This window comes from Sorangium sp. So ce296, from assembly GCF_051529605.1.
GTDB lineage: Bacteria > Myxococcota_A > Polyangia > Polyangiales > Polyangiaceae > Sorangium > Sorangium cellulosum_D.
Map to the genome: position 1 here is coordinate 12841348 of NZ_CP150325.1, position 57311 is coordinate 12898658.

The window sequence follows — 57311 nt, forward strand, 5'->3', positions numbered from 1 at the left end:
AGCTTCTCGAGCAGCGCGAGGGCGCGCTCGGGGTGCTCGGCGGCGAGGAGCTCGACCTCCAGCCGATCGATCTCGCGGGCCAGGGCCCCGGCGGCCTTGGCCCGCGCGACCTCCAGCGAGGCACGCGCGGCCCTCGGGTTGCCGGCTGCGCCCCAGGCATCGGCCGCGATCATGGCGGCGGCCGCGGCGAGCGGCGCGGCGGCGGGCGCGCGGGACAGCGCGCGCGCGAGCCGATCGGCGAGCGACGCGGCCTCGGCCCCCCGCTTGCCGCCGAGCAGGCCGCGGTCGGGGCCGGCGTCGCCCGCTTGCCCGAGGGCGAGCGTCAGCTTGCCGCGCAGCGCCTCGACGAGATCGCCGCCGAGCCCGATCGCGCGATCGAAGGCCCGAGCGGCCCGCTCCGGCTCGGCCGAGAGGCACGCGAAGCCCTCGTACAGGCAGGCGGTGCCGCGCGTCCTGCCGTCGAACACGTCGGCGCCGAACCGTCGCGCCACGTCGAGCACGCCCCGCTCCGACGCCCCGCCTGCGGCCGCGAGCGCCCGCGCCGCGGCCCGGGCGCGGATCGCCTGGAGCGCGCCCTCGCGATCGTCGAGCTCCACGCGGCGCGCCGTCTCCAGCGCGAGGTCGGGGTCCGCCTCGCTCGCGGCGAGGACCAGCGCCTCGCGCGCGCCCGTCACCGCCTGGAGCGCCGATGCGCCCGCGAGCGCCGAGACGGCGGCGGAGCGCGCCCTGCCGGCGGAGCTGTCCTGCGCGTCGATGGCCGCGCGGATCTCGGCGGCGAGCACCCGCTTCCGCTCCGCCGGCGGGACGCGCTTGAGCAGCGCCCGCCCCAGCGCGGCCTCGCCGCGCACCGCCGCGGACACCGCCGCGGCCGCGGCGTGCAGCGCGCGGAGCGGCCCGGGGGCAGCGCGCGGCGCCGCGCCATGCGGCGCCGGCGCGACCCCCCGCGCCGCGTCGACCAGGGGGCCCACCACGGCCCCGACGTCGAGATCGCCGGAAGCGAGCCCCGCCGCCTCCGCGTCGTCGCCGAGCGCGAAGGCCGCGAGCGCCTGCTCGATCCGGAGACGGGAGCACCGGGGAGCCCCGGCGGCCGCGAGGCGCTGGGCGGCCTTGAGCAGCCCCGAGCGCCGAAGGCGGGCGACCAGCGCGATCGCGATCTCGAGGAGCGGAGTCTCGCGCTCCGATGTCGCCGCCCCCAGCGCGGCGGCGAGCTGCTGCGCCGCGAGCTCCGGGCTCCGGTCGGCGAGCGACCGGAGCGCTGCCGGATCATGAGAGGCGATGGCGCGCTGAGCCTGGTGCTCACGTCGTTCACGCCGGCTGCGTTTGCCCATAAGCGAGAGAGGCTATAGCCAATCGCACCTGTCAAAGGAAGCGCGATTCCTATCGATTCCGATGTTTGCGCCGCGCGGCGATTTAGGCTCTTTTCATTGATAATTTCACCATCGACACCGGAATGAACCACGAGCGCTCGAAGCGCCTTGGCGCCTTTTCAATCGATTCCCGCGTTCGAGCCACGCGGCGAGTCAGCCTCTTCTTTTGGCAATTTCATCATCGAACCAGGAATGGGCTCCACGCGTTCATCAAGGCACCCTGGCGCTCTGCGCGAGAGATCTTGAAATCGAGGGTCATCGCTCCTGCGCCGGCCCTGCGGCCGCGAGCTCGACCATGCTGCGCGAGCGCCGGCGCGCCCCGGGGGGCGATGGGCGCGGCGGACGGCGCGCGACGGCATCTACGGGAGGATCCCCAGGCCGGGGTGAGCCCGGCGCGAGCGTGCGGTCAGGGCCGGAGGCGGCCCGCCGGCGCCCTCCCCGCGCGGGGCGCGCCGCGTTTCATGTGGCGCCGTTCCCCGGCTTGGACTAGTGCCCCCTGCCGATGGGCCGAGCTCGAGCTGGTTGTGGAACCTCGTCCGGTGCGGATCGCGAAGGCGGGCTCTCGCCGCAGCCCTGGTCCGGCCGGCGCGCCCTGGCGCTCGCCGTGCTCGCGCTCGCGGCCTGCACCAGCGGGAACGACGACGACGACGACGACGGGCGGATCCAGACCTCGCTCGCCATCGACCCGCTCGCCTTCCTGGGCGACGTGCGGTGCTCGAACGAGCCGGGGGCGATCCGCAGCTACGTCGCCACGCTCACGGACGAGAGCGCGGAGGGCGGTCCGTTCACCCTCCCCTCGTCGCCGCCGGTCCCCTGCTCGTCGCGCGTGTCGTTCACCTACGTCGTCGAGGGCCACGAGTACACGGCCAGGATCGACGGCTACGCGCAGTACGCCGAGGAGCTCACCCCCGTCGGCGACGAGACCTCCGGGAGCCCCCACATGCTCGTCGACGGCGCCCAGGTCGCGCCGCGCTGGACGTGGGCGTGCCCCGGCCCCGACGCCGCGGACGACGCCGGCAAGCTCGTGGCGAAGACGGGCGTCAACGTCGTCGTCCAGGGGTGCGCCGCGGTCTCCCGCCCCGACGACACGCAGCGCGCGGCCATCGTGCTCGACCCGGCGAGCGCGCTCGGCGCGCTACGGTGCGGGGCCGGCGACCGGGAGATCGCGTCGTTCGACGTCCTCCCCCAGGGCGGCGCGCTCCCGCCGGTGCTCGGCGTCGGCTGCCCGCCGGCCGAGCCCATCGTCTACGACCTCGGCGCCGCCCCGGCAGGGGCCCACGTCTTCCGCCTGGAGGCGAAGAACGCCGCGGGCGATCTCCTGTTCGGGTCGAGCTGCTTCGCCGCGGCGAGCGCGGGCGTCACGTCGACGGCGACCTGCGACCCGCTGTCCGACGCGGGAGCGCTCGAGCTCGACCTCGGCGCGCTCCTCGAGGCGGAACAGCTCGCCTGCGGGGCCGGCGCGGCCAGCTACACGGCGACCGAGCCGCTGCCCGAGGGCGAGCGGCCCGAGACGGACGCGCCCCCCTACGTCGGCCCGGTGCCCTGCGGCGAGCGCGCGCTCCTCTCGGCCCTCCCGCCGGGCGCGTACACGACGGACGTCAACGTGCTCGACGCGCAGGGGGCGCCGGTGCTGTGCGCCGATTGCAGCGGCGAGGTCCGCCCCGGCGCGACCACGCGCGCCGCGTGCGCGAGCCGTCACGCCGGGGCGTGCGCCTCCCCCTGACCGGAGCGACGTCCAGGGGCCGGCAAACCCTTTGCGCCGGCCTGCCCCTTGGAGTACCTGAACGCATCCGTCGCATCCCCTGAACAGCGCGGGTCAAGGGCGAGCGGCGGAGGCCGGATTCGACCTCGTCGCTCGCCGATCGAGGCCTGAGACGCCTCTGCCGCCCCGCTCGACGCTCGAGCCGCGCTGGGATGGGCCTCTACGACGGGGCCGCGCGCGCCGCGCTCGCCCCGCGCCTCGGGTGCAGATCCCATGGAAGAGACGTCGAACATCCAGCAGAAGGTACCGGTCAGCATCCAGGACGAGCTCCGGACGAGCTACCTCGACTACGCGATGAGCGTGATCATCGGCCGCGCGATCCCGGACGTGCGCGACGGCCTGAAGCCGGTGCACCGCCGGATCCTCTACTCGATGAACGAGCAGAAGATCGGCCCCACCGGCGCGCACAAGAAGTGCGCGCGCGTCGTCGGAGACGTCCTCGGCAAGTACCACCCCCACGGCGATCTCGCGGTCTACGACGCGCTCGTCCGCATGGGGCAGACCTTCAGCCTGCGCTACCCGCTCATCGACGGGCAGGGCAACTACGGCTCGGTCGACGGCGACTCGCCCGCGGCCATGCGGTACACGGAGTCGCGCCTGTCCCGGATGGCGGTCGAGCTGCTCGCCGACCTCGACAAGGATACGGTCGACTTCGTCCCGAACTACGACGACTCGGAGCTCGAGCCGAGCGTGCTGCCGGCGAAGTTCCCGCAGCTGCTCGTCAACGGCTCGGGCGGCATCGCCGTCGGCATGGCGACGAACATCCCGCCGCACAACCTCGGCGAGATCATCGACGCGACGATCGCCATCATCCGCAACCCCGACGTCACGCTGGAGGAGCTGCTCCACCTGGTGCCGGGCCCGGATTTCCCGACCGGCGGCCTCATCTACGGCAAGAGCGGGATCGTGCAGGCGTACACGACCGGCCGCGGCTCGATCACGATGCGCGGGCGCAGCCAGGTCGAGAAGACGATGAAGGGCGACCGCGAGCAGCTCGTGTTCACCGAGATCCCCTACCAGGTGAACAAGGCCCGGCTGGTCGCGAAGATCGCCGAGTGCATGAAGGAGAAGCGCATCGAGGGGATCAGCGAGGTGCGCGACGAGAGCGACCGCGAGGGGATGCGGATCGTCGTCGAGCTGAAGAAGGACATCTTCCCGCAGGTGGTCCTGAACCAGCTCTACCGGCTGACGGATCTCCAGGCGACGTTCGGGGTCATCAACCTGTCGATCGCGAACGGGCGCCCGGCGGTGCTGAGCCTGAAGGACACGCTCTCGCACTTCATCGAGCACCGGCGCGAGGTGGTGACGCGGCGCTGCCGCTTCGAGCTGCGGCAGGCCGAGTCGCAGCGCGAGCTCGTCGAGGGGCTCGGGATGGCGACGAGCGACATCGATCGCATCGTCGCGACGATCCGGGCCTCGAGCGACACGGACGAGGCGCGGGAGAACCTGCAGAGGCTGCCGCTCCGCGGGCTCGGCGAGTTCCTGCGGCGCGCCGGCCGGCCGGAGCCCGAGTGCGCCGAGGCCGACACGCGCGGCGACTACTTCCTGTCGGAGCGGCAGGCCAAGGCGATCCTCGAGATGCGGCTGTCGCGCCTGACCGGCCTCGAGCGGGAGAAGCTCGCGAAGGAGTACGGCGAGCTGTCGCAGACGATCGAGCGGCTCCGGGCGATCCTCGCGGACATGGGGCTGCTCATGAACGTGATCGTGATGGAGCTCGAGGAGATCAAGGCGCGCTTCGGCGACAAGCGGCGCACCGAGATCGTGCCGGCCGAGGCCGAGATCCAGATGGAGGACCTGATCCAGGAAGAGGACATGGTCGTGACCATCTCGCACGCCGGCTACCTGAAGCGGACGCCGACCTCGACGTACCGGGCGCAGCGCCGCGGCGGCAAGGGGATGGTGGGGATGGAGGCGCGCGAGGAGGACTGGGTGAGCCAGCTCTTCGTGGCGTCGACGCACTCGTACGTCTTCTTCTTCAGCGACAAGGGCAAGGTCTTCGTCAAGAAGGTCTACGAGATCCCGCAGGCGCCGCGGAACGCGAAGGGCCGGGCGATCGTGAACTTCGTCGGGATGGAGCCGGGGGAGAAGGTCGCGGCGATCACGCCGGTGCCGAGCTTCGACGGCGAGACGTTCGTGGTGACGCTGACCCGCCGCGGGCAGATCAAGAAGACGGCGCTGAACGAGTACGAGAACTACCGGGACAAGGGGATCATCGGGGTCCGGATCGAGGAGGGCGATCAGCTGTTCACGGCGGCGCTCACCGACGGCAAGCGCGAGCTCGTGATCGCGACGCGGAGCGGGATGAGCATCCGCTTCCCCGAGGATCAGGTGCGTCCGACGGGCCGCGCGACGATGGGCGTGAAGGGCATCGAGCTCGACGAGGGCGACGTGGTGGTGGGCCTCGGCGTGAGCGGCGACGGGCGCGACCGGGTGCTGGCGGTGTGCGAGCGCGGGTACGGCAAGCAGACGCCGCTCGAGGAGTTCCGGCTGCAGAGCCGCGGCGGCAAGGGCGTGATCCTGATCGACGCGAGCGAGCGGAACGGGCCGGTGGTGGGCGTGGCCATGGTGAGCCCGAGCGACGAGGTGCTGATCGTGACCGACCGCGGGCAGATGATCCGGACCAAGGCGAGCGAGATCCGCGAGACGGGGCGCAACGCGCAGGGCGTGCGGATCATGCACGTGGGGCAGGACGAGCGGGTGGTCGCGGTCGAGGCGTTCGCGGCGGACGCGACCGAGGGCGAGGACGGCGGCGGGTCGACGCCGCCGGCGGCGGCCGACGGGACCAACGGGGTCGCGGACCACTCGGGCGGGGACGGGGGCGGAGAGGTCAACTAGAGCGGTTTTTCGCTGGGACTGACACATCGTCCTCCAACCCTCGTCTCCGTCTTCCGTCTTCCGTCTTCCGTCTTCGCTCTTCCGTGCGCGTGCGCGTGCGCGATTCCCCAGAGTCAGCGCGCACGCGCACGCGCACGAAAGACGAGCACGGAAGACGGGAGACGGGAGACGGGAGACGGGAGACGGGAGACGAGAAGCCTTCAAGGCGCAGCGGCCGGCGCGGGGCGGCTCTCGGGGCGAGGCGCGCGCGCGACGGCGCCCTGGCCGACGAGCTGCGCGAGCTCGGTCACGTGATCGTCCGTCGCGTTCATCGCCGCGAGCGCGTCGGCGAGCCGAAGGACGTACTCGACGTTGGAGCCGCTCGGCCCGTGGGACGCGAGCACCTGCGCGGCGATCTCGGAAAGCGGCGCCTCGCCGAGGTAATCCGGGTTGTCGGGCGTGGCCACGTACACGATGGCCGGCCGAGGCGCGCTCTCCGCGTGCGCCTCCTCCGCCAGGGTGAGCGGCACGTCGCAGCGCGCATATCCGCCCTTCTCGCGGTGGTCCAGCGCGCGGAGCACCTCGTCCACGTCGGCGGCGGCGACCCGATAGGCCATCCCCCAGCAGCGCGCCAGAGGCGCCGGGATGAGCGTGACCACCCGGCCCGGCGCCCCGGGAACACCCCGGTGATCGGTGGAGCCCTGCCAGAACCGGCGCGCCCAGCCGGTGATGTACCCGGGCGCCATCCGCTCGAATCGAAACGCCGGCCGCCAGATCAGCGAGCCGTAACCGAAGATCCAGGTCTCGCGATGCACGAGACCATCCTATCAAACGCCGCCGCCCGCCAGAACCGCCGCGCTCGCCTGGAGGGCTCCCGCCGAGCTGCCTGCATGGGCCGCTAGCGGAGATCCTCCCGGATGTTCCCCACCGAGCGCTGGATCAGCTGCTCCAGCGCCTCGCGGCTGCGGCGCTCGTGCTCGGCCGCCTCCTTGGCCCGCCGCTCCTCGGCGCTGGCCCTGGCCTCGGCGTCGCGCGCCCCGCTCTCGGACGCCCGCGCCATGTCGCGCGCCGCCCGGGCGTCCCGGGCCGCCTTCCGCGCTTGCTCGGCCGCGGACTCGGCCCGGTACCGCGCCTCCTCGGCCTCCTTCTGCAGGACCTCCGCCAGCCGCCGCTGGTCCTCCGTGTTCCTCCGGGCCCGCTCGGCGGCCTCGCGGGCCGCCCGCTCGTTCGCGAGCGCCTGCTCGAGGTTGTACTCGGTCTGGCGGATCTCCTCGAGCTGCGCGGTGATGACCTGGTTCTGGCGGACCACCTTGATGATCCCCAGGGCGGCCATCGCGACCAGCAGGGCGAGCCCCGTCATGGTGCCGGCGATCAGCGTGCGCCGCCGGCGCTTCGCCTGGCTCGACAGCCGGAGCACGGCGTCGAGATACCGCTGCTCCCGCTCGGGCAACTGGCCCTGATAATAGTACCTGTCGCGGAAGCGGCGCGCCTCCTGGGCGATCTTGCCGCGCCACAGGGTGTCGTCGGCGCAGCCGCTCGACTCCCACTGCCTCGCCGCCACGCGCAGCTTGTCGAGGAACGCCGCGTCCTTCTGGTTCTCGTCGAGCCAGCGCTGCAGCGTCGGCCAGCGCTCGATGAGCGACTCGTGCACGATCTCCACGCGGCTGCCGGCGTCGTCGCGCCCCGTCTCGACCGCCAGGAGCCGCGCGTCCGAGAGGACGTGGACCACCCCCTCGATCTCGTCCGGCTCCCCCGGCAGCTCGCGGATCTCCCGCAGGCTGGCGATGGCCCGCGTGCGCTCGGGCGTCACCAGGCGCTCGAACACCGCCCGGCAGAGCTTCGCCTGGCGCACGCTCATCCCCGCCAGCACCGTGTCGGCGTGGCTCGCGAGCGTGCCGGCCACGCCGCCGATCGCCTCGTAGCTCGCCCGCGTCAGCAGCCGGCGCTCGCGATCGCGCAGATCCCACCACCGCGCCGCCATGAACTGCAAGAGCGGCAGCGCGCCGCGGGTCGTCTCCAGCACGTCGAGGATGTCCTCGACCAGCGCCGGGTCCTCGATCCCGTACCGCGCCGCCTGGACCGGCCGCGTGAGCGCCTCGCGCAGCCCGGCGCGGCCGATGGGCGGCAGGACCACGAGCCCGCGCGTCACCGCCGCCATGAAATGCCTGTCCTCGGCCACCCGCTCGATGAAGTCCGACCGCATCGACAGGATGACGCGCAGGGGCGAGGACGCGTCGTCCGCGACGCCCCCGAGGCACGAGAGGAACGCGGCGCGCTCGCCGGCGTCGCACGAGAGCGTGTAGAGCTCCTCGAACTGGTCGACGAAGAGCACGACGCGGCGCTGCTTCCGCGCCGCCCACGCGCGCAGCTCGGCCCCGAGGTAGCCCGGCTCGGCGCGCAGCCGGTCGACGAGCATGCGCCCACGCGACGCGTCGCCGCCCTGCGGCTCCGGCCGCTCCGAGCCGCCCCTCGTCAGCAAGGAGGGGTGGCTGAGCAGCTCGGCGAGCGCCGCCATCGGGTCGCGCCCCGGCCGGAGGATGAGCGACTCCCACCCTCCGCCCGATCGCTTGAGCGCCGGGACGATCCCCGCCCGGACGAGCGACGACTTGCCCACGCCCGACGCGCCGACGATCGCGAGGAGCGGCTGGCTGCGCAGCCGCGTCACCATCCTGGCGACGTCCTCGGCGCGGCCGAAGAAGCGGTCCGCGTCGGCCTCCTGGAACGCCGACAGGCCCGCGAAGGGGCTCTCGTCGGCCCCGAGGACGATCTCGAGGCGCCCGGGCAGGAGCGGCAGGAGCTCGGCGAGGAGCTGCTGCGCCGAGGCGGTGCGCTCGGCCTTCCGCTTGCGGAGGCAGCGATCGATGATCCCGCCGAGCGCGCCCAGCTCCGGGCGCGCGCCGTCGAGCTCGGGCATGGGCTGGTCGAGCAGGGCGACCTGCATGAGGCTGTGCACCGTCACCGGCGCGAGCGGGTGCGCGCCGGTGACGAGCTCGTAGAGCATGATGCCCACGGCCCAGATGTCGCTGGCGTGATCGATCCCCTCCCCGAGCCACTGCTCCGGGGACATGTACGGTATCGTCCCCATCATCGCGCCCTCGCGCGTCAGGGTGGTGCGGAGCGAGATGGGCGCGCGATCGACCGGGCCGGCGACGTCGGTGTCGAGGAGCTTGGCGATGCCGAAGTCGAGCACCTTGATGGCGCCGGACGCCTCCAGCATGATGTTCTCGGGCTTGAGATCGCGGTGGACGATGCCGAGCTTGTGGGCGCACGACAGGGCGCGCACCACCGGCACCATCATCTCCACGGCGGCGCTCGCCGACACCGGCGCCGTCGCGACCGTCTCGTCCGCGCCGGCCGGCCGGCGCTGATCCATCCACGCGCGGAGGCTCTGGCCGTCGATGTACTCGAGCACCATGTACGGATATCCGTCGTGCTCGTTCACATCGTGGATCGTCACGATGTTCTCGTGCTTGCAGAGCGCGGTGGCGCGGGCCTCGACAAGGAACCGCTGGAGTCTGGCGCCGGTCAGGCTGGTGACGACCTTGATGCCCACCAGGCGCCCAAGGCGGACGTCGCGGCCGAGGAAGACGGTGCCCATGCCCCCTCGGCCGAGCTCGCGAATCAGCTCGTAATGGCCGATGAGGGTCCCGGCGCGGATGGCCGGACCGGCGGCCTGCCGGCTCGACACGGGCGGGCCGGAAGGCTCCTGCGCCGTCGAGGATCGCCGCAGCGGCCCCGTCCTGCTCGCGGGGCTCTCCTCCGGGCGCGGCGCGGGCTCGGTGGGCCCGAGAGGCGCCGCGCCGAGGACCGGGGATTCCGTCGTCGAGGCGCTCGCCAGGCCTGCCCCCGGGCCCGGCGACAGGGTCAGCGTCTCCTCCCCGCGAAGGCCGTGCTCCTCGGTGCCGGTCACTTCCCGCGAGGATACCCCAGGGACTCCGCGTTTCACAATGTCACGGGCCGTTGACATCGAGAAATCCACCAGGGACACGCGCGCTGTCGAGTCGAGCGACTCGAGCGCGTCGAGCGCGTCGATAACGTGCGATCCGCCGGCGAGGTGGTGAGCGAGCGCCGCGGCCTCTCGGCCTGTCATGAAGGCTGTTCCTCCGACAGCCCTCCTCCGCGTCGAGCGCGGGCGACGGGGCGCTCGCGGCCTCGATCGATGTCTGTGGCCGGCGGCGGGCCGCGGCGGTGCGACGGAGGGTGGTGGCCGGATTTGAACATGAAGGCGGGGAGGCGGGAAGAAAAGCTCAATGATCTTCCTGCCTTCCCGCCTTCATGTGAATCACTCCGGCGCAAATGGGGCCACCACCCGACGGAGATGGGCAGCGCCAGGTACGTTGGGAGCGGCGCCGATCTCCCTCGGACCGACGCTCCCCGCCGCTGGCGCTCACCCCTCGAGCAGCTCGAACCGGATCCCCGCCGCCTGCAGCCGCTCGATGAGCCGCTCCCCCATCGCCACCGCCGGCGTGAGGACCCCGGCGCGCGCCGGCAGCCGCGCGCGGTCGAACGCCATGCAGAGCGCCGCCTCGGCCACCATCTTCGCCGTCTCCGAATAGCCCGGATCGCCGCCGCTCACGCGCGTCACCACCTTGCGCGACGCGCTCTTGCCGTGGAAGGTCACCTGGAACCAGCCGCGCGCCCGCTCCTCGGCGCTCGGCCCTTCCCCCGGGCTGCGCACCTTGCGGAGCAGGTCCCGCGTCGGCCCCACCTTGGCGAGCGCCGCCACGGCGCCGAAGCCGGCGATCCCGATCACGAGCTGCAACCCGGACTTGACCTGCACGTAGTGCCCGTACTGGAAATCGGGGCCGTAGACGTCGAGCTCCCGCGCGCTCCGCAGCACGATCTCGGGATCGATGCTCGGCAACGGGCAGACCCAGGCGCGCAGCCCCTTCTCGTAGCGGATGCGCCCCTTGAGCCCCTGCGCCTTCCGCCCGCCGCGCGCCTCCTCGGAGCGCGCCGCGCGCCGCCTGCGGCCGCCGCGCGCCATGGCCTCGAGCACCGACTGCCACGTGCCGCCGGAGAAGCTGCCGTGCGCGCGCACGACGCCCTCCACCGCGATCGGCTCGCCCGCGGGGAGCTTCGTCACCGTGAAGAGCGCGCCGAGGTCGTGCGGGATGCTGTCGAAGCCGCAGCAGTTGACGATCTTCACGCCCGCCGCGCGGGCGGCCTCGTGGTGGCGCTCGAGGAGGCGATCGACGAACTCGGGCTCGCCGGTGAGGTCCGCGTAGTCGGTGCCCGCGCGGATGCACGCCTCGACGAGCGGCTCGCCGCGGCTCGAGTACGGGCCCACGGTCGTGATGACCACGCGCGCCTGGCTCGCCATGCGCTCGAGCGACGCCGCGTCCTCCGAGGTCGCCTCGATGACGCCCACGTCGGCGCAGGCCGGATCGATCGCCTCCAGCGCCGCCTTCACCTCGGCGAGGCGCCCCGCGTTCCGGCCGGCGATCGCGAAGCGGGCGGGTCGCTCCGAGGCGTCGTCCCGGGCGGAGGCCTCCTTGCCCCGGGTGGCGAGATACTCGGCGACGAGGCGACCGGTGAAGCCGGTCGCGCCGTAGACGATCACATCGTACGTGCGGTCGAGGGTCATGGGGGGAGCCTTGATACCACGACCGCGGGCGGGAACGTCACCGTCGGCACCACGAGAGAGAAGGCGGGACCCAGCCGCCGAACGAGCGCTCCAGGTGCTGCGCCACGGCGATCGTCACATGATCGTTGCCGTGGATCGCCGCCACCTGGACGCCGAGCGGCAGCCCGTCGGCGTTGAGGCCGAGCGGGACCTGCGTCGCCGGCATCTCCATGACGTTGAGCACCGCGGTGTACGTCCACTGGAAGGGCGGCAACAGCGGCGCGTAGTGCCGCGGCGCGGGCCGCGGGTACGACGGGTAGAGCATCACGCCCCGCTCGCCGATGCGCGACACGAGCTCGGCGCGGAGCGCCTCGCCGAGCTCCAGGGCGCGCGCGATGCGCGAGGGGACGAGCCGGCCGACGTCCTCGAGCAGCGTGAGCCCGAGCGCGGGCAGCGTGTGCGCCGAGCGGCGGAGCGACCAGCGGGCGAGCTCGCGCGGCAGGCTGACCGGGCGGCCGTCCCCGAGCAGCGCGCGGAACGTGACGCCGCCGGCCACGCCCAGCATCGCGGTCCAGATGTCGAGCGCCCGCGCGAGGAGCTCGATGCGCGCCTCGCGGACCGTGGCCCCGCGCGCGGCGAGCGCCTCCACCGCCCGCCGCTGCGCGGCCAGGAGATCGTCGCTCACCCGGCGCACGCCGTCGTGCTCGACCGAGAGCACCGTCAGCCCGCCGAGGTCGACCGAGGCCGGGTCGCCGAGGGGCAGCGGCGCGCAGGTCGGATCGCGCGCGTCGGGGCCCGCGAGGACGCGGAGCACCGGCATGAGGTCCTCGGCGCGCCGCGCGATCGGCCCCGAGGTCATGTAGCGGAGCCCGCGCTCGCCGGGCAGCGGGAACTGGCCCGAGGTCGGCACGAGCCCGCCGGTCGGCTTGTGGCCGAAGACGCCGTTGAAGAACGCGGGCATCCGGATGGACCCGCCGATGTCCGAGCCGAGCCCGATCGGGGCGCCGCCCGCGCCGACCACCGCGGCCTCGCCGCCCGAGCTGCCGCCCGCGGTGCGCGCCGGGTCGTAGGGGTTGTTCGTCCGGCCGTAGAGCCGGTTGTTCGACTCCATCCACATGCAGAGCTCCGAGACGTTGGTGACGCCGAGCGGGATGAAGCCGGCGGCGCGCATGCGCGCGACCGTCACCGCGTCCTCCGTCGCGCGCACGCCGGCGCGGGCGACGAGCCCCGCGGAGTTCGGCATGCCCGCGACGGCGAAGCTCTCCTTGATGGAGCACGGGACCCCGAGGAACGGCGGCGCCGCGGCGGCGTCGCCGCGATCGAGGAGCGCGTCGGCGGCGCGCGCCTCGGCGCGGGCGGCGTCGAACCGGTCCGCCACCATCGCGTTGAGCGTCGGGTTCACGCGCTCGATGTGCCGGATATGGGCCTCCACGACCTCGGCCGACGTCACGGCCCGGGCGCGGATCAGCGCAGCCAGCCGGGTGGCGGAGAGCAGGAGCAATGGATCTCGTGAAAGCATGGGCGTGGGTGCGATAAGGGATCAGGCGCGGGACGGCGACCCGGGTCAAGAGGCCGCCTCAGGGCCCGACCATGGCCCACCCGCCCTCCCCGGCGCCAGCCGCGCGTGGCCTTCGCCGCGCGCGCCGCGCGCCGCCCTCCCCGGGCCCCGCCGCCGCCCTCGCCGAGCGCGCGCCGCCCCCGCCGCCCCGCGCCGCCCCCCGCAGCGCCCCGCCGCGGCCTGCGCCGCTGAGCGCGCCCGCACGGCGGCGCGGCGGCGCGCGGACCACCGCCGCCCGCCTATTCGCCCGCGGCGGTCGCCCCCGCGGCCGCGCCCTGCGCCGGCGCGGCCGCGACCGTGCGCCCCCGCGACCGATGCGGGAAGGCCCACCGCACGGCCCCGGTCATGAGCCAGTCGACCCCCCCGCGGCTGTCGACCTGGATGCCGGGATCGACGTACACCTGCACGCGATCGCTGAGCTCTGCGCCGACCTCCAGCACGCTCGTCGACACGACGCGGGGCGCGCCGCGGTGGTTGAACTGGAAGCTCTGGTCCGGGCTCACCCAGAAGCCGCGCGGCAGCTCGACGATCGCGAAGGGCCGCACCAACGACGTCTGGATGTCGTCGCGCCGCGGATCGCCGCCGAACGAGACCGCGTGCTGCAGCTGCAGCCCCAGCCGCGCGGGCCGCGCCACGCGGACGTACGCTTGAACGAGGGGCGCGACCTGGTTCTTGCCCGAGCCCAGCGCGCGGCGCGTCGCCGAGTCGAGGATGAGATCCGAGCCGAGGACGAGCGCGTACCGCGGCGTGCCGATCGCGCGGACGAGCGGCCGGATCAGGACGTCGCCGAGCCCCGCGTCGCGCTGGCCGTCGACCCCGCTCACGACCGCGAACGGCACGTCCGCGCGCAGCGAGAAGCTCCTGTCGAAGGCGTAGTCCCCCCGGATCACCGCGGCGTTGAAGAAGCCGCTCTTGCCGCGCGAGACGAAATCGTCCCGGACCTCGATGAACGTGCTCAGGTTGGCGGCCGCCGGCGCCTGCGTCCGGGGCGGCGCGGCGCCGCGCCGCCCCGGCCCGGGGCGCGACGGCGCGGGGCGCGACGGCGCGGGCTGCAGCGGCCGCGCGGGCTGGGCGCTCGCGAGCGCCGCGAGCTCCGCGCGTCGCGCGGGCTCGACGCGATCCGCGGCGGCGCCGGCCCGCGCGCAGCACAGCGCGACGAGCCCGATCGCGGCGGGAGAGGCCGCGCGGCGGCGCCGGCGACCGCAGGGCGAGATCGTTCGACTGGCAGGGCGCGCCTGCGCCACGCGATGCGCTTGCATGGCGGTTCCATGGTGGAGCCGCGCGAACCGGCGGCAGTCGGTTCAAGGCAGCACTCTGCGCTTCGGGCGCGCACGAGACGAGGTCCGGTGTTTGCTCACACCTCCCCTGGGGCTCCGGCAGCGGCGCCGCATCCGCTCGTCTCCGCGCGCTCCCTGCGATGCGCTCGGTGCGCGCGATGCGCTCGGTGCGCCTCGCAGGGCCCGCCGCGCGCCGCGATCGAGCGACGCATCCCTGCACACCGCGCGCGTCCGCGTCGCGCAGTCGCGCCGTCGCGCCGTCTCAACAACAGCGGCGCATCTAGAGCGGCGCATCGGCGAGCGACGCGGACAGCGCGCGTTCGTGCGGAACGTCACGCGCTCGCCGCGGGCGTGCGCGAGCAAAAAAAACTGCACGAAACACCGCAGAAACAAGCGATCTGTAAAGAAACAACTTGACGCGACGCAGCAGCTCTGCAAGCTAGAGGCACTCACGCTATGCAGAAGTCGACGTGCACCGCCAGCGCCCACGCCTCCGGCGATGGGACCCCCGCTGTGAAGCTGGTGCACCGCGCTTCGTCGGCGACCTCGGCGGCGCGCTCGCTCGTCGTCGAGGGCGGCGTGTCCGTCGGGCTCCTAGCGGGCCTAGCCATTCCTGCGCTCGTCAGCCTAGTCGACGTCGTCGGGCTGATTCGCGTCGGGAACGGGTGCGGGCCGCCGCTCTGAGCTGAGCAGCATGGAGATAGGCCCCCGCACCGAGAAGGTCCGGGGGCTTTCGTTTTTCTGGCCTGTGGGTTCACGAAGAGCAGCCGTCGTCAAGGAGGATCAGGTGAGCAAGGAACATTCGAGGAAGAATCGCGAGGACGCCTCGAGCGAGGCCGTTGGCCAGCGCATCGCGGAGCTCGCAGAGCTCGTCGCCGCGGGCTGTGGGATGCCCGTCGCGTCGAGCGCGGTGCGCGAGGAGTTCGAGGCGCTCGTCGACGAGATCCGCGCGCGCGCGAGCCGCGGCGCCGTCCGCGCGCCCCAGCGCTCCTCGACGCACCTGAAGGGCGCGCGCCCGGGCGGCGCCGCCGAGGCCTCGTTCGAGTTCCACTCCGACCCGCCCTCCGCGCGGCCCGGCGCGGCCCCCGCCGCGGGCTCGTCGCGCGTCGTGTCGCTCGACGACGCGCGGCGGGTGCTCGACGCGATCCGCCGCGAGGAGAGCAGCGGCGGCGGCCCGCGGGAGGACCTCCAGCGCGCGATCGCCTAAATTGCCGAGCCTCTGAGAGACGGCGGAACCCGCGGCCACGGCGCCCACGGCGCCACCTTCCACCAGCATGACTCGATCGGAGTCGAGACTATGAAACGAACCGGCGCACAGATTATCTGGGAAGTCCTCGTCCGCGAAGGCGTGGACGTGGTCTTTGGCTACCCGGGCGGCGCGATCATGCCCGCCTACGACACGATCCTCGGCTACCCGATCCGCCACGTCCTCGTCCGGCACGAGCAGGGCGCGGCGCACATGGCGGACGGGTACGCCCGCGCCTCGGGCAAGGTCGGCGTGGCGGTCGCCACCTCGGGCCCCGGCGCGACGAACCTCGTCACCGGGATCGCGACGGCGATGCTCGACTCGTCGCCCATCGTCTGTATCACCGGGCAGGTGTCCTCGAAGCTGCTCGGGACCGACGCCTTCCAGGAGACGGACATCACCGGCGTCACCCTGCCCATCACCAAGCACAACTACCTCGTGACCGAGGTCCAGGACATCGCCCCCGCCATCCGCGAGGCGTTCTACATCGCGCGCTCGGGCCGCCCGGGCCCGGTGCTCGTCGACATCACCAAGGACGCCCAGCAGGCGTCGATGGACTTCGAGCTGCCGAAGGGCGAGGTCCGCCTGCCCGGCTACCGCCCGGGGTATCACGCCGTCCAGACGGACATCGAGAAGGCGATCGAGCTCATCGACGAGGCCGAGCGGCCGCTCATCCTCGCCGGCCAGGGCATCGTCCGGGCGGAGGCGACGCGCGAGCTCCTCGCCTTCGTGGAGAAGACGGGCATCCCCGTCGCGTCCACGCTGCTCGGCCTCGGCGGCTTCCCGGCGACCCACCCGCTCAGCCTCGGCATGATGGGCATGCACGGCGAGGCGTGGGTGAACACCGCCATCCAGGAGGCCGACCTCCTCATCGCGCTCGGGATGCGCTTCGACGACCGCGTGACCGGGAACCTCAAGACCTACGCGGTGAAGGCGAAGAAGATCCACGTCGAGATCGACCGCTCCGAGATCAACAAGAATGTCAAGGTCGACGTCGGCCTCGTCGGGGACGTCCGGGACACGCTTCTGTCGCTCATCCCCGGGTGCAAGCAGCGCAACCGGAGCGGCTGGATCGAGCGCATCACCACCCTGAAGGGGGATTCGGCGGTCCGTGACATTCAACAATTGCCGTACCACGACAAACTGTACGCCGCGCACGTGATGCACGACCTCTGGCGGCTCACCGACGGCAAGGCGCTTGTGGTAACCGACGTCGGGCAGCACCAGATGTGGGAAGCGCAGTACTACAAGCACGATCACCCGCGGAAGCTCATCACCTCCGGCGGGCTCGGCACGATGGGCTTCGCCCTGCCGGCGGCGATCGGCGCGCGCTTCGCGAAGCCGGACGACGAGGTCTGGGTGGTCGTGGGCGACGGCGGCTTCCAGATGACCGCGTGCGAGCTGTCGACCTGCGCGCAGGAGGGCATCAAGGTCCACGTGGCCATCATCAACAACGGCTACCTCGGCATGGTGCGCCAGTGGCAGGAGTTCTTCTACAACCGGCGCTACTCGGCGACCCCGATGCGCAGCCCGGACTTCGTGAAGCTCGCCGAGGCCCACGGGCTGACCGGCATCCGCGTGACGAAGCGCGAGGAGATCGCGGGCGCGGTCGAGCGCGCCCGCGCGACGCCGGGCACCGTGGTCGTCGACTTCCGCGTCGAGCAGGAGGACAGCGTCTACCCGATGGTCCCCGCGGGCGCCGACCTGAACGACATGATCCGCCGCCCGAGCCCCATCCTGGAGACCGGGGAGGATCCGTGAACGCACCCGTAGAGGCGCGCGCCCCGAGCGCTCGATCCGACGCGAGCGCGCGCTCGCTGGACGAGCGGGGCGCGTCCGAGCGCGTCGCGGCCGCTGCCGGGCGCCCCAGAGACAAGAGGGACTTTCAAGAGGCATCCATGGATCGACCCATCCTGCGCACGTTCATCGCCTACGTCGAAGACCGCCCCGGCGTGCTCAACCGCGTCGCGTCGCTGTTCCGGCGCCGCGCGTACAACATCGAGTCGCTGAGCGTCGGGCGCACCCACATCGCCGGGGTCTCGCGCCTCACCCTGGTCCTCGAGGCAGACGAGGACGGGGCGCGCCGCCTGGAGGCGAACCTGTACAAGCTGGTCAACACCCTCTGGGTCCGCGACGTCACCCACACGGCCTCGGTCGCGCGCGACCTCGCGCTGATCAAGGTGAAGGCGAACGCGACGACCCGCGCGCAGGTGCTCCAGCTCTGCGAGGTGTTCCGCGCGCGCACCGTCGACGTCGCCCCCGAGGCGCTCACCATCGAGATCACCGGCACCGGCGACAAGATCGAGGGCCTGCTCGACGTGCTCCGCCCGTTCGGGATCATCGAGATGGTGCGGACCGGGATGATCGTGATGACCCGCGGCGCCGAGGAGGCCGAGGCCAGGCTCGACACCGTGCTGCCTACGCGCGCGAGCGACAGCAGCGCGCCCTGATGACGGATGACGTGAAGGACGGGAGCCGCGAGGTGCGGATCCCTGTTGAAGGAGAGTGAGATGGCGAAGATTTTTTATGATAACGACGCGGATCTGTCGCTCATCCAGAGCAAGAAGATCGCGATCGTCGGCTATGGCTCCCAGGGGCACGCCCACGCGCTGAACCTGCGCGACAGCGGCGCGACGGTGATCGTCGCCCTGCCCGAGGGCAGCAAGAGCCGGCCCAAGGCGCAGGCCGCGGGGCTGCAGGTGGCCACGGTGTCCGAGGCCGCGAAGGCCGCCGACGTCATCATGATCCTCGCGCCCGACACGTCGCAGGCCCGCATCTACAACGAGCAGATCGCGCCGCACCTCGGCCCGGGCAAGACGCTCATGTTCGCGCACGGGTTCAACATCCGCTTCAACACGATCACGCCCCCCGCGTCGGTCGACGTCACGATGATCGCGCCGAAGGGCCCCGGGCACCGGGTGCGCGAGACGTACGAGGCCGGCGGCGGCGTCCCGGCCCTGCTCGCCGTCCACCAGGACGCGAGCGGCAAGGCGGAGGCGCAGGCGCTCGCCTACGCGAAGGGCATCGGCGCGACGCGCGCCGGCGTGCTCCTCACGACGTTCGCGGAGGAGACCGAGACCGACCTCTTCGGCGAGCAGGCGGTGCTCTGCGGCGGCGCGAGCGAGCTCGTGAAGGCCGGGTTCGAGACGCTCGTGAACGCCGGCTACCAGCCGGAGATCGCGTACTTCGAGTGTCTGCACGAGCTCAAGCTCATCGTCGACCTCATGTACCGCGGCGGCCTCAACTACATGCGGTACTCGATCAGCGACACCGCCGAGTACGGCGACTACGTGTCCGGCCCGCGCGTCATCACCGACCGCACGCGCGAGGAGATGAAGCGCATCCTGGCCGACATCCAGAGCGGCGAGTTCGCGCGCAAGTGGATCGCGGAGAACGAGGAGGGCCGGCCGAAGTTCGAGGCGACGCGGGCCAAGGAGCGGGAGCAGCGGCTCGAGGTCGTGGGCGCCAACCTGCGCAAGATGATGCCGTTCATCGACCCCGTCACCATCAAGCCCGGCGACTGAGCGTCTCCACTCGTGGGAGGCGGCGGAGAACACCATGCCTGAGATGATTGCGAATCAAGCGATGCCCCCGTCCGATTACGTGCGCATCTTCGACACCACGCTGCGTGACGGCGAGCAATCGCCGGGCGCGACGATGACGTCCTCGGAGAAGCTCGAGATCGCGCTCGCGCTGGCGAAGCTCGGGGTCGACGTCATCGAGACGGGCTTCCCCGCCGCTTCCCCCGACGACCTGCTCGCCGTCCAGACGATCGCCGAGCGCGTGGGCGCGGCCGCGGTCCCCGGCCGCCCCGCCGCGACCCCGCCGATCATCTGCGCGCTCGCCCGCGCCACCAAGGTCGACATCGACAAGGCGTGGGAGGGCGTCTCCCGGGCCGCGCACCCGCGGATCCACACCTTCCTCGCCACGAGCGACATCCACCTCAAGCACAAGCTCCGGATGACCCGGGCCGAGGTGCTCGACCGCGTGCGGGCCATGGTCGCGTACGCGCGCGACCTCTGCGCCGACGTGGAGTTCAGCCCCGAGGACGCCGGCCGGAGCGAGCCCGAGTTCCTCTACCAGGTGCTCGAGGCCGCCATCGCCGCCGGGGCCACGACGCTCAACATCCCGGACACGGTCGGCTACACCATGCCGAGCGAGTTCGGCGCGCTGATCGCCGGCATCCGCAAGAACGTCCCGGGGATCGACCGCGCCATCATCTCGGTGCATTGCCACAACGACCTCGGGCTCGCGACGGCGAACGCCCTGGAGGGCATCCGCGCGGGCGCGCGCCAGGCCGAGGTGACCATCAACGGCATCGGCGAGCGCGCCGGCAACACCGCGCTCGAGGAGGTCGTCATGGCGCTCGCGACGCGCCGGGCCGTCTTCGGGCTGCGCACCGGCATCGACACGACCCAGATCGCCACGGTGAGCCGCCTCGTCAGCGCCGCGACGGGCTTCAACGTCCAGCCGAACAAGGCGATCGTCGGCGCCAACGCCTTCGCGCACGAGTCGGGCATCCACCAGGACGGGATGCTGAAGCACCAGGAGACGTACGAGATCATGCGGCCGGAGATGGTCGGGGTGACGCAGACCCGGCTCGTCCTCGGCAAGCACTCGGGCAGGCACGCGCTCAGGAACCGGCTCGAGGAGCTCGGCTACCACCTCGACGAGGCCCAGCTCGCGGCGGCGTTCGCCAGCTTCAAGGCGCTCGCCGACAAGAAGAAGCACGTCACCGATCCCGACATCGAGGCGATCGTCTCCACCACGCGGGCGCAGGGCGACGAGCTCTACACGCTCGACGCGCTCCAGGTCGCCTGCGGGACCACCGGGATGCCGACGGCCACGGTCCGCCTCCGCGGGCCGGACGGGGCGCTGCACGTGCGCGCCGCGATCGGCACCGGGCCGGTGGACGCGGCCTACCGGGCGATCGACGAGATCGTCCGCGTGCCGAGCAGCCTCCTCGAGTTCTCCGTGCACGCGGTGACCGAGGGGATCGACGCGCTCGGCGAGGTGAGCGTCCGGGTCCGGGCGGACGCGACGTCGAGCAAGCGGCACCCGCAGCACGACGCCTCGCACCGGGTGTTCCACGGCCACGGCGCCGACACGGACATCCTGGTCGCCAGCGCGAAGGCGTACCTCACCGCCCTGAACCGGCTCCTCGCGACCTACGGCGTCGAGCCCCGGGAGGACGCGACGGCGTCCGAGAGCAACGAGAGCAACCAGAGCGGCCACGGCGCCGCCGTCGAGAGCGCGAGGTAGGCCGGTGCGCCGAGCGCACGAGGGCCCCGCGCGGGGCCGGCGAGCTCGGCGGCCTGCCCCCGCCGCACAAGGAAGTTGAAGCTTATGAATCCGCCTCTCAACGGCGCGGAGCAGGGCGCCCGCCCCGCGGACCGCGTCGACGTTTACGACACCACGCTACGGGACGGCACCCAGCGCGAGGGCATCTCGCTCGCGTGCGAGGACAAGCTGCAGATCGCGCGCCACCTCGACGCGTTCGGCCTGACCTTCATCGAGGGCGGCTGGCCCGGCTCGAACCCGAAGGACGCGCAGTTCTTCGAGCAGGCGAAGGACATCGAGTGGAAGCACGCGAAGATCGCCGCGTTCGGCTCGACGCGCCGCGCCTCGCTCGCCCCCGAGGACGACCCCGGCCTGCGCGCGCTGCTCGCCGCCGGCACGAGCGTCTGCACGATCTTCGGCAAGAGCTCGACCCAGCACGTGACCGCGGTGCTGCGCACGACGCTCGACGAGAACCTCCGGATGATCGAGGAGACCGTCGCCTACCTGCGCGCGCACGGCCGCCGCGTGGTCTACGACGCCGAGCACTTCTTCGACGGGTTCGCGCTCGACCGGTCGTACGCGATCGAGACGCTGCGCGCCGCGGCGCGTGGCGGGGCCGAGGTGCTCACGCTCTGCGACACGAACGGCGGCTCGATGCCGTGGCAGATCGAGGCGATCGTCGCCGAGATGAAGGCGCTGCTCGGCCACCCGCTCGGCGTCCACGCGCACAACGACGGCGAGCTCGCGGTCGCCAACTCGCTCGCCGCCGTGCGCGCGGGCGCCCGCCACGTCCAGGGCACGATCAACGGCTACGGCGAGCGCTGCGGGAACGCGAACCTCTGCGCGATCATCCCGAACCTCGAGCTGAAGCTCGGCCTCCGGGCGCTGCCCGAGGGGGCGCTCCGCGGGATCACCGAGCTCTCGCACTACGTCGCCGAGCTGGCGAACCTCGCCCCCGACGATCACATGGCCTACGTCGGGCGGAGCGCCTTCGCGCACAAGGGCGGCGTGCACGTCGCGGCGATGCGGCGCGAGCCGGCGTCCTACCAGCACATCGACCCCGCGCTCGTCGGCAACGCGATGCGCACCGTGGTGAGCGAGCTGTCGGGCCGCGGCAACCTCCTCAGCAAGGCCGAGGAGTTCGGGCTCGAGGTGAAGGCGGGCGCCGAGGTGGAGGTGCTCGAGCAGATCAAGGAGCGCGAGGCGCGCGGCTCGTCGTTCGAGGCGGCCGAGGCGTCGGTGGCGCTGTTGCTCCGCCGGAGCTCGCCGGGCTACAAGCCCCCCTTCCGGCTGCTCGATTTCAAGGTCATCGCGGGCCAGCGCGAGGGCGTCGGCACGTTCGCCGAGGCGATGATCAAGATCGCGGTCGGCGACGAGGTGGTGATCACGGCGGCCGAGGGGTCCGGCCCCGTCAACGCGCTCGACGGCGCGCTCCGCAAGGCGCTCGCGCCCGTGTTCCCGGCCGTGCGCGACATCCAGCTCGTCGACTACAAGGTCCGCATCCTCGACGGCCGCGACGGCACCTCGGCGACGACGCGCGTGCTCATCGACAGCCGCGACGCGCACCGCCAGTGGAGCACGGTCGGCGCCTCGACGAACATCATCGACGCTTCCTGGCATGCGCTCGCGGACGGGATCGAGTATGGGCTCACGCTCGCAGCGCGAGAGCCAGCGCAGTACACATCCACGTTGCCTGCCAGCGAGGTCGCATGAAGGCCAATATCGTTCTTTTGCCCGGTGACGGCATCGGCGTCGAGGTGGTCGCCGAAGCCCGCGTCACCCTCGATGCCGTCGCCGCCCAGTTCGGCCACAGCTTCACGTACTCCGAGCACCTCATCGGCGGGTGCGCCATCGACGCGACCGGCACCGCCCTCACGCCGGAGACGCTCGACGCGTGCCGCGCGGCCGACGCCGTCCTCCTCGGCGCGGTCGGCGGCCCGAAGTGGGACAACCCGAGCGCGAACGTCCGGCCCGAGCAGGGGCTGCTCGCGCTGCGCCAGGGCCTCGGCCTGTACGCGAACCTGCGGCCGATCCGCCTGTTCCCGGAGCTCGTCCAGGCCTCCCCGCTCAAGCCGGAGCGGCTCGCGGACGTCGACATCCTCGTCGTCCGGGAGCTCACGGGCGGGCTCTACTTCGGCAAGCCGCGCCTCCGCGAGGAGGTGAACGGGCGCAGGCGCGCGGTCGACACGCTCGAGTACACGGACGAGGAGATCCAGCGCGTCGTCGAGCTCGCGTTCCGCCTGGCCGCGCCGCGCCGGCGGCTCGTCACGTCGGTCGACAAGGCGAACGTCCTCGAGTCGTCGCGGCTCTGGCGGACGGTGGCGACCGAGGTCGCCGCGCGCCACCCGGAGATCCGCGTCGAGCACCAGCTCGTCGACTCGTGCGCGATGCGGCTGATCACGGCGGCGGCGGCGTTCGACGTCATCGTCACCGAGAACATGTTCGGCGACATCCTGACCGACGAGGCGGCCGTGCTCGCCGGCTCGCTGGGGCTCTGTCCGAGCGCGTCGCTGGGCGAAGGCACGCGCGGGGTCTACGAGCCGATCCACGGCTCGGCGCCCGACATCGCCGGCAAGGGGCTCGCCAACCCGATCGGGACGATCCTGAGCGCCGCCATGCTGCTCCGGCACTCGCTGCGCCTCGACAAGGAGGCGGCGGCGCTGGAGCGCGCCGTGGCGCAGGCGATCGCCGCCGGCGCCAGGACGGCGGACCTCGGCGGCAAACTGTCGACCCAGGCGATGGGCGAGGCGGTGCGGGCGAAGCTCGCGGCCTGATCGCCCGCGCGGGGCGGGGCCGGGCACCCCGGCCCTGGCCTCGCGTTGCTGCCGCCCGGCGCGCCGCTAGAACGGCACCATGTTCATCGTCGTCAACACCATCACCGCCTCCGGTCCGGTGCTCCAGGCCATGGTGGAGAGCTTCCGGCGAGCAGCGCCTGAGATGCGCCAGTTCTCCGGCTTCCTCGGCCTCGAGATCTGGCTGGGCGACGGCGGCCTCCGGGCGGTCTCGCGGTGGGAGAGCCGGGAGGCGTTTCAGCAGTACCCGAGGTCCGAGGCGTTCCGGCGCCATCACCGCGGCATGGACGGCGAGCAGGCGCTCCGGGCCGCGCACATCACGTTCTACGAAGGCGAGATCATGGCGTGAGCCCCCTGAGCCGCCGACGGTCGCCGAGCCGCCGGCGGTCGGCGCGCCGCCCGGCGGTCAGCGCGCCGCGCGCCGCTCGCGGCCCGCGGCGGCCTGGCCCGCGCCCTCGGCGTAGGCGATCCCGTCCTTGAGCGTGCCGCACGTGACGACGCCGCCGAGCTCGATGTCGAGCGCCGTCATGGTCCTCGCCACCTCCGCCCGTATCCCGGTCAGCACGACCTGCGCGCCGATCAGGCGGGTCGCGCGCACGGCGCGCAGCAGCGCGCTGGCGACCAGCTGGTCGACCCCCGAGACGCCGGTGACGTCCAGGATCGCCACGCGGGCGCGGTGGGCCGTGATGCCCCGGAGGAGCGTCTCCGTGACCTGCGCCGCCCGGTCCTCGTCCAGCGCGCCGACGAGCGGCAGCACGACGGTCCCGTCGCTGATGGGGATGAGCGGCGTCGACAGCTCCATGAGCATCCGGGCCTGCCGCCGGACGGCGGCCTCCAGCCGCTCCCGCTCCTCCTCGGCGCGCTTCCGCTCGGTGACGTCGCGGGCGACGAGGACGAGCCCCAAGAGCTCGTCCTGAGGCCCGCGCAGCGTGCTGGCCGAGAGGGCGACGGGGACCTCCGCGCCCTCCCGGGTCATGAGCGCCGACGCCTCGTTCGCGATCCGGCTCGCCTGCCGCAGGCGCTCGATCACCGAGGCCGCCGCGCCCTCCCCGAGCACCCGCTCGGCCGCCAGCTCCAGGATCTCGTCCCTCGAGTAGCCGAGGAGCTCCAGGGCCGCGCGGTTCGCGCTCTTGATCGACCCGTCCACCTCCAGCACGAGGAGCGCGTCGGGCATCGCGGAGAGGACGTTGTTGACGAACGCGGTCGAGGACTGAAGCTCCTCGATCATCATGTTCATGCCGGCGGCGAGCCCGTCGAGCTCGTCGACGTCGCGGCTGATCTCGGCTTTCCTGGAGAAGTCGAGGGAGGCGACCGCGAGCGCGACGTCGGTCAGCTCGGAGAGCCGCGCCGACGCCTTCGCCTTGAAGGCGCGCAGCGCCGCGAGCTCCTCCGCCAGCGCGTTGAGCCGCGCGAGCGCCGGATCGAGCGGGCCGCCGCGCAGCGCCGCCGCGCGGGCCGCCGAGTTGCCCGCGGCGAGCTCCTGGATCACGCGCTCGATCTCGCCGCGGTCGGGGTGGCCCTCCGCCTGCGGTCCGTCGTTCAACGGAGGAACCCCCGCAGCCAGCCGATGGCCTCGTCCTCGGTCGTGAACAGCTTCCGGGGCACGGGGGCCTGGGACAGCCCGAGGAAGAAGTTCCCGATGGCCTTGCTCACGGGCGAGCCCACGAGCAGCGCGAGGGCGCAGTGCCCCTTCGCGGCCTCCGCTCCTGCGAAGTACTCCCGCGCTGCCCTGTCCACCGTCTTTTGCGCGCGGATATCGACCAGAACGGGGCGCGGCGTGCCGCCTCCGAGCTCGATGGTGGCCCTGACGACCTCCTGTGCGAAGCCCAGGCTCATGTGCACAGGAAACGCAGTCGCGCGGATGATTCCGTCGTCCTCGAGCCGGAGTATCTGGGCGGACGTCACGATCTCGCGAGCCTTCATGTCGCATCCTCTACCGCGCCGCGCCAGCCGCACAGCGCTCGCCCAGGGGGCAGGAGCCTCGGGGGCTCCGCGTCACCTCGGTTGATCGAGCTGCTTGTATCCCAGGGCACGACCACGGCAGTCTTACGACTATAAGGCATTTCTCGCCGGCTTGTCCATAGCGCCGCAGTCCGACGCATGTTGACCGCTTGCGCGCGTTGGGTCTTGCGCGCGCGCAGGCGCGCGTTGGGTCTTGCGCGCGCGCAGGCGCGCGTTGGGTCTTGCGCCCGTGTGCGCGCTCGCCAGCCGCAGCGCCGCAGCGGTTCGCCCGCGTTCGGCCCCCAGCCTCCCCGCCCGCCCTCTGTCTGCGCGGCGCGCCGCGCGCAAGCTGGGAAAGCGCGTAGCGCCGCCCGGAGGATCTGCCGGGGGCCGGCGAGGGACGCGCGGCGGCCCCCCCGCGCGCAGCAGCGCCGAGGGCGAGCGCCGAAAGCGTCCATGGTGTCTCAGGTGTCCTTTCTGGGGTAATCGACATCACTCCCCTGACACCACACATGATCTCGCGACGGGGAAGCTCAGGTCCCCGCGTGTCGACGCTCGTCGTCGCGACGGGCGTTGGCGCCATCCACATGAATCGATGTGCACAGGAGAATGGGAACATGAGCCATTTGACGAAGTTCGCATCGCTCGTCGCGCTCTCGACGGCGCTCTCCGCGGCCGGCGTGGCCGTGGCGGCCGAGGCGACGACGGACGACACGATGGTCCAAACCGACGAGGCGAAGCAGGCGGTTCAGGGCGACGAGATGGACTTCGCAGATCAGGAGTCGAGCGCGGCGCCGGCGCCGGGCGTGAGCCCGGAGGACGCGAGCGCAGCAGACCCCGGCTCGGCGGGCCCCGGCTCGACGACCTCCGGTGAGGAGAACGTCGGCGCGACCCCCGACGCGGCATCGCGCTTCTGGTGGGGCGGCGGCTGGGGCGGCTTCCGGCCCTGGGGCGGCGGCTGGTGGGGCGGCTTCCGGCCCTGGGGCGGCGGCTGGTGGGGCGGCGGCTGGCGGCCCTGGGGCGGCGGCTGGTGGGGCGGCGGCTGGCGGCCCTGGGGCGGCGGCTGGTGGGGCGGCTTCCGGCCCTGGGGCGGCGGCTGGTGGGGCGGCGGCTGCGGCGGCGGCTTCTGCGGTTGGTAGCGAGCGCTGGCGACCGCACGGCTCGGTGACGCCGACGCGCGGCCCTCGATGAGCGGCAGCAGCGCCGTGGCTCGGTCCTCGCCATGGCGCTTCACGCCTTCGGGGACGCCACGGTCGGCTCCAGAATGGTCAACGGCTCGGGTTCCCGTAACGCCGAGGCCCCCTCGCGCAGCCGCGCGGGGGAGCCTCGGCGTCAGGAGGCGTCCGGGGACCGGCGCGCTCGGCGGCGCGCCGGCCCGCGCAGATCAGGCGTCTGCCTCGGCGAGGCTCGGGATGCGGTTCACGAGGAATCGGGTCCTCATGTAGCACCACCACGTGAGCCCCATGCAGGTGAGATAGAAGACGAAGAAATACATGACCGCCGTCGTGGCCCCACCCGTCGCCTTGATCGAGGCGCCGAAGCTCCGCGGGATGAAGAAGCCGCCGAGCGCCCCGACCGCCGAGGTGAACCCGAGGACGGCGGCGCTCTGGCGGCGCGCCATGATCAGCGCCTCTTCGCGCGCCGCCTCGCCCCTGCCCTGCGCCGCGCGCAGGAAGTCGCGCCGGAAGAGGACGGGGACCATCCGGAAGGTCGAGCCGTTGCCGATGCCGGTCGAGACGAACATGATCATGAACATCGTGACGACCCCGGCGTAGCTCTTCTCGTTGAGGAAGTGGATGATCCCGAGCGACGCGAGGCCCATCACCACGAAGTTGCAGAACGTGATGCGCGCCCCGCCGATCTTGTCCGCGAGGTAGCCGCCCAGCGGGCGGGCCACCGAGCCGATGAGCGCGCCGAGGAACGTGAGCTCGAGCGTCACGGCGGGGAACTGCATCTTGAGCAGCAGCGGCAGGGCCGCCGAGTAGCCGATGAACGAGCCGAACGTCCCGACGTACAGCCACGCGATGATCCAGGTGTGCTTGTTCCTGGCGGCGGCCGCCTGGTCTTTCCAGTTCGACTTCGCCGACGCCAGGTTGTTCATGAAGAAGTAAGCGCCGCCCGCCGAGAGGAGGATGAACGGGATCCACATCAGCCCCGCGTTTTGCAGGTAAATCCCAGCGTCGGTGTGGTACCCGCCGATCGCCGTCGCGACCGCGCCGGGCCCGATGAGGAGCGGCACGAGGAGCTGCACGTTGCTGACGCCGATGTTGCCGCCGGCGGCGTTGAGCCCGAGCGCCAGCCCCTTCTTCTTGTCCGGATAGAAGAACGAGATGTTCGCCATGCTGGAGGCGAAGTTGCCCCCGCCGAGCCCCGCGGTCGCCGCCGCGAGCGCCATGAGCCAGAACGGCGTGTCCGGCCTGGTCACGAGCACCGAGAGCGAGATCGTGGGGATCAGCAGGAGGAGCGCGCTGACGATGGTCCAGTTGCGCCCGCCGAACCTCGGGACGGCGAACGTGTACGGGAACCGGATCAGCGCGCCGACGAGGCCCGGGATCGCGACGAGCAAGAAGAGCTGGTCCGTGGTGTAGTTGAAGCCGACCTTGGGGAGCCGGGTGGCCGTCACGCTCCAGAGCAGCCAGACGGAGAAGCCGATGTTCTCGGCGATGATCGACCAGATGAGGTTCCGACGAGCGATCCGCTTCCCTGTCTTCTCCCAGAATGTCTCATCGTCGGGATTCCACTCGGTAATCAACGTCGACATCTGTCCTCCTCACCGAGACCGGGGCGCGGCGGCCATCCACCATGGCGCACGAGGCGGCCACTCTCCGATCAATTCCTGCTCTGCATCGGCCACTGCGTCATACAGGCAGTGATCAAAAATCGGAGTTTCTCGTGTGTTTCCGAACGGTTTCGACGCACTTTTCCCGTGCGGCGCCGGTCTCGTGGACGGCCGACTTCGCGTCGAGGAGCGCGCGCGGCGTCTCGGTGTTATCGCGCTGAGGCGGTTTGCGTGGAGCCGCCCCGCGCCGGGGCGAGGCGCTCGGGCGGCGCCTCGAGCTGGCCGAGCTTCTCCGCTCGATCGGTCACCCAGAAGCGCTCCGCGTCCGCCGCGCTCCAGGCGGACTCGTCCAGCAGCGGGAGGAGCGCGTCGTACAGCGCGCGCGCGCTCTGGAAGCGGTGGCGCGGGTCCTTGGCGAGGCAGCGCAGGACGAGGCGATCGACCGCGCGCGGGACGACCGGGCCGCGGCGCACCGACGGCGCGAGCGGGGCCTTGGTCATGTGCGCGACGAACAGCTGCCCCGACGAAGAGCCCTCGAACGGCAGCTCCCCGGTGAGCAGGAAATAGAGCGTGCCGCCGAGCGCGTAGACGTCGCTGCGCGCGTCGGCGCGGTCGCCGCGGCACACTTCGGGCGCCATGTACGCGGGCGTCCCGCAGAGCATCCCGCTGTTCGTCAGCTCGGCGTCCCGGCCGCCCTCGACCATCCGCGCGACGCCGAAGTCGAGCAGCTTGAGGAAGTCGTGATCGTCGCCGACGCGGGTGACGAAGAGGTTCTGCGGCTTGATGTCCCGGTGGATGATCCCGGCCTCGTGCGCCTCGATGAGCGAGCGGCAGGCCTGCAGGGCGAAGCGCACGGCGCGCGCCACGGGCATGGGGCCGTAGTGGCGCACGATGGCGGCGAGATCGGCCCCGCGCAGGTGCTCCATCGCGATGTAGTAGATGCCGTCGTCGCTCGCGCCGAAGTCGAAGATCCGGATCGTGTGCGGGTCGCTGAGCTTGCTGGCCGCGTGCGCCTCCTGCTCGAAGCGCTTCAGCACCGCCGGGTCCGGCGCGTCGCGGGTCCGCAGGAGCTTGAGGGCGACGCCGCGCTGGAGCGTCTCGTCCCAGGCGAGCCAGACCTCGCTCATCCCCCCTTTGCCGATCGGCGCCTCGAGCCGATATCTGCCCAGCTTGCGCGCCTGATAGACCTGCTGCTGCGCGGCCCAGACCACGTGGCTCGACAGGGCCCCGATCACCCCCGAGGAGGGGACGAAGATGTAATGGCTCGCGGCCGTGAGCAGCGTCGTCGGGTCGAGCCACGCCGCGAGGATGTCCGGGGAGAAGACCGCGGCGACGCCCATGACGGTCGGGAACGCGAGGAACATCGGCGCGGAGGCGAGCAGCGCCTTGCCGAACGGCGCCGGCACGAGCGCGGTGCGCAGCAGCACGACGATGGAGAGGCCGTGCATGTACGCGCTCGTCAGGCCGCCGAAATCGAGCGCCATCAGCGAGATGAAGATCGCGGCGACGAGGAACGCCGCGTCGTACCCGAGCAGCACGACCCGCCCCGAGACCGTCGGGCGACCGGAGAGCCGATACACGGCGATGGCGATCGCCTGCTCGATCATGCGCATGACGATGAAGCGCCACATCGGCGCCGCGGGGTACAGCACGGTCGCCATGAACACGTCGACGAGCGTGAACGCGGGCCATATCCAGAGCGCGACCCGGAAAGCGCGGCGGACCGCGCGGCGGACGCTCTCTGTGTCGTGGGCGGTCAGCGTGCCGCGCCGCGCGCCGATGGCGCGGGTCTCGCGCTCCCTGAGCATGCGCGACGACGCCGAGCGCTCAGCGCGGAGAGCGTCTCTGAGCAGCGCGCGCTTCATGGCACACTCGAGGGTCGCCAGAGCCGCGCCGCACGTCAAGCGAGCGTTGCGGGCATCGGCGCGGCTGGTTTCCCCGGCCACGATGGCGGTCTGCGCCGCGCGCAGTCTCCCACCCAGGATGTCATACCAACAAGGCCGCTCGCCGCCGGACCTGCCGTGTTCGTGCGCTGCCGGCATACACGTCCCGAGATCCGAGGTGGCGAATGCCGGCCACGCCTCCGCGGCTCCGGCCCGGCGGACCCGGCGCGCGGCGCCCGGCGCCCGGCGCCCGGCGCCGCGGGCCCGGGGCCGCGGCGTCGCCCTGGTCAACCGGCCGGATCCGTGCTTGAAAGCTCGCCACCGTGCCGCTCTCGCCCGAAAGCTTTCGCCGGCTGTTCCAAGGCCGCCCCGTCGTCCTCGCGCCCATGGAGGACGTGACGGACGCCGTCTTCCGCCGCATCTGCCGCGAGCTCGGCGCCGAGCTATGCGTGACGGAGTTCGTCAACGTCGAGGGGCTCCTGCGCGGGTGCAAGACCGCGCGGCGCAAGCTCGCCCTGTCCGCCAGCGATCAGCCGACGGCGATCCAGATCTACGGCGCCAACCCGGAGCGCCTCGCCGAGGCCGCGCGGGTCGCCGAGCAGGCGGGGCCGGCGTTCCTCGACATCAACTGCGGCTGCTGGGTGCCGAAGATCGCCGGCCGCGGCGCGGGCGCGGGCTGGCTGCGCGATCCGGAGGCGATGGTGGCGATGGCCCGCCTCGTGGTGCGCACGGTCTCGCTCCCGGTCACCGTGAAGACGCGCATCGGCTGGGGGCCCGAGTCCCACATGCCGATCATCGACCTGGCGCGCCGCCTCGAGGACGCCGGCGTCGCCGCGCTCACGATCCACTGCCGCACGGCCCAGATGGGGCACAGCGGCGCGGCCGACTGGAGCTGGGCCGCCCGCGCGCGCGAGGTGGTGTCCATCCCCGTCGTGGTGAACGGCGACATCAAGACCGCCGACGACGCCGCCCGCGCCTTGCAGGAGACGGGGTGCGCCGGCGTGATGGTCGGCCGCGCCGCGATCGACCACCCCTGGGTCTTCCGCGAGGCCCGGGCGCTGCTCGACCACGGCGCGCGGCTCGCGCCGCCGACGGCCGAGGAGCGCCTCGCCCTGTGCCGCGCGCACCTCATCGCGAACACCGAGGCGCGCGGCGAGCCGCACGGCGTGCGCGTGACGCGGCGCCACCTGACCGGCTACCTCCGCGGCCTCCCCGGCGCGTCCGCCCTGCGGCGCGAGCTGCTCTTCTGCGACAGCCTGGCGGGGTGCCTCGACATCCTCGACAGCGCCGCGCAGCGGCTCGCGGCCTGAGCCCGCCTGGGCTCGGCCGGCCGCGCGCGCAACGCAGCGCAGCGCGCCCGAGCCGCGCTGGGGCCGCCTACATCCCCACGGGCGTCGCGTCGTCGACCGGGGCGGGCTCGCCGTTCTGCCGGTCGGCGCCCGGCGGCGCGCCCATGGGGTCGTGCGGCAGGCTCCCGCGGTGCGAGCGGAGCAGCACGTGGGGCGTCGCCAGGAGAAAGTTGGAGACGCGCGACGTGTAGATGTCCGCCGAGCGCTCGATCTGCCGGGCCAGGTGGCTCTTGTCGTTCCCCGTGCGGAGGAGCAGCCCCCACCGCGGGTTCATCGTCTCGGCCGACGCCTTCGCGAGCGGGGCGATCCGCGCGTCGAGCGCCGCGAGGCTGACCTTGAGCTCGTTCATCTTCGCCTGGACCTCGGCCTCCGTCGCCCCGACGACCGGCCCGTAGCCGGCGCGCATCCGCTGGAGCTCGAGGCGCAGCCTCGCGTAGAGGCGCTCCGCGCCCTCCTTCTCCCGCATCCAGAGATCGAGCCGCGCCTCGGCCCCCCGCGCCTCCTCGATCGCGACGATCTCCTCCTCGAGCTCCCGGATGATGAGCGCGGTGCGCCACCGGAGGACGCTCTTCGACACGTGCACGTCCCCATAGATGTGATCGCCGATATAGAGGATCTCGTCGCCGGACAGCCTGAGGTGGTGCTCGACGAGCCCCGCGTTGCCGCCGAGGTAGTGCCCGCCCTCGCGCAGCCGGCCGGCCGGGCGCAGGAGGCCGTCCTCCGTGACCACCTCGAACAGCGGGCTGCGGCTCGAGAAGAACTCCGGCTTCCGCGCGGACACGATGACCACGTCGAACAGGTCGCGCCACGTCATGCCGTCCGGCAGGAAGCGATCGAAGGCGTAGCTCATCATCGCGCGCGTGTAGACCCACTCGGAGTTCGTGATCAGGACGAGCTTCTTGCCCGCCTCCTTCTGGTCGAGCAGCGTGAGCGGGGTCTCCGGATCGAGCAGCACGAACCGGTCCGGATCCGCGATGATCTCGGCCTTGAGCTGCCCCTCCATGTGCGTCGCGTCGAGGCGATCCTTCACGCGGCGGTAGAGGTCGCTGTAGCCGAGCACCTCGGGCAGCCGGCGCTGATCGAGCAGATCGACGAGCTTCGCGTACATGCACCCTTCCGAGAGCGAGAAGAGCGTGTTCAGGAAGACGTAGCGCCCGTCCGCGAGGTCGACGATGGTCCGCGCGTACGTCGCGCGCTGGGTCTCGAAGTCGATCGGCTTCGTGCCGTGGTACGCCCGCTTCACGTACCCGAACCGATTCACCTTGAGCAGGTTGCCGAGCTCGGTGTCCAGGATGAGCCCCCGGATCACGAGGTCCGGCTCGAACGTCAGGTCTCCGACCGGCCAGCCCTCGCTCTCCAGGAGGTGCCGGAGGTGCTCATAGGCCCGACGCTCCCACGCCTCCACGCGGTAGTGGATCAGCGTGTAATCCATGTCGTACCCGATCGCCTTGATCGAACGGAGGTTCAGCGTCCGGTTGCAGAAGATCCCCCGCTGCTTGGGCGGCGGAGCGGAGAGGCAATCCAGCTTGTCCATGGTGAGATCGCCCGGAGAGCGGTCGTGAGGCATACCAGGGACCCGCGGCGTTGCCCACCCGGACCATCGCCGTCACCCGACCGTCAGGAGGGCGCGTCCGAGGCGTCGAGCCGTCGATGGCGCGTGGATGGCGCGATGTCGTTGCGGGCCGCGCTCGCGCGGGCTCAGCGGCGTCTGAGCCGGCTCTTGCCGCCGCCTTGGCGCCGGTCGGCGCTCGCGGCGGGGCGCGGCGAGCGCCCGGCCTGGGGCGCGCGCCTCGAGTCGCCGCGATCGTCCGCCTCCCATCCGTCGTCGTCGTCCTCGTCGTCCTCGTCGTCGAAGAGGTCGTCGTCGTCGTCCTCGTCGTCCTCGTCGCGCGCCTCGGCGCGGCGCACCTCGAGCCCGAGCATGGTGAGCGCCTGCTCGAGCGTCAGCGCCGTCTTCACCGCCTCGAGCTCGACCCCCATGGCCTGCAGCGTCATCGCGATCTCGGGGCTCAGCCCGGACAGGATCGTGGGCGTGCCCATGAGCCGCGCGGCCGACGCCAGGTTCGACAGCACGGCGCACAGGTGGCTATCCATGATCCACACGGCCGTGAGATCGATGACCAGCCCCTTCGCGCCGCTCTCGTGGATGGCCCGCAGCACCTCGGTGTTCAGCTGCTCCGCGAGGTCGTCGGTCACGTCCCCCTGGATGGGCACCAGGATCCGGTCCCAGAGGTTGATGATCGGAAGGCGCTTGAGCTCCATGGTCATCCTAAGGTTCGATGTCGGCGATCAAGACCGTTGAGTCGTCGTGCGAGCGCCGGTGTCGGCTCATGAGGACGCGGCAGGCCTCCGCGGCCTTCATCCCACGAAACAGCGAGAGGTCGAAGCGGGGCGAGATCCCGTCGGAGAAGAGGACGAGTCGGTCGCCCGGCGCGAGCTGCGCGTCGAAGATCCGGGCCTTGCCGAGCGACGCGCCGAGGATGCCCGGGCTCTGGAGCCACTGCACGCGCGTGCCGTGGGACATCAGCTCGACGTTCCCGACGCCGCAGCCCTGGAGCCGCCCCTCCCGGAAGCGGCAGACCATGCCGGCGGCGCCCCGGGTCCCGCGGAGCCGGACGTGGAGGCGGTCGATGAGGGCGCGGACGTCGTCGCCGCTCGGCGCGTCGGCGAGCGCCTTGAGCGCGACGTCCGCCGCGGCCGCCGCGTGCTCGCCGTGACCCAGCGCGTCGATGACCGCGAAGACGACCCCATCCTCGACGGCCCGCACGTAGGCGGCGTCGCCGCTGACGCGCTCTCCATCCTTGGGAAGAACGGCGTACTCCACGGCCAGCCTCACAGGTGGACCTCGATCTCCACCCGCGTCCCCTTCGGCCCCGAGTCGATCTGGAAGCGATCGGCCAGCCGCTTGACCCCGATGAGGCCGCGGCCCATGCCGGTCTTGCTCTTGTAGCGACCGGCGAGGATCTCCTGCAGGTTCTGGATGCCGGCGCCCTCGTCCACCGCGACGATGAGGAAGCGGACGGGGCTGTCGCGCTGCACGGCGATCTCGATCGTCCCGCCTGGAGTATAATGGACGATGTTCCGGGCGAGCTCGCTGACGATGGTCGCGACCTTGTGCGAGGTGAAGCTCTTTGCGCCGGCCGCGTCGCAAACGGCCTTCGCGCTCAGGCGCGCCTCGCTGATGTCCGCCTCCACGTTGATGGCCATGACCTTCGAGCGCCGCGAAGGCCGATCGCCGCCGATCGCCGAAATTTCCGACTTGAGCCGACCGAGCCGCGCCGGATCGACATAAAGGCGAGCGCGGCGCTCGATGCTCGGAATGATGTCCGGGAGGTCGTCGAGCGAGAACCTCTCGGGCTGGATCTCCGCCTCCCGCATGGCCCGGAGCAGGACTCCCTCTGCGTTCATCGCCGAGAGATAGCCGAGCAGGACGTTGAGAATCTGTTCGTGCGCGGGAGTCATCCGGGAAGAGCCTGGAAGGGCAGGTTACCGGGGCCCCGCGTCCGCGTCGAGTGCGCGGCGACGGCCTCGCCGGGTACGTCAGCCAACACACGAGAGCGCGGCCTCGGGCCGGCCGTCGCCGCAGGGCTCGCCCGGCGCATCGCGGACGGCGCGTTGCGTGAGGCCACGGCGGCGCCGGCCTGCGCCGGCGGCCCGCTCAGGCAACGCTCATGCCCGGATCACCGGGGCGCCGATGTCGCTCAGGCCGGGTAGTACGACGTCTGACCCTGGTTCAGCTCCTCGGTGATCTTGTTTTCCTCGAGAAGCTTCTTGATCGGCTCCTGGAGCTCGGCTGCAGGGGTGCCCATCGCCAGCGCAAGATCGTCGATGCCCTGACCCGGCTCGATTTCCACATGGGCGAGCAGCGCCTCGGCGATCTCATCCCCGGGGATCCCGGACGGCGCGTTCTCCGGGCTCGCCGGGCGGGTCTGCTCGGCGTCTTTCGCGCCCGCCCCGACGGCGGGCGCCGTCGGGGCGGAGGCGGCGCTCGCGCCGCGCGCCTTGGCCGCCTTGGCCGGGGCGGCCGCCGAACGCGCGGCGCCCGCGGTGGCCCGCGGCGTGGCCGCCTTCTTACGCGGCGCAGCGCGCTTCGGGGCGGGGGCGGGGGCCTTGCGCGACGGCGCGCTGCGGACCGGCGCGGCCGGGCGGCGCGGCGCCGGAGCGCGCTCGGCCTTGGGGGCCGGCTTCATGGGAGTCGCGACCGGCCCGGATATCCCTGCGGCCTTGATGTCGACTTCCAGGTACCGCGCTGCGTTCTGGAGAACGTCCTTACGGGCCAGCGCTCTCATGCCCTCCAGGAACGCGGCCACCAAAGCACGAATCTCATTCTCGATCTCGACATCGGATATCACGCAGCCGCCGTCTCACGAATCCCCCGGAATGTCAACGTCTTCCGCGCGGAGTGACGCGCAGAGACCGGAGAAACCCGGACGATCTCGCGTCGGCCGCCGCCCCCGTCCCGGCGCTCGATCGGTGGCTCGGGCGCCTGTCCAGTGTGAATTTGCCGCTCTACCAAATGAAATGCGGCAAGATCCGAAACTCATCGACAATCCATGTCGACCCTCCGCCGGCGCGGGCGCGGGCCAGGCCGGTGGGTAGAGGTCGACTCGCTGCTCACGGCGACCCCGGCGCGGCGGGGCGCGGGGGCGGTCGATCAAGCTGCCTTGACCGCACGGAGCGACGGGCGGCGCAGGGGGCGGAGCGGCGCCGCCGCGAAGGCCGCGCCGAGCGCGAGCCCGCGGAACGTCAGCCGCATCCGCAGGGCATCGAGGTAGCCCTCGCGGTGGAGGGCGGTGATCGCCCGGCGGACGTCCGTCCGGCGCACCGCGAGGGCCGTGGTCAATGTTTCGAGGGTCACCGTCTTGCCCTCGCTCTGGAGGGAGAGCAGCGTCCGGAGAAGATGCGGAACGAGGTCCTTGTCGGTCATGGCACCGACCCTAGTTCAGTAGCTGAACGGTCGTACAGTTTGTGGCGACGATTTCTTCGGGCCGCCGGCGGGAGCGCCCGAGGCGCGCCGAAGGTGGCCGTCGTCTGTGGTACGTCCCGCTGGTGCGCCCCGACGCCCTTTCCCCCCAAGCCGTGATCCTCGCCGGCGGGCTCGGCACCCGGATGCGCCCGCGGACGGAGCGCACGCCGAAGTTCCTCTTGCCGGTGGCCGGCAGGCCGTTCGGGGCGTGGCTCCTCGATCGGCTCGCCGCCGCGGGCTTCGGCGAGGTGGTCCTCTGCGTGGGTCACCTGGGCGAGGCCGTACGTGCGGCGATGGGCGAGCGGTTCTCGGGGCTGCCCCTCCGTTATGCCGACGACGGCCCCGAGCTCCTGGGCACGGCCGGCGCGCTGCGGCGCGCGCTGCCCCACCTGGCCCCTGTGTTCCTCATGACCTACGGCGACTCCTATCTCCCCTTCGATTATCTGGCCCCGCTCCGGGACCTCGACGCGCACCCGGGCGCGCTCGGCACGATGGCCGTGTACCGGAACGAGGGTCGGCTGGACGCCTCGAACACGGCCGTCTCGGGCGACCTCGTGGCGCGTTACGAGAAGCGCCGCGCGGGCGCCCCGCCCGACCCTGCCCTCGATCACATCGATTACGGCGCGACCGCGCTCCGCCGCCAGGTCGTCGAGGCGCTGCCGGCAGACACGCCGCTCGGCTTCGACGCGGTGCAGCGGGACCTCGCGGCGCGCGGCCGCCTGCGGGCGCTCCCGGTCGCGGCGCGCTTCTACGAGATCGGCTCCGAGCGGGGCCTCCGCGATCTCGAGGCCGCGCTCGGGGCCCCGGCCGCGGCGGAGGAGCGGGGATGATCGTCTCCCGCGCCCCGGTCCGCTTCTCCCTCGGCGGCGGCGGGACCGATCTGCCCGCCTACTCCGACCGCTTCGGCGGCTACCTCGTGTCGGCCGCCATCGACAAGTACATCTACGTCACGGCCAACAAGCGCTTCCACCGCGACATTCGCCTCGCCTACTCGAAGACCGAGATCGTCCCCTCGGTCGACCGGATCGAGCACCCCATTTTCCGGGAGGCGCTCCGGATGATGGGAATCGAGCACTCGATCGAGCTCACGAGCGTCGCGGATCTCCCCGCGAACTCGGGCCTCGGCTCGTCGAGCTCGTTCACGGTCGCGCTCCTCAACGCCCTGCACGCCTACAAGCGCGACTTCGTGTCGTCCGAGCAGCTCGCGCGGGAGGCGTGCGCCATCGAGATCGAGCGCCTCGGGGAGCCGATCGGCAAGCAGGATCAGTACATCGCCGCCTACGGCAACGTCACCGCGTTCACGTTCTCGCCGGACGGCTCGGTGCACGTCGAGCCCGTGCCGGTCCGCGACGAGGTGCTGGACGAGCTCGAGAGCAACCTGCTCATCGTGTGGAGCGGCATCGAGCGACCGGCCAGGGTCGTGCTCTCCGAGCAGGGGCGGCGGCTGCACGATCTCGAGCCCGCGGTGGTCGAGCGGATGCACCGCATCAAGGAGATCGGCCGCGACGTGCACCGGATCCTCGTCTCCGGCAGGCTCGACGATTACGGCGAGCTCCTGCACGCCCACTGGACCCAGAAGCGTAAGCTCGCCTCCAAGATGACGGACGAGGTCCTCGACGAGATCTACGAGGTCGCGCGGGGCGCCGGGGCGCTCGGCGGCAAGCTGATGGGGGCCGGCGGCGGCGGGTTCTTCATGTTCTACGTCCGCCCGGCGGAGAAGCGCCGAGTGCTGGAGGCGCTCGCCGCGAAGGGCCTGCGCGTGCTGCGCTTCCGCTTCGATCTCGACGGCGCGCGCATCGTCGCGAACCTGCACCGATCGTGAGCTTTCGCGCCGGCGCGCCGCTCGCTGGGCATCTCGCGGGGATTCTGGTTATAGATCGACCATGCCGCAGAGCACGCACGACTTCGTGGAAAAGTACCTTCGCGAGACGGCCGAGATCGCCCTCGCGACGAGCCCGGACGACATGGCGCGGGTCATCGAGATCCTCTTCGAGGCGTACCGGAACGATCGCACCATCTACACGTGCGGCAACGGCGGCTCGGCGGCCAACGCGAGCCACCTCGCCTGCGACATCGCCAAGTTCACGTGGGTCGAAGGCAAGCGCCGCTTCAAGTGCACCTCGCTCTGCGACAACGCGGCCCTCCTCAGCGCCCTGACCAACGACGTCGGCTTCAACCGGATCTTCCTCGAGCAGCTCGACGGCCGCATCGTCGCCGGCGACGTGCTCGTGTGCCTGAGCGTGCACGGCGGCTCGGGCGCCGATCGGGCCGGCCCGTGGTCGCAGAACCTGGTGGCCGCCGCGGACTTCGCGAGGAAGGCGGGGGCCAAGGTGGTCGCGCTCGTCGGCTACGACGGCGGCGCGCTGCGCCAGATGGCCGACGCCAGCGTGATCGTGCCGAGGACGCGCGCCGGCTACACGTCGACGCCGCACGTCGAGGGCTTCCACGAGGTCTACCACCACCTGATCTGCGAGCGGCTCCTGCAGCTCGTGGCCGAGAGCTGAGCGCCGCGTGGCGAGGCGCGGGATCGTCCTCGACCGCGACGGCACCCTCATCGACGTGGTGCGCGATCCCGAGCTCGGCGTGGTCGTGACGGCGTTCCACCCGGATCAGATCCGGCTCCTGCCGGGCGCGCTCGAGGGCCTGCGGCGGCTCGCGGACGCGGGGTTCTTGCTGGCGATCGCGACCAACCAGCCGGGGGCGGCGAAGGGCCAGGTCCCCTGGTGGGCGATCGAGCGCACGAACCGCGCGCTCGTCGACGGGCTGCGCGCGGCCGGCGTCGAGATCGCCGCGCTCGCGGCGTGCCCGCACCACCCCGAGGGCGGGCCCGGCGGCGATCCGGCGCTGATCGGCCCGTGCGACTGCAGGAAGCCGAAGCCGGGGATGCTCACGGGGCTCGCGCGCGATCTCGATCTCGACGTCGCCGCGAGCTGGATGATCGGCGACGCGCCGAGCGACGTGGCGGCCGCGCGCGCCGCGGGCATGCGGGCGGGCCTGCTCCTGGATCGACGCCGCTGCGAGCTGTGCCCGCTGCGGGGCGAGGCCGACCTCCCCTGCCCCGATCGCGCGGCGCCGCGGCTCGATCTCCTGGCCGCGGAGATCCTCGCCGAGCCGCGCGGCTAGCTCGGCGGCGGCTACCTGGGCGCGAGCGGGCCCACGAGCGCGGCGACGCGCTTCGACAGCGGCGGCTGGTTGTCGCTGCGCCGCGAGAGCGGGATGCCCTCGGGCGACAGGCGCAGGCACGGCTCCGCGACGAACATGGCGAACGAGACGTACTCGCGCAGCCACTGCGAGAGCATCGCCTCGGCCTGCTCGGCGCCGGCGATGAGCGTGGCGTTGTCGAGCAGCCTCGCCGGCTCGAACGTCCCGTCCGGCGCGGGCCCCGCCCCGCGGAAGAGGGCGTCGTAGATGCCGGCGCCCGCGACGAACGCGGCGAGCTGCCAGCGCACCTCGTCGCCCCGCTGGGCCCCGTCGACGGCGGAGAGGATCGACGCGATCGCCTCGTTGAAGAGCGCGATGCCGGCGGCGGCGCCCGTCGGCCCCGGCGCGCGCACCACGACCCGCCCGGACTGCGCCAGCTGGAAGAGCGCCCGCGTGGTCTCGAACTCCCCCTGCCCGAGCGCGCGCGCCACCTCCGCCACCGATCGCTGCCCGTCGACGGCGTCGTACACCGCGCGGAGCTCCTCCGGCGGCGGGCCGCGATCCGGCACGCGCGCGGGCACGTGCTGATCCGACGGGATCCGCTCCCGGAAATAGCGCAGCTCGTCCATGCGGCGCACCGCCTCGAGGAGCAGCGCGTGCACCGGGAGGTCGTGGCGCGTCGGGATCTGCTCCTCCTCGAAGCCCGCGAGGAAGTAGAACATCCCCTCGCCCGCGAGGAGCATCCGGTAGGCGATCTCCTCCGCCTGCGCGCTGAGCAGCTGGTAGAGCCGCTCGCGCGGCACGAAGCCGAGCTTCACCGCGGTCTCGCCGAAGCGCACGTCCGGCGCCGCGGCGGCGAGCGTCGCCTCGACCTGCGGCCGCGAGAGCGCGCCGTAGCGGTAGAGCACCTCGCCGATGCGCTCGCCCGGGGCGCTCGAGCGCGCGGCGATGGCGTGGCCCGGCTCGAAGAACAGCGACCGGCTCTCCGCGCCGTCGATCACGGCGAGCTCGCCGGACCACCCCGCCTGTCCGATGAGCGAGACGACGTCGCAGAGCGCGCCCGGCCCCACGATCTGCCCGGCGAGCCGGAGCGGCGGGGCCGCCGGCGCGTCGGCCGGCGCCTCCTTCCCCACGTGGCGCATCACGACGAGGTGGCCGGGCGCGGGCAGCAGCTGGAACACCCCCTGCCGCGCGCGCAGGCGCTTGCTGGCGTCCAGGTCGACGGGGTGCGCCGTGCCAGTCGCGTCGATGCGCACGAGCGAGCGGTGCTCTTCGGTCATCGCCGCGATCTCTAACCCAGCGCGGAGAGGGCGGCCACGGCCGGCCGGCGGCCACGGCCGGCCTCGCGCGCGCCGCGCCCGCGCCGCCGCCCGGGCGACCGCGCGCGGCGTGCTACCGTCCCGCCGTGACGCCCCCCCCGGATCACGACGGCGGCGCGCCCGGCGATCGGAGCGCCCGCGATAACACCCCCGCCACCGCGGACGAGCTCGAGGCGCGCCTCGCGGCGGCCCGCTACATCGCCGATCCGGCGACCTCGCTCGCGCTGTGGCTCGCCCTCCGGATGGAGCGGCCGCTCCTGCTCGAAGGGCCGGCCGGCGTCGGCAAGACCGAGCTCGCCCGCGCCGCGGCCGAGGCGCTCGGTCGCGGGCTCATCCGGCTCCAGTGCTACGAGGGCCTCGACGAGGCGAAGGCGCTGTACGAGTGGGACTACGCGAAGCAGATGCTCTACACGCAGCTCCTGCGCGACGCGGTCGCGAAGGAGATCGCCGGCGCCGCGAGCCTCGCCGCCGCCGCGCGCGCGATCGCGGGGAGCGAGGCGTCGTTCTTCAGCGAGCATTTCTTGATCGCGCGCCCGCTCCTCGCGGCGCTGCGCAGCGCCGCTCCTGTCGTCCTCCTCATCGACGAGGTCGATCGCGCCGACCCGGAGTTCGAGGCGTTCCTGCTGGAGGTGCTCGCCGACATGCAGGTCACGATCCCCGAGCTCGGCACGATCCGCGCCGCGCACCCGCCGCTCGTCCTGCTCACCACGAACGCGACGCGCGAGATGACCGAAGCGCTGCGCCGCCGTTGCCTGCACGCGTTCCTGGACTACCCGCCGCCGTCGCGCGAGATCGCCATCCTGAGGGTCGCCCTCCCGGGGATCGAGCCCCGCCTCGCCGCGCAGATCGTCGCGTTCGTCGCCGGCCTGAGGGCCATGGATCTGCGGAAATCCCCCGCCATCAGCGAGACGATCGACTGGGCGCGCGCGCTGCTCCTGCTCGGCAAGCGCGCTATCACCGCCGAGCTCGCCCGCGACACGCTCGGCGTCCTGCTCAAGCACCAGAGCGACCGCGCCGACGCCGAGGCGAAGCTCGGCGCCCTGGCGCGGGCCGCCGAGAGCGCGGGCGCGGTCGAGCCGCCTACCTGAGCTCGGCCACCTTCTCGCCGAACAGCTTCTCGAGCCGCCCCAGCATCGCGTCGTTCGGCTCGACGCGGAGATCGCGCCCCAGCGCCAGCACCGCCTCCGCCCCGTCGTCGAGCTGGATCACGAGCTGCACCGGGCACACCCCCGGGCTCGCCCGCAGGAGCGCGCCGAGCCGATCGATGTGCTCGCGCCTGGCGCTGCGCGACTTCAGCGTGATCGCCACGCTCCGCGTCTGCGCGAGGATCGCGTCGGAGAGCGGCTGCACCTCGTCGAGCAGGAGGGTCGGCTCGCGCGGCGCGGACTCGGCCTCCTCGGCGCCCTCGTCCACCATGGGGAAGCTGACCTTGCCCGAGATCAAGACCGGCTCTCCCCGGTTCAGGAGCTCGCCGTAGGCCTCGATCTGCTTCTCGCGCACCTTGACCTCGACCCGGCCGGACGTGTCCTCGAGCACGAAGAACGCGATCTTGCCGCCGCCGCCCTTGAAGATGCGCTCGCGGTAGCCCTCGACCATCCCGCCGACGCGCACCCTGGCCCAGGCGTCCAGGCCGGCCAGCGCGCTCACCGCGGTCACGTCGAAGCGGTTCAGATCCACGCCGTACCGATCGAGCGGGTGCCCCGAGACGTAGAACCCGAGCGACTGCTTCTCCCGCGAGAGCGTCTCCCGCAGATCCCAGTCCTCGACCATCGGGAAGTCGTCGAGCCGCACCTCGTTCTTGGACGCGACGGCCGCGAACAGGCCGATCTGCGCGCTGTTCCGCTCCTTGCTCGCGGAGCGCGAGCGATCGAGCGCCCTGTCGATGGCCGCGAACGCCCGCGACCGCGAGATGCCCCGCGCCCGGAGGCTCGCGTCGAAGGCGCCGCACTGCACGAGCGCCTCGAACACCCCCTTGTTGACCCGCCGCGGATCGACGCGCTCGGCGAAGTCGAAGAGATCCCCGAACGCGCCCCCCGCCTCCCGCGCCTCGAGGACCGCCTCGAGCGCCGACTCGCCGACGCCGCGGATCGCCCCCATGCCGAAGCGGATCTTCGGGTCGTACGGATCCCTCGCCCGCGAGCCGCCGCGCCGGGTGCCGGTCACGCGCTTGCCGTTCGTCACCGGCGTCGCGCTGTAGACGACGGTGAAGTCCGTCTTGGACTCGTTGATCTCGGGCGGCAGGATCTCGACCCCCCACGCGCGCCCCTCCGCGATGATCCGCACGACCTTCTCGATCTTGTCGCGGTCGGCCGTCATCAGGGCGCACAGGAACTCGACCGGGTAGTGCGCCTTGAGGTAGGCCGTCTGGTAGGTGAGCAGCGCGTACGCGGCCGAGTGGCTCTTGTTGAAGCCGTAGCCCGCGAAGTACTCGAGGAGCCCGAAGATGCGCTCGGCGTCCTCCGCCTTCACCCCGTTCTTGAGCGCGCCGTCGACGAACGTCGCCTTCTGCTTCGCCATCTCCTCGGGCTTCTTCTTGCCCATGGCGCGCCGGAGCAGGTCGGCGCCGCCGAGCGTGTAGCCCGCGAGCCGCTGCGCGATCTGCATGACCTGCTCCTGGTAGACGATGACGCCGTACGTCGGCTGGAGGAGCTCGTCGACGAGGGGGTGCATCTTCTCGATCGGCTTGCGGCCGTGCTTGCAGTCGACGAAGTCCTTCACCATGCCGGTGCCGAGCGGCCCGGGCCGGTAGAGCGCCACGGCGGCGACGATGTCCTCGAAGGCGTCGGGCTTCAGGTCCTTGAAGAGCTGCTGCATGCCGCTCGACTCGAGCTGGAACACCCCGGTGGTCTCGCCCGACTGGAGGAGCGCGTAGGTGGCGGGGTCGTCGATCGGCACCGTGTTCACGTCGAACCGCGCGCCCTCCTTGCCCGCGCGGTCCGGGCGCGCGTTCACGAGCCGCACCGCGATGTCGATGACGGTGAGCGTCTTCAGCCCGAGGAAGTCGAACTTCACGAGCCCAGCCAGCTCGACGTCGTCCTTGTAGTACTGCGTGACGACCTGCTCGCCGTTCTTGAAGCACGGGACGTGATCCCAGAGCGGCCCCTCGCTGATCACGACGCCGGCGGCGTGCATGCCGGCGTGCCGCGTCAGCCCCTCGAGCTTCTGCGCCTGCTTCAGGAGCTCCGCGACCGTGGGGTCGCTCTCCTTGAGCGCCTTGAGCTTCGGCTCGATGTCGAGCGCCTCGGGGATCGTGTACGTGATCCCCGGCCCCTTCTGCGGGATGAGGCTCGCGATCTTCTGCGCCTCGTTGGCGGGGAACGCCATCGCCCGCGCGACGTCCTTGATGACGCTCCGCGCCTTGAGCTCATGGAACGTCGCGATCTGCCCGACGGAGGGTTTGTCGGCCTCCTTGCTGTACTTCTTGGTGACGTATGAGATGACCTCGTCGCGTCGGTCCATGCAGAAGTCGACGTCGAAGTCGGGCATGCTGATGCGCTCCGGGTTCAGGAAGCGCTCGAACAGCAGGTTGTACGGGAGCGGATCGAGATCGGTGATCTCCATCGCGTAGGCCACGAGCGAACCGGCGCCCGAGCCGCGGCCCGGCCCGACCGGGATGCCGTGGTCCTTCGCGTACTTGATGAAGTCCCAGACGATGAGGAAGTAGCCCGGGAAGTCCATCTGGACGATCACGTTCAGCTCGACGTCGAGGCGCGCCCGGTAGACCGCCTCGTCCACCTTCCGGCCCGTCCGGGCGATCTGGGCGAGGCGCTTCGTGAGCCCCTCGTGCGCCACGTGCCGGAAGTAGCTCCCCGGGTCGTCGAACCCGCTCGGCAGCGGGAACCGCGGGAGCATCGGCTTGCCGAGCTTGAGCTTGAGCCCCGCGCACCGCTCGGCGATCTCGAGCGTCGAGCGGACCGCCTGCGGGTGGTCGCGGAAGAGGTGCGCCATCTCGTCGGCGGGCTTGAGGAACATCTCGAAGCTGCCGTGGTGCGCCTCGCTGGCCTCGGCGAACGTGCGGTTCGCCGCGATGCACGACAGGTAGAGCTGCCCCTCGCCGTCCTCGCGCGCGCCGAAGTGCGCGTCGTTCGTCGCGACGAGCGGCAACCCCAGATCGCCCGCCGCGCGCGCGAGGATGCCGTTGAGCACCGACTGCTCGACGAGACCGTGGTCCTGGAGCTCGACGTAGAGGCTCCCCGGCTCGAAGCAGTCCCGGAGCCGGCTGAGCGCCTCGCGCCCCTCGCCCTCGCCCTGCTCCAGGATGCGCTGGGCGACCACGCCGCCCATGCAGCCGGTCAGGCCGATGAGCCCCGCGCTGTGCTGCGCCACCATGTCGAGCCGCACGCTCGGCGCGAGCCCGCTCGCGGGCTCGACGTGCCCCAGCGAGACGATGCGGACGAGGTTCTTGTAGCCCTCCTCGGACGTCGCGAGCAGCACCAGGTGATCGACGGGCGTCTCGTCCACGCCCGAGCGCGACACCTGCCCCGCGGACGCGCCCCAGCTGCGCGCCACGTTCACCTCGCAGCCGATGATCGCGCCGATGCCCTGGTCCTTGCAGGCCTTGTAGTGCTGAATCGCCCCGAACATGTTCCCATGGTCCGTCAGGGCGACCGCGCGCATACCGAGCGACTTGGCGCGCGCGGCGAGGTCCTTGACGCGCAGCGCGCCGTCGAGGAGCGAGTACTGCGAATGCACGTGGAGGTGGATGAACTCAGCGGTCACAGCGGGCTTCCAGGTGGCTTCTCATCGTCGTGCGAATCGGGAAAGACCGGTAATCAGGGAGAACGAAATCGGAAGGCGTTTGGACAACCGACCGTCACGTGCCTGCGAGCTCACATATAGCGCATTGCGCAGCGGGGATCGTCCTTGATGAGGCGCGCGAGCCGGCGCTAGCATGTGCGCCCGTTTGAGAGCACTTGCCTGATTTGGGGTGGGGTTTCCAGAAAGTGAGGTCGATGATGCGCCATTCCCGTATCGCCGTCGCGGTTTATTTGGCGACGGCGCTCCTGTCCGTCGCCGGCTGTGGTTCCGAAGAGGCCGCGCCGCCGCCCGCTGAACAAGACGTCGACCTCGGCCAGCCGCCCGGGCCGGGGCCGGAGCAGGCCGGCGACGGCGCGGGGGTCGCGTTCGCGATCGACCGCCTCTTCCTCGGCGACACGGATCGCAACGGGGACAAGGTGCCCGGCAGCTGGAAGCAGTTCGGCTTCAACATCGACGGCAAGGTGTCCAGCACCATCTCGGAGGACCTGTGCAAGCCGGTCGACGGCGCCGCCCCTTCGGACGTCTATCCGGACGGCGCCGGCGGCATCGACAACTCCTTCGGAAACAAGCTCGTCAGCCTCATTGCGACTCTCCTGCCCGAGCCGTCGACCAAGGTCAGCGACGCCATCGCCAACGGCGATTTCACGGTGATCCTGAAGGTCGACGGGCTCGGCGCGCAGTCGTCCTACAACCCGCTCACCGCGAAGCTCTATGGCGGCGCCACCCTGGGCACGGCGCCCGTCTGGAACGGCAGCGACAAGTGGCCCGTCGTCCCGGAGCTGCTCGAGGACGCTCAGGACATCGAGAGCGCCAAGGTCGTGTTCCCGGCCAGCTACGTCGTCGACAACACGTGGGTTTCTGGCCCGGAGTCGCAGGTCACCTTCAAGCTGAACCTGACGATCTCGGGGACCACCATCGGCCTCACGATCCGCAACGTGAGGATCGCGATGGACATCGAGCCCGATCGCAAATCGGTCGTCAACGGCACCATCGCGGGCGTGCTCGAGACGGCCGTCCTCGTCGAGGAGCTGCGCAGCGTCATCGGCGCCATCCAGCCGACCTTCTGCGAGGGCGCGGGGCTGGATACGACCCTCGACCAGGTCCGTCGCGCCTCGGACATCCTGAAGGACGGCAGCCAGGACCCGGGCCAGGAGTGCAACGCCATCTCCATCGGCATCGGGTTCACGGCGCGACAGGTGCAGCTGGGCGAGATCGCGCCCCCTGCCGAGACGAGCGGCGTGCCGTGCGGGGAAGCGCCCCCGGACGAGGGCTGAGCGCCGCGCGACTCCCATCCAGCAGCGGCGATCCCGGCGGAGCCCTCGTCGAGAGCTCCGCGGGCACCTCCCGGGTGCCCCCTCGCCAGAGCTCCCCACAGCCTGCGACCTGCTCAGCCCGCCCGCGCTCTGCGCGAAGATCGTGCTCTCCGTTGAGCCGTCGCGCGCCCCGCGAGCGTCTCAGGAATCGACCCCGCCCGTCCAGGGTACGCGCTCCAGCGAGGGAGGCCTTGGCGGCGTGCTCTCTCGGTCCGCCCGCTCGTGGGGGTCCGTGAGGCGCCCTCTTCCTGGTTTCGTTTGTCCGAACTTTTCGCTAGAAGGCGGCATCGCTGCGAGCGTCCACCACGCAAATACCCGATGGCAGTGAAGATTCATGGCGAGCTGCCGTCCCAGGGCGTCAGCCCGGCGGGTTGCCGACGCGAGCTCTGGCTCGTGCCCTCAGAGGAGAACAACGTCCATGCGTAGATACGTCGCTTCCGTTCTGTGCGCCGTGATGATGGTTGGCGCTGCCGCCGCGACGGCGGGTTGCACGGCCAGCGCCTCGTTCAACACCGGCAAGGAGCCGGCGGCCGCGCCGCCGCCCCCGCCCCCGCCGGAGCCGAAGCAGGAGGAGCCGAAGGAGGAGAAGAAGCCCCGCCCGCGCTTCAAGCTCACCTTCAAGCTGAAGGGCAACCAGGTCGAGCTGCCCGGCCCGGTGGTCTTCGAGACGAACAGCGACAAGCTCCTGCCGGAGAGCGACGAGGTCCTCAACATCGTCGACGACTTCCTGAAGCAGCGGAAGGACGTCACCCTCCTCCGCGTCGAGGGGCACACCGACTCCGACGGCGAGGACGCCGCGAACCAGGTGCTGTCCGAGAAGCGCGCGATGTCGGTCGCTCGCTGGCTCGTCGCGAAGGGCCACGACTGCAAGCGCTTCATCGCCGTCGGCTTCGGCGAGAGCAAGCCGATCGCCGACAACAACACGCCCGACGGCAAGGCCCAGAACCGCCGCACCGGGTTCTTCATCGCGGCCATCGACGGCAAGGCGGTCGACAAGCAGCCCGTGGACGGCGGCGGCAAGGTCGCCGGCGACTCCTGCAAGTGACGGCGCTCCGCCTGGCCGCGCCCCTCCGGGCGCGCCGCGATCCTCGCGGCGCGTCCGCGGCGCGCCCGGCGGCCTGACCGTTCGCCGACGCAGCCCCGCCCGCCGTCGCGCCGCGCCACTCCGCGCGCGCCGGCGGCGGACGTCGTCTTGTTGTCCTTCTTCGCTTGCCTCCCCCATCATCTTCACTATCCGTACTCCTCCACCCCATGCGGCGACGCCACGACAGCCCCCTGGGCCGCCTCCTCTTCACGGCCGTCCTCTCGCTTGGCCTCTTCGGCTGCGACCCCGGGCCCGGCGACGTTCGCGAGTGGACGCCGGCCGATCACGATCCGCCGAGCCCCAACGAGGGGCAGGGCGGCAAGGTCGCCGCGCGGCCGGTCGCCTCGAACGAGACCGACCCGGGGCTGATCGAGCTCGCCTGGCAGCGGAACTGCTCCAGCTGTCACGGCAGGGCCGGTCGCGGCGACGGCCCGCAGGGTCCGATGGTCCGCGCCCCGGATCTCACCGACGCCGCCTGGCAGGAGCGGGTGACCGACGCCCAGCTCGCCGAGGTGATCCGGAAGGGCAGGAACAAGATGCCCGCCTTCGATCTGCCGCAGCAGGTGATCGATGGCCTCGTGAAGCGAATCCGCACCAGCAAAGCAAGCGGGTCCGCACCTGCAGGCGCCGCACCGGCGCAGCGCGCTGAGCCCCGATGAGCTCGACCCAGCAGGAGGAGCTCGACCAGGCGCCGGAAGAACGGCCGGCCGCGCCGGATGGTCGCCCCCCCTGGGCCCGACGGCTCGCGCCGGTGATCCTCGTCGCGGGCGCGCTGCTCGCGGGGAGCGTCCTCTTCAAAAACATGCCCGAGGAGCGCGAGGTCGAGCTGAAGCTGGACGACGCGGCGACGGTCGTGCGCCTCGACGTGACCTGGACGGATCCTTCCTCGGGCCAGCGCGCGACCGAGGCCGCGCCGGTCATCGACAGCTCGTGGCACTTCGCCGAGGGGACGGCGCCGAGGACGGTCCTCACCAAGGTGTCGCTCCCGGACGGCCTCTATCATGTCGAGATCGCGGTCGACCGGAAGCGCGGGCACGACGTCATGAGCCGGACCGTCACGCTGGGAGACTCTTCCCGGATCACGCTGTTCGTGCGCTGAACGGCGCGCGCGATTGTCGCGCGATCTCGAAGGATTCCTTCCCGGACGCACGCGATGCGTCGCCGGATCGCTCGCCCCCGCTTCCGCTCGTGGAGATGGCGCATCGCAGCGCCCCGGATGCGCCGTCGCGCAGGCCTGCGCGACGGCCTCGCCGAGATGGGTGACCGGCGTCCCGGACCGGCGATACGCGCCGATACGCGCCCTTCCCTCCTCGCGGTCGGTCGGCGCACGAGACCGTTGACTCCCGGAAACCGACAAGCGAGGCAGTGCCGTGAGTTGGAAGCGTGTCCTTGAGGCACCACCTCGCGTCCGGCGGGCCGCGCGCGGCCCGTGATGCAAGAGCTTCAACTTCGGTGACAAACCGTTGTTTTTGTTCAGTGTTTCGTATAAGCAGGGGCCGCGGTTCGGATGGGAATGGAATATGAGAACGAATTCCCTTGATGCGTTCACCCCGGAACCGCTACTTCTTGGCCCGCAGCAGCAGGGCGTGGCACCTTATCCTACAACAACTTACACGCTCTGACCGGGACAACCGTGAAGCATCGTGGTGCCCCCCCGGAGGGAGCGACCATGCGACCTGTACAGTGTCGCTGGAGGCGGAGAAGGAGAACCGATGAGGATCACCCCGTGGTATCTGGCTGCGCTTGCCCCGTTCGCCGCCATTGGTTGCAGTGGCGCGTACCTCGGCCACGCCGCGGTCGTGGCGTTGACGATCGGCATCTTCCTCGGGACCCTGTCGCTCGGCCGTACCCCGAGCTCTCGCCCTGCCCCGCCGAACGCCCCTGTCTCCTGATTTTCTCGCCCAGCTGCCGCCCGCTGCACGCCGCCGCGACGCTTTCCCGAGCGCTCGAGAGCGCCGGCGCCTACGCTCGGGGGGCGTGAGGTCATGACGCACGACGCCTCCGTCGGCCGGCTCAAGCGGCTCGAAGAGTTCTCGCTCATGGACCTGGAGTCCGTGCACCTCATCCTGCGCGGCGAATCGGTCATCGACTGGCGACGGCTCAACCTCCAGAGCGAGCAGGACGCGCGCGATCTCCTGCTCGCGCAGGAGTTCCGCCCCGACGAGCCTGGGGATCGCGCCCACCTCGAGAGCGTCAAGAACGAGGCGATCGCGTACCTGCGTCGCCACTTCGAGTTCCCGATCCCGAGCCCGGTCGCGCGCGCGTCGGTCGAGGAGATCCTGATGCTCGCCTCCGGCAAGGGCCATCGCCAGCTCTGCGCCTGCACGATCCTCAAGGCGATGCACATCATCCATCACCTGGCCGGGCGCGAGCTGCTCTTCTCGATCCCGATGTCGGACCAGGACGTCTTCCACCTCGTCGAGGAGAAGGTGTACCGGGTGATCGGCGGCATGCTCGCGGCGGGCTTCCCCATCACCGAGTTCATCGGCGGGCGGAAGAACAAGGACTCGCTCTACACGAAGCTCCTGTCGAAGACGGACACGACCGCGGCGGCCATCTACGACAAGCTCCGCTTCCGCATCGTCTGCCGCACGGTGGACGATCTGCTGCCCGTCCTCCTCTACCTCTCGGAGCGCCTGTTCCCGTTCAACTACGTCGTGCCCGGCGAGAGCACGAACACGATCCTGCGGTTCCGGAGCTACTGCGAGACGCGGCCGTTCCTCCAGCCGATGCTCGAGGCGCTGCAGACGGACGTCGACGACGGCCTGACGGCGGGCGACAACAGCTTCAGCGATCGAAGCTACCGCGTGATCCACTTCGTCGTCGATCTGCCGGTGCGCCTCCCCGCGGAGATCCTCGACATGGCGCCGCCCGCGGCGTGGGCGCTCGGGCCGATCATCTTCGTCCTCTGCGAGTTCCAGCTGATCGACCGCGAGACCGAGGCGGCGAACGAGGTCGGCGAGGCGAGCCACGCCAGGTACAAGGAGCGGCAGAAGCAGGCGGTCATGCGCAGGCTCAAGCTCGGCGTTCGCTCCACCCGCGACCCGGTGAGCGGCGGCCCCAAGCGCGATCGCTAGGCGCGGCGCGCGCCGCAGCGTGGATCGCGCTCCGGAGCGATCGGGTCATCGCCGCGCTGTGCGCGGTGAGCTGTGCGCGGCGGCGCGCCGTTCGCGCGAGGCGCCGAGCGCGCGGCCCCTCCACGCGTGCGTGGCCGTGGTACGCGGCGTGGGATGGAGCTGCCCAGCGGGGAGCAGGCAGAGAGGTCCGCAGGATCTCTGGACCCGGGGTCGCTTGGAGGAAGCAGCGCTTGGAGCAGGGAGGCGGACGCCGCTGCGAGGCCGGGAGCAGTCGGGCTGTCGGAGCGGAGGCCGCCGAGCGAGCAGCCTGGGCGGCGACGGGCGGCGCTCGGAGGAGACCGCGGTCTCCTCAGCGACGCCGCCGGACGAGCGAGCTCAGATGCGGCTCTTCAGCGCGTCGCGATCGAGCACCACGATCCGGCGGCGATCGATCTCGATCACCCCCTTGCGGCGGAGATCGCCGAGCGTGAGCGTGACGGTCTCGCGCGTGGAGCCGATCATGCTCGCCATCTCCTGATGGGTGAACGGCGCGGAGATGAGCACCCCGCGCGGATCGGGGATGCCCCAGCGCGTCGCGGCCTTGAGCAGGAACTCACAGAGGCGGGCCTCCACGTTGCGGAAGAGCATCGAGGCCAGGCGCTCCTCGGTGTCCGTGTGGCGCTCGACCAGCGTGGTCACGATCGCGGCGGCGAAGTTGGCGTCGCTCGCCATCAGGTTGCGCACCGTCGCCAGCGGGACGATGAGCGCCTCGACGTCCTCGGTGGCGATCGCGCTCTCCCGGTGGGCCGTGACGCCGCCGAGCGCGGCCTCGCCGAGCACGTCGCCGGCCCCCCTGTAACCGAGCGACAGGCTGCGCCCGTCGCTCATCCCCCGCACCAGGCGGACCCGGCCGAGGCTGAGCATCGCGAGGGCGGTCGCCGCGTCGCCCTGCGTCACGAGGTGACGCCCTTTCGCGACGCGTTGGATCGTGCCCCCGTCGGCCAGCGCCGCCTGCGTGGCCGGGGATGCCGCATTGCCGATCGCCCCGCGCCGGACGACCCGTCGTTTGCGCGAGTCTAGGTCGAGTCCACCGTCGTTCCCGAGCGCGCCAGGCTGAACCCTGACGCTCCGTGCCATCGCATCCTTACCCATCATCATCGCGGCTGCTCCTGCGGTTTGCGGTGTCGCGGTCCTGCTGTTTCCGGGAGGGCCCCGCCGGCCGGGGGGCTCCGACTTGTGCCGGGACCTCCCACTTGCGTTGACATCTCGGAGACGCGGCCCGTACCTTTCGGTTTGAGCCGGGCACGCCCCGTGAATGAACCCCTGCACGGGGGAGCCAGTTCGACCGCTCCTCCAGCTACGGACGTTGGATGCGCCTCTTTAGCGGCAAAATTACTCCTCTCACAGAAGAAATCGTCCGCGCGCTCGTGGACAATCGCGATATCGAGTGCACGTCGAAAAAGGAGGTCGGGCTCGACATCGAGTCGGTGTTCACGAGCTACCTGCAAGCCGACCGGGAAGCGACCGAGCGGGCGAAAGAGATCCTCCAGGCTCGCGGGCTGCCCCAGGGCGAGTTCAACCGGGTCAAGCGCCTGGCCGCGGAGCAGAAGGGGATCAAGATCGGCGACGAAACGATGGATTATCTCCTCGACCAGCTGCTCGAGATGCTGATGCACTCGAACAACGTCGAGGAGGTGTTCGTCGAGGACCACGACCTGCGGCGCCGGGTAAGGCCGATCCTCCGGAAATATCTGGAAATGGACGAGGCCCTCGAGAACGAGGTCCGCGGCAAGCTCCGCCACGTCCAGGAAGGCTCCCGCACCTGGGAGATCGAGTACCAGCGGGTCATGGGCGAGATCCAGCGCCGCAAGGGCCTGCTGTAGCCGGCGCAGCCATGCGGGCGAGCTCGTCGCAAAGCGAGCGGGCCGCCCGTGACGTCCGCCCGTTCAGCGAGACCTCACACCGCACCGCGCCTCGGCACGGGGGTACCATGTGGGAGAATGGCACACTATCTACGACCATTCCCCTCGTGGAACGTTCCGCCTGCCAGAGCGGTCTCCGTCGTGGTACCGGAGGACATCATGAGCTGGATTCCCAAGGTCGAGGCGAAGCGGCACTTCTGTCATAAATGCAAGAACGAGCTCATCTTCGAGGTGAAGCTCCAGCGCGCGGACACCTGCCCCCACTGCGGTGTCGACCTCCACTGCTGCAAGAACTGCGAGAACTGGGACCCGGCCGCGCACAATCAGTGCAAAGAGCACATTGCCGAGTACATCCCGGACCGGGAAAGGGCGAACTATTGTACTTTCTTCACGTTCAAGAACGGCGTACCGGAAGATAACTCGAAGCGCATCGCGGATTCGCGCTCCAAGCTCGACAACCTTTTCAAGAAGAAGTAGGCGCCCGCTGGGGGAGCACGCACATGTCCACGCCTCGCTACTTGGTCACCGGCGGTGCCGGATTCATCGGAAGCAACCTCGTCGCGGCGCTGACCGCGGCCGGGGAGCGGGTCCGCGTCCTCGATAACCTCGCGACGGGCCGGTGGGAGAACCTCGACGGGCTCCCGCACCAGTCGTTGATCGAGCGCATCACCGGGGACATCCGGGACGCGGCGGCGGTCGCGGCGGCGGCGAAGGGGGTCGAGGTCATCCTCCACCAGGCCGCGCTCGGCTCGGTCCCGCGCAGCGTCGAGACGCCGGTCGAGTCGAACGCCGTCAACGTCGGCGGCACGGTCACGGTGCTCGACGTGGCGCGCCGGCAGGGCGTACGCCGCGTGATCTTCGCCGCGTCCTCCAGCGCGTACGGCGAGACGCCCGTCCTCCCGAAGCACGAGGCCATGGAGCCGATGCCGCTCTCGCCCTACGCCGTCACGAAGCTCGCCTGTGAGCATTACATGAAGGTCTTCGCGGGCATCTACGGCATCGAGACCCTGAGCCTGCGCTACTTCAACGTCTTCGGGCCGAACCAGACGCCGGACGGCGCCTACGCCGCGGCGATCCCGCGGTTCATCGACGCCGCCCTGCAGAACCGGCCGATCCCGATCTACGGCGACGGGGAGCAGACGCGCGACTTCTGCTTCATCGAGAACACCGTCCTCGCGAACCTGCTCGGCGCCACGTCGCCGAAGAAGTTCAAGGGCGAGATCATCAACATCGCCGGCGGCCGCAGGATCGGGCTGAACGAGCTCTGCAGGGAGATCTCGCGGGTCCTCGGGCGCGACGTCGCGATCGAGCACCTCCCGCCCCGCGCGGGGGACATCCGCCACTCGCTCGCCGACATCTCGCGCGCGGCCGAGCTCATCGGGTACGAGCCCCGCGTGCGCTGGGAGGACGGCATCGCCCCCACGGTCACGTACCTGCGGACGCTCCGCGAGAAGGGCCCCGCGGCCGCGTCGGCCACGGTCACCTGTGGCAAGGTTCCGCTGCCCAAGGCCCAGGCGGCCACGGACACCGGGCACCAGGCGAGCTAGGTAGAGCGGAGCGGCTCGTGCGGAGCATGACCGGCTTCGGGCTCGGTGACGCTTCGCTCACCGAAGGGCGCGTCGTCGCCGAGATCCGCTCGGTGAACCAGCGCTTCCTCGACGTGCGCGCGCGGCTCCCGCGCGAGCTCGTCGATCTGACGATGTTCGCCGAGCAGGTGGCGCGCGAGCGCCTGCGCCGGGGGCGCATCGAGATCATCGTGCGCACCGAGGGGGCGGTGCTGGCCCCGAGCACGCTCGACAAGGCGAAGGCGCGCGCGGCGTTCCGCGCGCTCGCCGAGCTCCGCGACGAGCTCGCGCCGGGCGCCGACGTGCCGCTCTCGCTGCTCTGCGCGGTGCCGGATCTCTTCGCCCCCGCGGGCGGCCACGAGATCGCCGCCGTCCGCGCCGCGCTCAAGCTCGCGATCGAGCGCGCGATCGACGCGATGGAGGGGATGTGCCACCGCGAGGGCGAGGCGCTCGCCAGCGACATGCGCGGCCGCGTGGCGACGCTCCGCGCGCTCGCCTCCGAGGTGGTGGCGCGCGCCGACGACGCGCGCGAGGCGCTCCGGCGCCGCCTGCGCGAGCGCGTCGAGCGCCTGCTCCAGGGGATCGAGAGCGGCTTCGAGGCGGCGCGGATCGAGGCGGAGGTGATGCTGCTGGCCGAGCGCAGCGACATCACCGAGGAGGTCACCCGCCTCCGGAGCCACCTCGACCAGTTCGGCGGCGCGCTCGCGGCGCCGGGCGGCGACCCCTGCGGAAGGAGGCTCGACTTCCTGCTCCAGGAGATGGTACGCGAGGCGAACACGCTGGGCTCCAAGGCGCAGGACGCCGCCATCTCCCAACACGTCGTGGCGATGAAGGTGGAGCTCGAACGCCTGCGGGAGCAGGTCCAGAACATCGAGTGACAGGAGAGCATGTCGACCGAAGCACTCAGTGACGACTTCCTCCTCCTCATCGTGTCGTCCCCGTCCGGCGCGGGGAAGACGACGCTCTGCGGGAGGCTGCGCAGCGAGTTCCCCGACCTGCGCTTCTCGGTGTCTCACACGACGCGGCGCCCGCGCCCGAACGAGGTCGACGGGCGCGAGTACCACTTCGTCGATCCGAGCACGTTCGAGCAGATGATCCGCATCGGCGCGTTCGCCGAGTGGGCCCGCGTGCACGATCACCTCTACGGCACGAGCCTCAAGGAGATCGAGATCGCCCGGGCCACGGCGCGCGGCGTCCTCTTCGACATCGATCACCAGGGCGCGAGGCAGATCAAGGCGAGCCTGCCCGAGGCGGTCGCCGTGTTCATCCTGCCCCCGTCGCTCGCCGAGCTCGAGCGGCGCCTGCGCGGCCGCGGCACCGAGGACGAGCCGACGACGCTCCGGCGCCTCCGCAACGCGAAGGGGGAGATCGAGCACTACGGCTTCTTCGATTACGTAATCGTGAACGACGAGATCAACCGCGCGTACGAGCAGCTGAGGTCGCTCGTCTTCGCCGAGCGGTGCCGCCGGCAGCGGCGCGCGGCGCTCTGCGAGCGGCTGCTCTCCGAGCGGAGGTTCGAGCGATGAGCGAAGGCGCGACGCGCGACGTGCTCGCCATCATCGGCGGCAGCGGGCTCTACGAGATGGGGTGGCTGGAGGACGTCGAGGAGGTCTCGGTGTCCACGCCCTTCGGGCTGCCGAGCGACGTGGTGCTCCGCGGACAGGTCAAGGGCGGCGACGCGACCGTGCTCTTCCTGCCGCGCCACGGCCGCGGGCACCGCTTCTCCCCGTCGGCGATCAACTACCGCGCGAACATCTGCGCGCTGAAGATGCTCGGCGCGACGCACGTGCTCAGCGTGAGCGCCGTGGGCTCCCTGCGCGAGCAGATCGAGCCCGGCGACCTCGTCGTCGTCGACCAGTTCCTCGATTTCACGAAGCGCCGGATCTCCACGTTCTTCGACGACGGCGTGGTCGCCCACGTGCCGTTCGCCGATCCGGTGTGCCCGTTCATGGCGAGCGCCGTCTACGAGGCCGCGCGCGCCACCGCCGCGCGCGTCCACCGCGGCGGCACGTACGTCTGCATCGAGGGCCCGCAGTTCTCGACGCGGGCCGAGAGCCACATGTTCCGGTCCCTCGGCGCGGATGTCATCGGGATGACCAACCTGCCCGAGGCCAAGCTCGCGCGCGAGGCGGAGCTACCCTACGCCACGCTCGCGCTCACGACCGACTTCGACTGCTGGCACGTGACCGAGGAGGCGGTGAGCGTCGAGGCGGTCATCGCCGTGCTGAACCGCAACATCGTGCACGCGCGGAACGTCGCGAAGGCCCTCGCCCACGGCCTCCCGGACGTGTCGCAGAGCCCGGCGCGCCACGCGCTGCGGAGCTCCATCATGACCTCGGCCAGCGCGACCTCGCCCGACGCGCAGGCGCGGCTCGAGTGGCTCATCGGCCCCCGGCAGAAGGCGGGCTGAGCGTGCCCCCCGGCGAGGGCTGTCGCCGCGCTGCGGCCGCGAGCCGCGGGCGGGCGCCGTCTCGCCCGGCCACGCGGGCGCGGCGACGGCGCCGCTGAAACGAAACGCGCGGCTAGCGGCTGCGCGCAAACCCGAATAAGAGGCTTCTGTGACGACCTCCTCC

General features: G+C 71.7%; 50 protein-coding genes (2 of these 50 only partly in view). 30 read left to right on the forward strand and 20 right to left on the reverse strand.

Going from position 1 to position 57311, the window contains the following annotated elements; translation table 11 throughout:
• Window positions 1–1328 carry the 5' portion of a hypothetical protein gene (locus WME98_RS47315; RefSeq protein WP_437948168.1) on the reverse strand. It extends 1093 nt beyond the left edge of the window, so only the first 1328 of its 2421 coding nucleotides appear in the window; its start codon is at window positions 1326–1328; its stop codon lies off the left edge, out of view.
• A 541-nt stretch (window positions 1329–1869) separates the two neighbouring features.
• Between WME98_RS47315 and WME98_RS47320 the strand changes: the two genes are divergently transcribed.
• The gene (locus WME98_RS47320; protein WP_437948169.1) at window positions 1870–3090 is read left to right on the forward strand and encodes a hypothetical protein; all 1221 of its coding nucleotides are present in this window, start codon (window positions 1870–1872) and stop codon (window positions 3088–3090) included.
• A 252-nt stretch (window positions 3091–3342) separates the two neighbouring features.
• Window positions 3343–5964, forward strand: a complete 2622-nt coding sequence (gene gyrA / locus WME98_RS47325) for a DNA gyrase subunit A (protein ID WP_061626169.1) — start codon at window positions 3343–3345, stop codon at window positions 5962–5964.
• A 200-nt stretch (window positions 5965–6164) separates the two neighbouring features.
• Here gyrA and WME98_RS47330 read toward each other — a convergent pair whose 3' ends face one another.
• From WME98_RS47330 to WME98_RS47355, 6 genes are all read right to left on the reverse strand, one after another.
• Complete coding sequence (locus WME98_RS47330) at window positions 6165–6758, reverse strand: gamma-glutamylcyclotransferase (protein WP_437948170.1); 594 nt, start codon at window positions 6756–6758, stop codon at window positions 6165–6167.
• Window positions 6759–6841: 83 nt separating this feature from the next.
• The gene (locus tag WME98_RS47335) at window positions 6842–10033 is read right to left on the reverse strand and encodes an nSTAND1 domain-containing NTPase (RefSeq protein WP_437948171.1); all 3192 of its coding nucleotides are present in this window, start codon (window positions 10031–10033) and stop codon (window positions 6842–6844) included.
• A gap of 297 nt (window positions 10034–10330) precedes the next feature.
• Window positions 10331–11530, reverse strand: coding sequence for a saccharopine dehydrogenase family protein (locus WME98_RS47340; RefSeq protein ID WP_437948172.1), 1200 nt, complete (start codon window positions 11528–11530; stop codon window positions 10331–10333).
• 37 nt (window positions 11531–11567) lie between these two features.
• The gene (locus WME98_RS47345; RefSeq protein ID WP_437948173.1) at window positions 11568–13028 is read right to left on the reverse strand and encodes an amidase; all 1461 of its coding nucleotides are present in this window, start codon (window positions 13026–13028) and stop codon (window positions 11568–11570) included.
• 278 nt (window positions 13029–13306) lie between these two features.
• Window positions 13307–14326: a hypothetical protein gene (locus tag WME98_RS47350; protein WP_437948174.1), complete on the reverse strand. Its 1020-nt coding sequence runs from the start codon at window positions 14324–14326 to the stop codon at window positions 13307–13309.
• A gap of 467 nt (window positions 14327–14793) precedes the next feature.
• The gene (locus WME98_RS47355) at window positions 14794–14955 is read right to left on the reverse strand and encodes a hypothetical protein (protein ID WP_437339035.1); all 162 of its coding nucleotides are present in this window, start codon (window positions 14953–14955) and stop codon (window positions 14794–14796) included.
• A gap of 176 nt (window positions 14956–15131) precedes the next feature.
• Between WME98_RS47355 and WME98_RS47360 the strand changes: the two genes are divergently transcribed.
• The 8 genes from WME98_RS47360 (at window position 15132) to WME98_RS47395 (ending at window position 24011) form a co-directional block, all read left to right on the forward strand.
• Entirely contained in the window at window positions 15132–15551 is a 420-nt protein-coding gene (locus WME98_RS47360; protein ID WP_437948175.1) for a hypothetical protein, read from the forward strand.
• Between the two features lie 90 nt (window positions 15552–15641).
• Window positions 15642–17351, forward strand: a complete 1710-nt coding sequence (gene ilvB / locus WME98_RS47365; RefSeq protein ID WP_061623367.1) for a biosynthetic-type acetolactate synthase large subunit — start codon at window positions 15642–15644, stop codon at window positions 17349–17351.
• A gap of 137 nt (window positions 17352–17488) precedes the next feature.
• The gene (gene ilvN / locus WME98_RS47370; protein WP_061623366.1) at window positions 17489–18040 is read left to right on the forward strand and encodes an acetolactate synthase small subunit; all 552 of its coding nucleotides are present in this window, start codon (window positions 17489–17491) and stop codon (window positions 18038–18040) included.
• Between the two features lie 60 nt (window positions 18041–18100).
• A complete protein-coding gene (gene ilvC / locus WME98_RS47375) occupies window positions 18101–19114 on the forward strand; it encodes a ketol-acid reductoisomerase (RefSeq protein WP_061623365.1) in 1014 nt (337 codons plus the stop codon).
• Window positions 19115–19148: 34 nt separating this feature from the next.
• Window positions 19149–20852, forward strand: a complete 1704-nt coding sequence (locus tag WME98_RS47380) for a 2-isopropylmalate synthase (RefSeq protein WP_437339037.1) — start codon at window positions 19149–19151, stop codon at window positions 20850–20852.
• Between the two features lie 84 nt (window positions 20853–20936).
• Complete coding sequence (gene cimA, locus WME98_RS47385) at window positions 20937–22583, forward strand: citramalate synthase (RefSeq protein ID WP_437948176.1); 1647 nt, start codon at window positions 20937–20939, stop codon at window positions 22581–22583.
• Window positions 22580–23644: a 3-isopropylmalate dehydrogenase gene (leuB, locus tag WME98_RS47390; RefSeq protein ID WP_061623363.1), complete on the forward strand. Its 1065-nt coding sequence runs from the start codon at window positions 22580–22582 to the stop codon at window positions 23642–23644. The genes cimA and leuB overlap by 4 nt, the downstream gene beginning before the upstream one ends.
• 79 nt (window positions 23645–23723) lie before the next feature.
• The gene (locus WME98_RS47395) at window positions 23724–24011 is read left to right on the forward strand and encodes an antibiotic biosynthesis monooxygenase family protein (protein ID WP_437948177.1); all 288 of its coding nucleotides are present in this window, start codon (window positions 23724–23726) and stop codon (window positions 24009–24011) included.
• 57 nt (window positions 24012–24068) lie between these two features.
• On the opposite strand, the gene WME98_RS47400 is transcribed toward WME98_RS47395, so the two are convergent.
• Window positions 24069–25205 (reverse strand): PAS domain S-box protein, encoded by a 1137-nt coding sequence (locus tag WME98_RS47400; protein WP_437948178.1) that lies wholly within the window; start codon window positions 25203–25205, stop codon window positions 24069–24071.
• A complete protein-coding gene (locus WME98_RS47405; RefSeq protein WP_061623259.1) occupies window positions 25202–25585 on the reverse strand; it encodes a DUF7793 family protein in 384 nt (127 codons plus the stop codon). The genes WME98_RS47400 and WME98_RS47405 overlap by 4 nt, the downstream gene beginning before the upstream one ends.
• Window positions 25586–26220: 635 nt before the next feature.
• Between WME98_RS47405 and WME98_RS47410 the strand changes: the two genes are divergently transcribed.
• Complete coding sequence (locus WME98_RS47410) at window positions 26221–26742, forward strand: hypothetical protein (RefSeq protein ID WP_437948179.1); 522 nt, start codon at window positions 26221–26223, stop codon at window positions 26740–26742.
• A gap of 245 nt (window positions 26743–26987) precedes the next feature.
• Here the strand turns inward: WME98_RS47410 and WME98_RS47415 are convergent, their stop codons facing one another.
• Complete coding sequence (locus tag WME98_RS47415; protein ID WP_437948180.1) at window positions 26988–28364, reverse strand: MFS transporter; 1377 nt, start codon at window positions 28362–28364, stop codon at window positions 26988–26990.
• Between the two features lie 227 nt (window positions 28365–28591).
• Window positions 28592–30190 carry a serine/threonine-protein kinase gene (locus tag WME98_RS47420; protein WP_437339043.1) on the reverse strand — a complete coding sequence of 533 codons (1599 nt, stop codon included), beginning with the start codon at window positions 30188–30190 and terminating at the stop codon, window positions 28592–28594.
• A 398-nt stretch (window positions 30191–30588) separates the two neighbouring features.
• Here WME98_RS47420 and dusB point away from each other — a divergent pair, with 398 nt between their 5' ends.
• Window positions 30589–31575: a tRNA dihydrouridine synthase DusB gene (gene dusB / locus WME98_RS47425; protein ID WP_437948181.1), complete on the forward strand. Its 987-nt coding sequence runs from the start codon at window positions 30589–30591 to the stop codon at window positions 31573–31575.
• 67 nt (window positions 31576–31642) lie between these two features.
• Here dusB and WME98_RS47430 read toward each other — a convergent pair whose 3' ends face one another.
• The 6 genes from WME98_RS47430 to WME98_RS47455 all read right to left on the reverse strand — a co-directional run bounded on the left by WME98_RS47430 (window position 31643) and on the right by WME98_RS47455 (window position 36541).
• Window positions 31643–33148: an HAD-IG family 5'-nucleotidase gene (locus WME98_RS47430; RefSeq protein ID WP_437563852.1), complete on the reverse strand. Its 1506-nt coding sequence runs from the start codon at window positions 33146–33148 to the stop codon at window positions 31643–31645.
• 164 nt (window positions 33149–33312) lie between these two features.
• A complete protein-coding gene (locus WME98_RS47435) occupies window positions 33313–33876 on the reverse strand; it encodes an STAS domain-containing protein (protein ID WP_437948182.1) in 564 nt (187 codons plus the stop codon).
• 7 nt (window positions 33877–33883) lie between these two features.
• Window positions 33884–34450 carry a SpoIIE family protein phosphatase gene (locus WME98_RS47440; protein WP_437948183.1) on the reverse strand — a complete coding sequence of 189 codons (567 nt, stop codon included), beginning with the start codon at window positions 34448–34450 and terminating at the stop codon, window positions 33884–33886.
• Window positions 34447–35076: an ATP-binding protein gene (locus WME98_RS47445; protein ID WP_020736437.1), complete on the reverse strand. Its 630-nt coding sequence runs from the start codon at window positions 35074–35076 to the stop codon at window positions 34447–34449. Before WME98_RS47445 ends, WME98_RS47440 begins: the two co-directional genes overlap by 4 nt.
• A 239-nt stretch (window positions 35077–35315) precedes the next feature.
• The gene (locus WME98_RS47450) at window positions 35316–35966 is read right to left on the reverse strand and encodes a hypothetical protein (protein WP_437948184.1); all 651 of its coding nucleotides are present in this window, start codon (window positions 35964–35966) and stop codon (window positions 35316–35318) included.
• 302 nt (window positions 35967–36268) lie between these two features.
• Window positions 36269–36541, reverse strand: coding sequence for a hypothetical protein (locus WME98_RS47455; RefSeq protein ID WP_437339050.1), 273 nt, complete (start codon window positions 36539–36541; stop codon window positions 36269–36271).
• Between the two features lie 122 nt (window positions 36542–36663).
• On the opposite strand from WME98_RS47455, the gene WME98_RS47460 reads away from it, so the two are divergent.
• The 4 genes from WME98_RS47460 (at window position 36664) to WME98_RS47475 (ending at window position 39703) form a co-directional block, all read left to right on the forward strand.
• Window positions 36664–37410 carry a nucleotidyltransferase family protein gene (locus tag WME98_RS47460; protein ID WP_437948185.1) on the forward strand — a complete coding sequence of 249 codons (747 nt, stop codon included), beginning with the start codon at window positions 36664–36666 and terminating at the stop codon, window positions 37408–37410.
• Window positions 37407–38402: a GHMP family kinase ATP-binding protein gene (locus WME98_RS47465; protein ID WP_437948186.1), complete on the forward strand. Its 996-nt coding sequence runs from the start codon at window positions 37407–37409 to the stop codon at window positions 38400–38402. Before WME98_RS47460 ends, WME98_RS47465 begins: the two co-directional genes overlap by 4 nt.
• A gap of 61 nt (window positions 38403–38463) precedes the next feature.
• The gene (locus WME98_RS47470; protein WP_061621903.1) at window positions 38464–39084 is read left to right on the forward strand and encodes a D-sedoheptulose-7-phosphate isomerase; all 621 of its coding nucleotides are present in this window, start codon (window positions 38464–38466) and stop codon (window positions 39082–39084) included.
• A 7-nt stretch (window positions 39085–39091) separates the two neighbouring features.
• Complete coding sequence (locus WME98_RS47475; protein WP_020736442.1) at window positions 39092–39703, forward strand: D-glycero-alpha-D-manno-heptose-1,7-bisphosphate 7-phosphatase; 612 nt, start codon at window positions 39092–39094, stop codon at window positions 39701–39703.
• Between the two features lie 11 nt (window positions 39704–39714).
• On the opposite strand, the gene WME98_RS47480 is transcribed toward WME98_RS47475, so the two are convergent.
• Window positions 39715–41001: a DUF4388 domain-containing protein gene (locus WME98_RS47480; RefSeq protein WP_437948187.1), complete on the reverse strand. Its 1287-nt coding sequence runs from the start codon at window positions 40999–41001 to the stop codon at window positions 39715–39717.
• 125 nt (window positions 41002–41126) lie between these two features.
• On the opposite strand from WME98_RS47480, the gene WME98_RS47485 reads away from it, so the two are divergent.
• Window positions 41127–42128 carry an AAA family ATPase gene (locus WME98_RS47485; RefSeq protein ID WP_437948188.1) on the forward strand — a complete coding sequence of 334 codons (1002 nt, stop codon included), beginning with the start codon at window positions 41127–41129 and terminating at the stop codon, window positions 42126–42128.
• Here WME98_RS47485 and dnaE read toward each other — a convergent pair.
• Entirely contained in the window at window positions 42121–45759 is a 3639-nt protein-coding gene (gene dnaE, locus WME98_RS47490) for a DNA polymerase III subunit alpha (RefSeq protein WP_437948189.1), read from the reverse strand. The genes WME98_RS47485 and dnaE overlap by 8 nt on opposite strands.
• A 233-nt stretch (window positions 45760–45992) precedes the next feature.
• On the opposite strand from dnaE, the gene WME98_RS47495 reads away from it, so the two are divergent.
• The 6 genes from WME98_RS47495 (at window position 45993) to WME98_RS47520 (ending at window position 51272) form a co-directional block, all read left to right on the forward strand.
• The gene (locus WME98_RS47495; protein WP_437948190.1) at window positions 45993–47072 is read left to right on the forward strand and encodes a hypothetical protein; all 1080 of its coding nucleotides are present in this window, start codon (window positions 45993–45995) and stop codon (window positions 47070–47072) included.
• A 457-nt stretch (window positions 47073–47529) separates the two neighbouring features.
• Window positions 47530–48156, forward strand: coding sequence for an OmpA family protein (locus tag WME98_RS47500; protein ID WP_061623743.1), 627 nt, complete (start codon window positions 47530–47532; stop codon window positions 48154–48156).
• Between the two features lie 206 nt (window positions 48157–48362).
• Entirely contained in the window at window positions 48363–48854 is a 492-nt protein-coding gene (locus WME98_RS47505; protein ID WP_437339057.1) for a c-type cytochrome, read from the forward strand.
• Complete coding sequence (locus WME98_RS47510; RefSeq protein ID WP_061623741.1) at window positions 48851–49294, forward strand: hypothetical protein; 444 nt, start codon at window positions 48851–48853, stop codon at window positions 49292–49294. The genes WME98_RS47505 and WME98_RS47510 overlap by 4 nt, the downstream gene beginning before the upstream one ends.
• A 613-nt stretch (window positions 49295–49907) precedes the next feature.
• Entirely contained in the window at window positions 49908–50087 is a 180-nt protein-coding gene (locus WME98_RS47515; RefSeq protein WP_020736450.1) for a hypothetical protein, read from the forward strand.
• 93 nt (window positions 50088–50180) lie between these two features.
• Complete coding sequence (locus WME98_RS47520; RefSeq protein WP_020736451.1) at window positions 50181–51272, forward strand: TIGR04552 family protein; 1092 nt, start codon at window positions 50181–50183, stop codon at window positions 51270–51272.
• 375 nt (window positions 51273–51647) lie between these two features.
• Here the strand turns inward: WME98_RS47520 and WME98_RS47525 are convergent, their stop codons facing one another.
• Window positions 51648–52388 (reverse strand): Crp/Fnr family transcriptional regulator, encoded by a 741-nt coding sequence (locus WME98_RS47525; protein ID WP_236644713.1) that lies wholly within the window; start codon window positions 52386–52388, stop codon window positions 51648–51650.
• 290 nt (window positions 52389–52678) lie between these two features.
• Here WME98_RS47525 and WME98_RS47530 point away from each other — a divergent pair, with 290 nt between their 5' ends.
• The 7 genes from WME98_RS47530 to WME98_RS47560 all read left to right on the forward strand — a co-directional run.
• Window positions 52679–53134 (forward strand): DUF507 family protein, encoded by a 456-nt coding sequence (locus WME98_RS47530; RefSeq protein WP_437948191.1) that lies wholly within the window; start codon window positions 52679–52681, stop codon window positions 53132–53134.
• A 198-nt stretch (window positions 53135–53332) separates the two neighbouring features.
• Complete coding sequence (locus tag WME98_RS47535) at window positions 53333–53650, forward strand: hypothetical protein (RefSeq protein WP_044988583.1); 318 nt, start codon at window positions 53333–53335, stop codon at window positions 53648–53650.
• Between the two features lie 23 nt (window positions 53651–53673).
• Window positions 53674–54720 (forward strand): SDR family oxidoreductase, encoded by a 1047-nt coding sequence (locus WME98_RS47540; RefSeq protein WP_437948192.1) that lies wholly within the window; start codon window positions 53674–53676, stop codon window positions 54718–54720.
• Between the two features lie 26 nt (window positions 54721–54746).
• Window positions 54747–55616, forward strand: a complete 870-nt coding sequence (locus WME98_RS47545) for a YicC/YloC family endoribonuclease (RefSeq protein WP_236644790.1) — start codon at window positions 54747–54749, stop codon at window positions 55614–55616.
• A gap of 9 nt (window positions 55617–55625) precedes the next feature.
• A complete protein-coding gene (gene gmk, locus WME98_RS47550) occupies window positions 55626–56264 on the forward strand; it encodes a guanylate kinase (protein WP_020736457.1) in 639 nt (212 codons plus the stop codon).
• On the forward strand, window positions 56261–57148 hold the full coding sequence (mtnP, locus tag WME98_RS47555; RefSeq protein ID WP_061623736.1) for an S-methyl-5'-thioadenosine phosphorylase: 888 nt from the start codon (window positions 56261–56263) through the stop codon (window positions 57146–57148). The genes gmk and mtnP overlap by 4 nt, the downstream gene beginning before the upstream one ends.
• A gap of 148 nt (window positions 57149–57296) precedes the next feature.
• Window positions 57297–57311, forward strand: partial view of a PfkB family carbohydrate kinase gene (locus WME98_RS47560; RefSeq protein WP_061623735.1) — the beginning only. Its footprint extends 912 nt past the window's final position; the window shows 15 of its 927 coding nt (coding positions 1–15); it begins with the start codon at window positions 57297–57299; its stop codon lies off the right edge, out of view.

Coding starts and splice junctions, on each gene's coding strand:
- WME98_RS47320 (WP_437948169.1), top strand. CDS start 1,870: ATGGGCCGAGCTCGAGCTGGTTGTGGAACCTCGTCCGGTGCGGATCGC.
- gyrA (WP_061626169.1), top strand. CDS start 3,343: ATGGAAGAGACGTCGAACATCCAGCAGAAGGTACCGGTCAGCATCCAG.
- WME98_RS47335 (WP_437948171.1), bottom strand. CDS start 10,033: ATGACAGGCCGAGAGGCCGCGGCGCTCGCTCACCACCTCGCCGGCGGA.
- WME98_RS47340 (WP_437948172.1), bottom strand. CDS start 11,530: ATGACCCTCGACCGCACGTACGATGTGATCGTCTACGGCGCGACCGGC.
- WME98_RS47345 (WP_437948173.1), bottom strand. CDS start 13,028: ATGCTTTCACGAGATCCATTGCTCCTGCTCTCCGCCACCCGGCTGGCT.
- WME98_RS47350 (WP_437948174.1), bottom strand. CDS start 14,326: ATGCAAGCGCATCGCGTGGCGCAGGCGCGCCCTGCCAGTCGAACGATC.
- WME98_RS47355 (WP_437339035.1), bottom strand. CDS start 14,955: ATGGCTAGGCCCGCTAGGAGCCCGACGGACACGCCGCCCTCGACGACG.
- ilvB (WP_061623367.1), top strand. CDS start 15,642: ATGAAACGAACCGGCGCACAGATTATCTGGGAAGTCCTCGTCCGCGAA.
- ilvN (WP_061623366.1), top strand. CDS start 17,489: ATGGATCGACCCATCCTGCGCACGTTCATCGCCTACGTCGAAGACCGC.
- ilvC (WP_061623365.1), top strand. CDS start 18,101: ATGGCGAAGATTTTTTATGATAACGACGCGGATCTGTCGCTCATCCAG.
- WME98_RS47380 (WP_437339037.1), top strand. CDS start 19,149: ATGCCTGAGATGATTGCGAATCAAGCGATGCCCCCGTCCGATTACGTG.
- cimA (WP_437948176.1), top strand. CDS start 20,937: ATGAATCCGCCTCTCAACGGCGCGGAGCAGGGCGCCCGCCCCGCGGAC.
- leuB (WP_061623363.1), top strand. CDS start 22,580: ATGAAGGCCAATATCGTTCTTTTGCCCGGTGACGGCATCGGCGTCGAG.
- WME98_RS47395 (WP_437948177.1), top strand. CDS start 23,724: ATGTTCATCGTCGTCAACACCATCACCGCCTCCGGTCCGGTGCTCCAG.
- WME98_RS47405 (WP_061623259.1), bottom strand. CDS start 25,585: ATGAAGGCTCGCGAGATCGTGACGTCCGCCCAGATACTCCGGCTCGAG.
- WME98_RS47410 (WP_437948179.1), top strand. CDS start 26,221: ATGAGCCATTTGACGAAGTTCGCATCGCTCGTCGCGCTCTCGACGGCG.
- WME98_RS47415 (WP_437948180.1), bottom strand. CDS start 28,364: ATGTCGACGTTGATTACCGAGTGGAATCCCGACGATGAGACATTCTGG.
- WME98_RS47420 (WP_437339043.1), bottom strand. CDS start 30,190: ATGCTCAGGGAGCGCGAGACCCGCGCCATCGGCGCGCGGCGCGGCACG.
- WME98_RS47430 (WP_437563852.1), bottom strand. CDS start 33,148: ATGGACAAGCTGGATTGCCTCTCCGCTCCGCCGCCCAAGCAGCGGGGG.
- WME98_RS47435 (WP_437948182.1), bottom strand. CDS start 33,876: ATGGAGCTCAAGCGCCTTCCGATCATCAACCTCTGGGACCGGATCCTG.
- WME98_RS47445 (WP_020736437.1), bottom strand. CDS start 35,076: ATGACTCCCGCGCACGAACAGATTCTCAACGTCCTGCTCGGCTATCTC.
- WME98_RS47455 (WP_437339050.1), bottom strand. CDS start 36,541: ATGACCGACAAGGACCTCGTTCCGCATCTTCTCCGGACGCTGCTCTCC.
- WME98_RS47465 (WP_437948186.1), top strand. CDS start 37,407: ATGATCGTCTCCCGCGCCCCGGTCCGCTTCTCCCTCGGCGGCGGCGGG.
- WME98_RS47470 (WP_061621903.1), top strand. CDS start 38,464: ATGCCGCAGAGCACGCACGACTTCGTGGAAAAGTACCTTCGCGAGACG.
- WME98_RS47480 (WP_437948187.1), bottom strand. CDS start 41,001: ATGACCGAAGAGCACCGCTCGCTCGTGCGCATCGACGCGACTGGCACG.
- WME98_RS47495 (WP_437948190.1), top strand. CDS start 45,993: ATGATGCGCCATTCCCGTATCGCCGTCGCGGTTTATTTGGCGACGGCG.
- WME98_RS47500 (WP_061623743.1), top strand. CDS start 47,530: ATGCGTAGATACGTCGCTTCCGTTCTGTGCGCCGTGATGATGGTTGGC.
- WME98_RS47505 (WP_437339057.1), top strand. CDS start 48,363: ATGCGGCGACGCCACGACAGCCCCCTGGGCCGCCTCCTCTTCACGGCC.
- WME98_RS47510 (WP_061623741.1), top strand. CDS start 48,851: ATGAGCTCGACCCAGCAGGAGGAGCTCGACCAGGCGCCGGAAGAACGG.
- WME98_RS47515 (WP_020736450.1), top strand. CDS start 49,908: ATGAGGATCACCCCGTGGTATCTGGCTGCGCTTGCCCCGTTCGCCGCC.
- WME98_RS47520 (WP_020736451.1), top strand. CDS start 50,181: ATGACGCACGACGCCTCCGTCGGCCGGCTCAAGCGGCTCGAAGAGTTC.
- WME98_RS47525 (WP_236644713.1), bottom strand. CDS start 52,388: ATGGCACGGAGCGTCAGGGTTCAGCCTGGCGCGCTCGGGAACGACGGT.
- WME98_RS47535 (WP_044988583.1), top strand. CDS start 53,333: ATGAGCTGGATTCCCAAGGTCGAGGCGAAGCGGCACTTCTGTCATAAA.
- WME98_RS47540 (WP_437948192.1), top strand. CDS start 53,674: ATGTCCACGCCTCGCTACTTGGTCACCGGCGGTGCCGGATTCATCGGA.
- WME98_RS47545 (WP_236644790.1), top strand. CDS start 54,747: ATGACCGGCTTCGGGCTCGGTGACGCTTCGCTCACCGAAGGGCGCGTC.
- gmk (WP_020736457.1), top strand. CDS start 55,626: ATGTCGACCGAAGCACTCAGTGACGACTTCCTCCTCCTCATCGTGTCG.
- mtnP (WP_061623736.1), top strand. CDS start 56,261: ATGAGCGAAGGCGCGACGCGCGACGTGCTCGCCATCATCGGCGGCAGC.